Below are 57,671 nucleotides of genomic sequence, written 5' to 3' on the forward strand. Positions count from 1 at the left end.
GCAAGCTGGCGGCTCATCTGGTTGAGGGCGGCCTTGGCCATTGCATAGCCGCCTTCCCCCGGCATCGGCTTGCGCGTGGCCAGCGTCGAGACATTGACGATCGAGCCTGACTTCTGCGCCCGCATCGTCGGGATGACGGCTTGCGCCATGCGCACCGCTCCCACGGCGATCACGTCCAACGCCATCAGCAACTGGTCGATGGAATGGGTGTCGAGGCCCAACCAATCGGGGTGGTAGTATGCGGAATTGACGAGGCCGTCGATCCGACCCCACTTGTTCAGGGCGGCCTTGGCCAGTGCATTGCACTGTTCGGTCTTCGAAACATCGCAGGGTACGGCAATCGCCTCGCCGCCGGCTTCGACGATTTCGCCGGCAAGCCTCTCGATCGCGTCTTTCGAGCGCGCTGAGACTATGACTTTCGCGCCTTCAGCGGCCGCGCCACGGCACATCGCCTGCCCCATGCCCGGGCCTGCTCCGGTGATGATGACGACCTTGTCTTTGAGGATCATGGTGTTCTCTCCCAATGTTTCTTGTCGTTTTTCCGGTCTCGTGGCCGGGCTATGTCTGCGCGGCCTTGGCTCCTGCCCGGCGGCCGAAAAAGGTGCAGTCGGCGAGGCTCAATCCGGAGCTGTAGCCATGGCCCCATGCGGGCAGGCCGGACGTGCAGCGTCCCGCGGCAAAGAGCCCTGCGATGGGCGCGCCCTCCCGGTCGAGCACTTCGCCGTCGATATTCGTACGCAGTCCACCGAGCGTGAAGAAGCTGAAGTAGCTGTCGTGGAAATCGAGTTCGAGCGCGACGAACGGCCCTTCCTCCAGTGGAGTCAGGATCGGCTGACGTTTGCCGAACAGGGGATCGCGACCTTCCCGGGCGTGGCGGTTGTAGAATTCCATGGTCGCAGAAAGGGTGCCTTCTGGCATCTCCAGTTCTGCTTCCACTTCGGCCCAGGTTTCCCCGGTGCCGGCAATGCGCATGTTGGCGATATCGAGCGGCTGCGAGAAATGCGCGCAGTCGAGCAGGAGATAGACCTTGCCGCCGGGCTGATCGACCGCGTAGCGGCTGACGCGCCCGTGGTAGCAGTCCTCGTTGATGAAGCGCTGTCCGGCGACGTTTACGAAAACGCCGTAGGCGTGGGGTTCGGGCATCGTCCAGGGGCAGGTCGTGAAGAACTGCTCCATGTGGATGGCATCTCCGCCGGCCCCCATGCCGAGCAGGATGCCGGTACCGTCGTCCTTGTCGCCGATGGGATCGCTGAGTTTGAAGGTCTCGGGGCAATATTTGCGACGCATCTCTTCGTTGAACACGAAGCCGCCGGTGGCAAGCACCACGCCCTTGCTTGCCTTGACGAAGTGGTTGGCGTTGTCGATGCGCAGCACTGCGCCGACGATCCGCTCGCCATCGGCAATGAGCGCGATGGCGCGGGCATCGGTGACGATTTCCACGCCGAGGTCGCGTGTGCGCGCCTCAAGGATATCGACCAATGGTCGTCCGCCGCCCCAGCCCGCGTGCTGGATGACATGACCGCGCGGGGCGGGCGTTGCGATATCGCAAAAGGGTTCGGCCGCTTCGCTGCCCGACCAGATCAGCGTGGAATCATCGACGGGTTCGATGTGTTTTCCGGGCAGGTAGTTACCCCGATAGGGCACTCCCTGCGCCTTGAGCCAATTGTAATGCGCCAGCGAATGCTGCGCATAAAGGTCGCACTTGGCCTCGTCCGCGCAAGGACCGCCCGCCGCCTTGAGGTAGGCGGCGAGGGCTTCTGTGGTATCTTCGAAACCCGCCGCGCGCTGCGCATCGGTTCCGCCGCCGCCACCAATGTAGATCTCGCCGCCCGAGAGCGCCGAAGCACCGCCGCTGCCCGAATTGCGTTCGAACAGGGTCACTCTGGCACCAGCTTCAGCCGCTTCGATGGCGGCACAGGCGCCGGCCGCCCCGAAGCCGATGACGACGACATCGGTGTCGAAGTGCCACTCGGGCACTTCGGCGACCGGCAAAGCCCGGTGAAGCGAAAATTCGGTCATGGGATCAGGCGTTCTTTTCCTTGAGCATGTCGAGGGCGACGTCGACGATCATGTCTTCCTGTCCGCCGACCATCTTGCGGCGGCCGAGTTCGACGAGGATCGCGCGGGTGTCGATGCCGTAAGTTTCGCTGGCCTTTTCGGCGTGCCGCAGGAAGCTGGAATAGACCCCGGCATAGCCAAGGCTCAGCGTCTCGCGATCGACGCGGACCGGGCGGTCCTGAAGTGGGCGCACGAGGTCTTCGGCCGCGTCCATCAGTAGATTGACGTCGCAGCCATGATTCCAGCCCTTACGGTCGACCGCGGCGATGAACACCTCGAGAGGCGCATTGCCGGCACCGGCGCCCATGCCGGTGAGACTGGCATCGATCCGAACCGCGCCGCACTGGGCGGCAACGATCGAATTGGCGACGCCAAGACCAAGGTTGTGGTGCGCATGCATCCCGCGCTGCGTTTCCGGCTTGAGCACCCGGTCATAGGCTTCGAATCGGGCGCGCACGCCGTCCATGTCGAGCGCCCCGCCGCTGTCGGTCACGTAAACGCACTGGGCGCCATAGCTTTCCATCAGGAGGGCCTGCTGGGCCAGCACCTCGGGCTCGATCATGTGGCTCATCATCAGGAAGCCAGAGACATCCATGCCGAGATCGCGGGCGATGCCGATGTGCTGCTTCGATACGTCAGCCTCCGTGCAATGGGTCGCCACGCGGACCGAGCGTACGCCGATATCGTAGGCGCGCCGCAGTTCTTCGACTGTGCCAACGCCGGGCAGGATCAGAGTGGTCAGGACGCACTTGTCGAGCACATCCGCCACGGCCTCGAGCCATTCCCAATCGGTATGTGCGCCAAAGCCGTAGTTGAAACTGGCGCCCGAGAGACCGTCGCCGTGAGCGACCTCGATCGCGTCCACGCCGCTCTTCTCAATGGCGCTGGCGATAGCGCGCACATGGTCGATGCCGTACATGTGGCGGATGGCGTGCATGCCGTCACGCAAGGTAACGTCCTGGATGTAGAGCTTCTCGCCCGCTTCCACGTTGAACTTGGCCATCATGCATTCTCCTTGGCGGCCATGCGCCGCTGGGCCAGCAGTTCGCCGGTCGCCTTGGCGGCGGCGGTCATGATGTCGAGGTTGCCGGAATAGCTGGGCAGGTAGTCGCCCGCACCTTCCACCTCGAGCATGATCATCGATTTGATCCCGGTGAACTCGCCCATGCCGGGGATCTTGAGCTTGTTGTTGTCGCCGAAGCGTTCGAACTGGACTTCCTGCTTCAGGCGATAGCCGGGCACGTACTTCTGCACTTCGGCCACCATGTCCTTCACCGACTTGCGGATGGCGTCCTCGTCGGCGCCTTCCGACAGCGTGAAGACCGTGTCGCGCATGATCATCGGCGGCTCGGCAGGGTTCAGGATGATGATTGCCTTGCCCTTTTCGGCGCCGCCGACCTTCTCGATCGCGTTCGCGGTGGTGCGGGTGAACTCGTCGATGTTGGCGCGCGTGCCGGGGCCTGCCGAGCGCGAGGAGACCGACGCGACGATCTCGGCATAGGGGACGCGGGTCGCGACACGGCTGACGGCAGCGACCATCGGGATCGTCGCCTGTCCGCCGCAGGTCACCATGTTGACGTTGGGCGCATCGAGATTGGCGTGCATGTTGACCGGCGGCACCGTGAACGGACCGATTGCGGCAGGCGTCAGGTCGACGACCTGGATGCCGTCGGCGCGCAAGGCTTCGTCGTGGACCTTGTGCGCGTAGGCACTGGTCGCATCGAAGGCTATGCCGATTTCGGGATAGCAGGCCAGCTTCTTGAGGCCCTCGATGCCCTCATGCGTCGTGGCGATGCCATGCTCGCGGGCCATGGCGAGGCCTTCAGAGTTGGGATCGATGCCGACGACGGCCGCGAGTTCCATGTTCTGGGGATACTTGATCATCTTCATCATCAGGTCGGTACCGATATTGCCCGAACCGATGATTGCCGCCTTCACGCGTGCCATGTCAGAGTCCTTTAAACCAATTGGCCTTCAAACGAATTGCGCGATGCAGGAGCCGAGCTTGCGGCCCCCATTTTCCGGGTTGGAGTCGCTCAAGGTCATTTCGAAACGGTCACCCTTCACCGCGGGGGCAAGGGGGACCAGCGAACCGGAGAGAATGACATCGCCCGCATCGAGGGTGACGCCGTATTCGCCCAGGGTATTGGCAAGCCAGGCCACGGCCTGCGCCGGATCGCCCTGGACCGCATGGCCGTAGCCTTCGGACAGCGGCTCGCCGTTCTTGGTGACGGCCACGTGCAGGCCCGGCAGGTCGAGCCCGGCAGGATCGAGGCGATCCTCGCCCAGCACATAGACGCCGCAGGACGCGTTGTCCGAGACGGTATCGACGATGGCGATCTTCCAGTCGGTAATGCGGCTGTCGACGATCTCGAAGCACGGGACGATGCTTTGCGTCGCGGCCAGCACGTCGGCTGCCGTCACACCCGGCCCCTTCAGTCCTTGCTTGAGGACAAACGCGATCTCGGCCTCGGCGCGCGGCGCGATGAGCGCCTTGTCGTCGATGTCGATGTCGCCCTCGACATACATCCAGTCGGTCAGGAAGCCGAAGTCGGGCTGATGCACGCCGAGCATGTCCTGCACGGCCTCACTCGTGACGCCGATCTTCTTGCCGACGACCTTTTCCCCGTCCGCCTGGCGGCGGGCGAGAAAGTCCAGGCTGATGGCATAGGCATCGTCGATCGTCAGCGACGGATCCTGCTCGATGAGCGGCGTGAGCGTTTTGCGACCGCGAAGGGCGTCGTAAAGCGCCTTTCCGTAAGTTTCAGCAGTGCTCATCGAGGAACCCTGTCGCATATCGGTTGAATTCGGCCGCGCGCTCGAGCTGGACCCAGTGGCCGACCTTGCTGAAGGTCACGCAGCGCACATCTTCGCAGGCTTCGAAGAAGTAATCGATCCCGGTCAGCGGCATGAAGGCCTCGTCGCGTCCCCAGAACAGCTGGATCGGCATTTTCAGTTCCGGCAGGCGCGGACGCACGTTGTGCGTGCGCATGCGCACGATGACGTCCTTGGGCTGGGTCTTCGACACTGCGAAGCGTTCGGCCACGAGTTCGTCGGTGACCATGGCCGGGTCATAGACGAGACTCTCGTTGAGGCGGCGCTGGTCGGCCTCGGAGAAATCGGGGCTGCCGAAGGAAGAGCGCATGTTGGCAATGCCGGGCATGGCGAAATAGACATCGAGTTCCTCGATGCAGCCGGGCGCCATGAGGATCATGTTCTCGACGAAGTCCGGGTGAACGGCGGCGATTTCGATGGCGATGCCGCCCCCCAGCGAATTGCCCACGAGCGAGGCCTTCTCGATGCCGTGCTGGCGCAGGGCATCGTAAACGGTGTCGACGAAGAGCGTCAGCGTATAGTCGATCCCCTCGGGCTTCGACGAGGAGCCGTAGCCGATGAGATCGGGCAGCACGACGCGGTAGCCCGCCTCGACGAATGCGTCGACGTTCTGCCGGAAGTTGGAAATGCCCGACGCACCGGGACCGCTGCCGTGGAAGAACACCACGACAGGGCCCTGTCCGAACTCGCGTATGTGAATGTCGTAGCCGCCAGCGACGCGGTACGTCGCTTCCTTCATGTTAGCCATGCCTCGCCCCCTTACAGGAAAGTGAACTTGGGCTCTTCGCCCAGCATCGAACCGACGAGATCGGCGGTGCGGTTGTTCGGGTCATTGGCAACGTGGGCGCGGCCGGCGTGCAGGTCGAGCCACGGCTGGATGATCGGACTGGTGTTGTAGATCGCCCGTCCGCCCAGCAGCCGCATCATCTCGTCGGCAAGATCGGCAAGACGGCGGACCACGGTGGACGACTGGTAGACGAACAGCGTGCGCTTCTCCATGGGCACCTTCTCGCCGCGCTCGGCATAGCCCATGAGCTCGTCGAAGGTAACGCGCAGCGTGGTTTCCATCTCTATGATCTGGGCATGGGCCTTGGCGATGGCCGCGTGCAGGAACGGATCGGCCTTGGATGCCTTGCCGGTGTTGGTCGACACCCGGTCCTTCATGATCTGCACCGCGGCATTCACGGCCGCGCGGGCTCCGCCGAAGGCTGCGGTGGAGACCGAGCGGGTGAAGACCTGCGCCCAGGGGAGGGTAAAGAGCGGCGCGTCGTTTTCCTTCTGGCCCGGATTTTCGCAAAGGAAGCCATGGACAGAGCGGTGCGTTCGGTATTCGGGGACGAATACATCGTCAACGATGACGTCGTGGCTGCCCGTGCCTTGCAGGCCAAAGACCTGCCAGGCATCGCGGTCGATCCTGTAGTCCTTGCGGGGCAGCAGGAAAGTGCGCATGTCCGGCGCGCCGCCTTCTTCACTCGGCGGCACCATGGCGCCGAGCAGGACCCAGTCGCAATGGACGGAGCCGGTGGAAAAGCCCCAGTGGCCCGATAGCCTGAAGCCGCCTTCGACAGGCGTTACCTTGCCGACAGGCTGGTAGGACGAAGAGACCAGTACGCTCGTGTCCCGGCCCCAGACTTCCTGCTGTGCCCGGTCATCGAACAGCGCGATTTCGTAGGGGTGACAGCCGACGACGCCGAACATCCAGCCTGTCGACATGCAGCCTTCGGCGAGCGCTTTCTGCACGTCGTAAAAGACATTCGGGCTCATTTCATAGCCGCCCCAGCGCTTCGGCTGGAGAATACGGAAGAAGCCGGCGGCTTGCATCTCGGCAATCGAGTCTGCCGGCACGTCCCGATCGGCAACGCACTTCGCGGCGCGCTCCTTCAATACCGGGATCATGGCGCGTGCGCGCTCAGCGAGTTGCCCGGGCGTCGGGATCGCTGCGGCCGCATCTGTGACTGAAGCTGTGCTGGCCATTTCGGTCTTCTCTCCCTCGTAACGAATCGGAGCAACGCCGCTTTGCGCTGCATTCGTAAAAATAAATGGCATGTGATACGCAAATCGTCAATTGAAAAGCCATTGAGCTTTCGATATGTGCAGATAGGCAAGGTCAGAACGGACGCGAATTTCCGTTGGCCGAATCGGTTTCGCAGGAGAGAGGAGCCCGTGATGGGCAAGCAGACCATCGATCTTACCGGGCAGGTTGCCATCGTCACCGGCGGCACGCGTGGGCTGGGCCGCGGCATTGCCGCTGCACTCGCGCAGGCGGGTGCCTCGGTGGTGGTCTGTGGCCGTAACGAACCGGACGATCTCCCTGATGGCGTGTGCTACCGCGCTGCGGACATACGCGAGGCAGAGCAGGCTGGCGCGCTGGTACAGGCTGTCGTCGAAGACCACGGCCGCCTCGACATTCTGGTCAACAATGCGGGCGGATCGCCCGATGCCCCGGCAGCAAGCGCGAGCCCGCGCTTCTTCGATGCGATCGTGCGCCTTAACCTTCATGCGGCCATGTACATGGCCCAGGCCGCCCATGCGCCGATGCAGGCTGCGGGCGCAGGAAGCATCGTCAACATCGCCAGCGTATCCGGTATCCGGCCCAGCCCCGGGACAGCGGCTTATGGAGCTGCGAAGGCCGGGCTGCTCAATCTTACGCAAAGTCTGGCCCAGGAATGGGGGCCTGACGGCATCCGCGTCAATGCCCTGATTCTGGGGCTCATGCAGACCGAAACGTCCGAACTCACCTACGGCGAGGCGGAAGCGCAGACCCGCGTCGGCGCCTCCATGCCGCTGGGCCGCATGGGGACGGGCAAGGATGCGGCGGGCGCGGTGCTCTGGCTCTGCTCGGAGATGGCCTCATGGGTCAGTGGCGCGCGCATCAACGTCGATGGCGGTGGCGAGCGTCCGTACTTCCTCGACCTCGTGAAAGGACATTGAACTGAACATGGGTATCAAGGCACTTGGCTATGTCGTCGTCGAAACGGCGAGGCCTGAGGAATGGAATACTTTCCTCACGCAATTCGTCGGAGCCATGCGTGCGCCCGATGCGCGCGATGGCGCTTCGCTCTATCGCGTCGACGAACGGGTGTTCCGGTTCAGGATCGAGACCGGTGCGCGCGAATGGTTCGTCGCGGCGGGCTATGAATTGACCGATCGCACCGCGCTCGATGCCCTGGCGCTCAGGATTGCCGAGGCCGGTCGTTCGGTGGAATGGGCCGATGTGCGCGAGGCCGCGGGACGTGGAGCCGAGGCGATGTTCCGCACGAGCGATCCGGCCGGAAACGGTCTGGAGTTCTACTGCGGCGATGCACGCAGCGATACGCCTTTCCTTTCGCCGATCGGCGTGCCGGAATTCCTGACCGGGGATCTGGGCATGGGCCATGCGGTATTCTCCGCTCCCGATTTTGATGAGACCATCGCGTTCCATCGCGATGTCGTGGGTTTCCATGAGACCGACATGCCGCGCTTCCACCTGATGGGGCCGGACGCACCGTCGATGGGCTTTGCCTTCCTGCACGCGGACAACGGTCGCCACCATTCGATCGCCTTCGGCGAAGGCCCCGTTCCGCCTTCGGGCGCGGTGCATATCATGCTGGAGCTTCCCGACCTGATCGAAGTGGGCAAGGCGCACGACCGCATGAAGCGCTTCGGCTATCCGGAAAGCGCGACGCTGGGCAGGCACGTCAACGACGAGACGACCGGGTTTTACGTGCAGACGCCCTCGGGTTTCGACCTTGAGATCGGTTGCGACAGCCTGATTATCGACCCGGCCAACTGGGCGGTGACCAAGCACGAAGGGATCAGCGTCTGGGGCCATGAATGGGCCTGGCAGAAAGCCCTCAAGGAACAGCAGGAACAAGAGGAAGGGGCATGATGCTCGACAAGCGGATGAGCGCGGCGGAGATGGTCGCGCAGATCAAGGACGGAATGACCGTCGGGATCGGCGGGTGGGGGCCGCGTCGCAAGCCCATGGCGCTGGTGCGCGAGCTGATGCGCTCCGACGTCAAGGACCTGACTGTCGTTGCCTATGGCGGCGCCGATGTCGGGATGCTCTGCGCGGCCGGCAAGGTGAAGAAGCTGGTCTTCGCGTTCGTCTCGCTCGATGCGATCCCGCTCGAGCCGTGGTTCCGCAAGGCGCGCGAGTCCGGCAAGCTCGAAGTCCTCGAAGTCGACGAGGGCATGTTCCAGTGGGGCCTGAAGGCCGCTGCCTTTCAGCTGCCTTTCCTGCCCACCCGCGTTGGCCTGGGTACCGATCTTGCAGAACTGGGCGGGCTCAAGACGGTGCAATCGCCCTACGCGGACGGCGAGACCTTGATTGCGATGCCCGCGCTCAAGCTCGATGTTGCACTGATCCACGTCAATCGTTCCGACTGGCGCGGCAACGTGCAGGTTTTCGGTCCCGACGTCTATTACGACGAATGGTTCGCCAAGGCGGCCGCGAAGACCTATATTTCATGCGAGGAAATGGTGGATCGCATGGAAGACCACTATCCCGAGCAGGCGCAGGCCAACCTTTTCGAACGCTGCTTCGTCAGCGGTGTCGTCGAGATGCCATGCGGCGCCCATCCCAGTTCGATGCCTCCCCATTACGGTTGGGACATGAAGGCATTCAAGGCCTACGCCGGTGCGGCGAAGGATCCTGGCGACTGGGACGCGGTGAAGGACCGCTTCGTCGGCGCAAGTGAAGCGCAATACCTTGAAAGCAATGGCGGAAAGGAGGCGGTGGCGGCTCTTCCGCTCCCGATATTCTGATGACCCAGGTTACTCTTGCAGAACTCTGCATCTTCGCGGCCTCCGAGGCCTTCCGCGGCAATGGGGAAATGGTCGCGACCGGCGTCGGTCCGGTGCCGCGTCTGGGGGCCAGCCTCGCCAAGCTGACCCACAGCCCCGAGCTGATGATGACCGACGGCGAATGCTATCTGGTCGAGCAGCCGGTACCGATCGGGCCGCGCGCCTATGACGACCGCAAGCCTGCCGGACACCTGCCGTTCTCGCGTTTCTTCGACAGCGCGGTCTGGACGGGGCGCCGTCACGCGATGGTCACGCCCACGCAGATCGACCGTTTCGGCCAGATCAATCTGTCCTACATGGGCGGCACCTACCAGCAGCCCAAGACGCAGATGCTGGGCGTGCGCGGGTTTCCCGGCAATACGATCTACCACCCCAACTCGTTCTTCTTCCCGGCGCATAGCCCGCGTGTATTCGTGGCCGGCGAAGTCGACATGATTTCCGGTGCCGGATACAACCCTGCCAAGCGGGTGGCGGGTGGCAACTACTCCGCCATCGATCTTCGCCGCATCGTCACCAACCTGTGCGTGATGGACTTCGGCGGCAGTGAGAATGCGATGCGCGTCATCTCGCTGCATAACGGCGTAACCTTCGACGAAGTGCAGGAAGCCACTGGCTTCGAACTCGAACTGGCCGAGGACGTTGGTGAAACGCCGCTGCCGGGCGCCGAAGCGCTCGCCATCATTGCCAGCCTCGATCCGCACAACATTCGCGAAAGCGTGATCAGGGACAACCCGCCGGCCCTCCGCGGCTGAGCGGGTAAAGGAAAAAGGGAGAGCAAGGATGAGCGATCTCGTCGAACCGAAGAGCGTCGACATCGTCTACGAGACCGAAGAGCCGGTTACGTACACTGTCGTCGATGGCGTGGCCTGGATCATGATGAACCGGCCGCAGTTCAACAACGCGCAGAACGGTCAGATGACCTATGCGCTCGACGACGCCTTCCAGAAGGCCACGAACGACGACGCGGTACGCTGCATTGTCCTGGGCGGTGAGGGCAAGCACTTCTCGGCGGGGCATGACATCGGCACGCCGGGGCGCGACCTGCACCGCGAATTCGACAAGCGGCTGATGGTGGCGCCGCATACCAACAAGCCGGGGGCGGAACTGCTCTATACGCGTGAGCAGGAGCAGTACCTGGGTATGTGCCGCAGGTGGCGCGACGTGCCCAAGCCGACCATCGCGATGGTGCAGGGCGCCTGCGTGGCGGGCGGTCTGATGCTGGCCTGGGTCTGCGACCTGATCGTGGCATCGGACGATGCGTTCTTCCAGGACCCGGTAAACCCGCTGATGGGCATTCCGGGCGTCGAATACTTCGCACACGCCTACGAACTGCCACCGCGCGTCGCCAAGGAGTTCCTGCTGCTGGGCGAGCGCATGAGCGCGCAGCGCGCCGAGCAGTTCGGCATGGTCAACAAGGTGCTGCCACGCGCCGAATTGCGCGAAGCGGTCACCGCCTGGGCGAGGAAGCTTGCCGGCCAGGCGCGCTTGGGCAATTGGCTGACCAAGCAGGCGGTGAACCACGTCGAGGAACTGCGCGGCAAGCGCGCGGCGATGGATGCGGTCTTCCACATGCACCACTTCGCCCACGCGCAAAACGACCTGGTCACCGGCAACTCGATCGCCGGCGTCAGCGGCAAGTCGGCGGCCAGCGCCAACAAGAAGGACGCCGGAGAAGCGTGATGGGCAACCCGCTCCATACCGTCCTGTGCGAACGTCTGGGTTGTTCGGCCCCGATCATCCAGACCGCGATGGGCTGGGTGGCCGAGCCCTCGCTGGTCATCGCCAGCTCCAATGCCGGGGCCTTCGGTTTCCTCGGTGCGGCAGTCATGACGCCTGACGAAGTGCGAGAGAAGATCCTTGCCGTGCGCAAGGGTACCGACCGCCCCTTCGGCGTGAACTTTCACTCGTTCCAGCCCGGTGCGGACAGGATCGTCGAACTGATCCTCGAAAACCGCGAGCAGGTGCGCGCGGTGAGCTTCGGACGCGGGCCCAACGCGAAGATGATCGGCCGTTTCAAGGACGCGGGCATCCTGTGCATCCCGACCGTGGGCGCGGTGAAGCACGCCCAGAAGATGGTCGAACTGGGTGTCGACATGGTTTCGGTGCAGGGCGGTGAGGGCGGCGGGCATACCGGCTCGGTGCCGACCACCGTGCTGCTGCCGCAGGTGCTCGACGCCGTTGACGTTCCTGTAATCGCCTGCGGCGGCTTTGCCGATGGGCGCGGACTGGTGGCCGCGCTGTCCTACGGCGCAGTAGGCATCGCCATGGGAACACGTTTTCTGCTGACGAAGGAAAGCCCGGTGCCTGACGTCACCAAGGCCGAATACCTCAAGGCTTCCACCGACGGGATCGTCGTGACGACCAGGCTCGACGGCATTCCCCAGCGCATGATCCGCAGCAAGTTGATGGATCGGATCGAAAGGTCCGGAAATCTTGGCATGTGGCTGCGCGCACTGGAAGCGGGAATGCAGATGAAGAAGCAGACCGGCGCGTCCTGGCTTGAATTCATCAAGGCCGCGAAAGGCATGACCTCGCACGGGGCGATGCCGCTCAAGCAGGCGATGATGGCCGCGACGATGCCGATGCTGATTCAGAAGGCCGTTGTCGAGGGAGACGTCGAACACGGGGTCATGGCGACGGGCGTCGTCGGTGGCCGGATTGCCGAAGTGCCGACCTGCCGTGAGCTGGTCGACCGCATCATGGAACAGGCACGCGAGCGGCTCGAAGCCCTTGGCGTGCCAGCGCAGCAGCCGGTTGGCGCTGCCTGAGAGGACGCAACATGCCGATCACAACGACAATCAAGGACCGTATCGCCGAAATCGTCTTCGACGTGCCCCCGGTCAATGCTTTCGACAGCGAGACCTGGCTCTCGATCCCCGCGATCGTGACCGAAGCGAGCCGCAATCCCGAGGTCAACTGCGTGCTGATCCGCGCGGCCGAGGACGCGCGCGGCTTCTGCGGCGGTGTCGACATCAAGGAAATGCAGGCGCACCCCGAGCGGATCACCGTGCTCAACCGGGGCAATTACCTGACCTTCAAGGCTATCCGCGAGGCTGAAGTGCCGGTCGTTTCGGCCGTGCACAAATTCGTGATCGGCGGCGGAATCGGCATCTGCGGCGCGTCGGACACGATCATCGCGGCTGACGATGCCTTTTTCTCGCTGCCCGAAGTCGATCGCGGCGCGATGGGCGGGGCCAGCCACCTTTCACGCATGTTGCCGCTGCACAAGGTGCGGGCCGCCTTCTTTACCGGAGGGAATATCCCGGCGCAGGAAGCCTATCGCCTTGGCGCGGTCGAGACGGTGGTGCCGCGCGCCGATCTGGTGCGCGAGGCGAGGGCCTTTTGCGAAGTGATCGCGGGCAAGAGCCGCAAGGCACTCATGATCGCCAAGGAAGCGCTCAACGGCCTCGAGCCGCGCGACGTCGATCGCGGCTACCGCTGGGAGCAGGGCTTCACGCTGGAAATGTACATGCATGAGGATTCGCAGAAGAGCCGCGATGCCTTCGTCGAAACCGGCAAGGCGGCAAAGTTCTGATGGACCTGACGTACACCCCCGAGCAGCAGGCTTTCCGCGCCGAAGTGCGCGAATGGCTGGAAGCGCATGTGTCTGCCGTCCCGCTCGAACATTTCGATGCCACGCGCGAAGGTTTCGAGGCGCACCGTGAATGGGAAAAGGCGCTCAAGTCCGGCGACTGGGGCATGGTTACCTGGCCCAAGGAATACGGCGGGCGCGGGCTCGACCTGATCCAGTGGCTGATCTTCGAGGAAGAATACTACCGCGCCAGGGCCCCGGGCCGCGTCAACCAGAACGGCATCTTTCTGCTCGGTCCCACGCTGATGGAATTCGGCACGCATGAGCAGAAGTCCCGGTTCCTGCCCAGGATGGCCTCTGGCGAGGAAATCTGGGCGCAGGCGTGGTCGGAGCCGATGGCGGGCAGCGACCTTGCCGGCGTTCGCGCGACGGCTGTGCTTGAGGGCGACGAATACGTCCTCAACGGCCACAAGATCTGGTCGAGCCGCGCCGCCTTTGCCGACATGGCCTTCGGCCTGTTTCGCGCCCCGGGCAGCGAGCGGCATCACGGCATGAGCCTGATCTTCTTCCCGCTCGATGCCGCGGGCGTGACGGTCAATCCGATCCGCAAGATCAACGGCCACGTCGGCTTTGCCGAAATCTTCCTGGAGAACGTGCGCGTTCCCGCCTTCAACCGCCTCGGCGACGAAGGGCAGGGTTGGCACATCTGCATGGCAACGGCGGGTTTCGAACGTGGCCTCATGCTGCGTAGCCCGGCGCGCTATCAGGTTGCGGCGGCCGAACTCGCGAAGCTCTGGCAGGCGCGCAAGGATGAACCGGGCATCGATCCCGCGCTGGAGGCCGACGTCGTGCGCGCCTTCATGAATGCGGAAAGCTATGCGCTGTCGATCTACCAGACCGCTTCGCGCCTCATTGCGGGGGCGAAGATCGGGCCTGAAGCGTCGACGAACAAGATCTTCTGGTCCGAACTCGACATCCACCTGCACCGCACCGCGCTTGCGATCCTCGGTCCTGAAGCCGAACTGCTCAGCGAACCGGGCGCACATGACTGGATCGACGATTACATCTTCGCGCTCGCCGGACCGATCTACGCCGGTTCGAACGAGATCCAGCGCAACATCATCGCCGAGCGCATGCTCGGTCTGCCGCGCAAGTAAGGGGGAACAGGCCCATGGACTTTACCCTGAACGACGAACAGCAGATGTTCGCACAAACCGCGCGACAGCTCTTTGCAGATACCTGCACGCCGGATCACTGGCGCCGGCAGATGGAAAGCGGCGCGGTGCTGGACGCCGAGCGCTGGGCGCAGATCGTCGAGACCGGCTTCCCCTTGGTTCTTCTGCCCGAGGACGCAGGCGGTCTGGGCCTTGGCGAACTGGACTTCGCGCTGATCGCGGAAGCGGCCGGTTACAATGCGCTGCCCGATCCGCTGGTCGAAAGCGCGGGCATTGCCCTGCCGCTGCTGGCGGCGGCAAAGCCGGACAGCGAGCTTCTCTGCGATCCGGCGGCGATCATCGCGATCGAGCATCCGGCCAACCCTTACGTGGCCGATGCCGAAGCGGCGACGGCGCTGGTCCTCCACAAGGACGGGCAGGCCTATCTCGCCGCGCGCGAGGACGTGACGCTCACCCGCAAGGAGAGCATCGACCCGTTCCGGCGTCTCTACCGCGTGGACTGGGAAGTGGCGAAAGCGCAGCCGCTGGGCGCGGTGGACTGGGACCTGACGCTTGAACGTGGGGCCCTGTTCGCGGCCGCACAGGGCCTCGGCCTCGCTCAGCGCGCGGTCGATCTTGCGGTCGACTACGCCAAGGACCGACAGCAGTTCGGCAAGCCGATCGGCACCTACCAGGCCGTGAAGCATCACCTCGCCTCGGCACAGGTGGCCATCGAGTTCGCACGCCCGGTGGTTTTGGCCGCCGCGGCCGACATTGCCCATGGCGATGTTCAATCCCGCGCCCGTGTCAGTCACGCCAAGATCGTCGCATTGGAAGCGGCCGACCACGCCGCCCGCGCCTCGATCCAGGTGCATGGTGCCATGGGCTACAGCTGGGAAGTGGACGTCCACCTCTTCCTCAAGCGCGCACTCGCGCTGACCAACTCGTGGGGCACGCCCTACTTCCACCGCCAGCGGATACTGCATCGCATCGAGACGCAGCCGCTCGGTCCCGACCAGACTTTTGCCCGAGAGGCCGAACATGCCTGAAGCTTATATCGTCGACGCCGTCCGCAGCCCGGTCGGCCGAAAGAAGGGCAGCCTGGCCCAGGTTCACCCTGCCGATCTCGGTGCACATCCGATCAAGGCGCTGGTCGAACGCACGGGGATTGACCCCGGTCTCGTCGATGACGTCATCTGGGGGTGCTGCGACACAATCGGACCGCAAGCCGGGGATATCGGCCGCACCGCATGGCTTGTCGCCGGAATGCCCGAGCATGTGCCAGGGGTGACGATTGACCGCCAGTGCGGTTCGTCGCAGCAGGCCGTCCACTTCGCCGCGCAAGGGGTGATGAGCGGGACGCAGGATTTCGTCGTTGCCGGTGGCAGTCAGGCAATGAACGCCATTCCCATTTCCGCAGCGATGTTCGCCGGGCAGCCTTACGGCTTCGACAGTCCATTCCTCGGATCCAGAGGCTGGGACGCGCGCTATGGCAACGAGGAGGTCAACCAGATTCGCTCGGCCGAGATGATCGCCGAGAAGTGGGGCATCAGCCGCGATGCGATGGAGCAATTCGCGCTGGCCAGTCACCAGCGAGCCCAGGCGGCTTGGGACGCGGGCTGGTTCGACGCTGAGGTCGCGCCGCTGGAAGGTCTGGAGAAGGATGAAACGATCCGTCCGTCCACGACGCTGGAAGGGCTAGCAGGCCTGAACCCGGTGCGTGAGGGCGGGGTGATCACCGCCGGCGTTGCCAGCCAGAACTGCGATGCCTCCGCCGCGCTTCTGATCGCCAGTGAACGAGCGGTCAGGGAACATGGCCTGACGCCGCGAGCGCGCATCCATCACCTGTCGGTGCGCGCCGCCAACCCGGTGTGGATGCTCACCGGCCCGATCCCGGCGACGCAGTATGCGCTGCAGAAAGCAGGCATGCGCGTCGAGGACATCGACCTGTTCGAATGCAATGAAGCTTTCGCCAGCGTCACCATGGCCTGGATGAAGGAACTTAACATCCCGCACGAGAAGGTGAATGTGCAGGGCGGCGCGATCGCGCTGGGCCATCCGATCGGCGCGACTGGCGCACGCCTGATGACGACGCTGCTCGGTGCGCTCGAGCGCACCGGCGGCCGTTATGGCCTGCAGACCATGTGCGAAGGTGGCGGTCAGGCGAATGTCACCATCATCGAACGACTTTGAGATACGAGAGGACGGAATAATGGGTATCTGCGAAGGTCGCGTCGCGATCGTCACCGGAGCGGGCAATGGCCTCGGCAAGGCCTATGCGCTGGGCCTCGCAGCAGAAGGCTGCAAGGTCGTTGTCAATGACCTGGGCGTAGGCACGCACGGCGAGGACGGAGAAACGAGGGGTGCGGCCGAGCGCGTGGTCGATGAGATCCGCGCAATGGGCGGCGAGGCCGTCGCCAATACCGACGACGTGGCTGACTGGGACGCGGGCAAGCGCATGGTCGAGGCCGCGCTGGACAATTTCGGTGAGCTCCACGCCGTGGTGAACAACGCCGGTTTCGTGCGCGATCGCATGTTCTTTACCTGCACGCCCGAGGAATGGGATGCAGTGCTGCGCGTTCACTTGCGCGGCCACTTCTGCACTTCGCGCCACGCTGCCGAATACTGGCGCGGTCAGTCCAAGGCAGGCAAGCCGGTTGACGGGCGCATCATCAATACCACCAGCGGTGCGGGGCTTCAGGGTTCGGTCGGGCAGTCCGCCTACTCGACGGCCAAGGGCGGTATCGCTGCGCTGACGCTGGTCCAGGCGGCCGAACTGGCGCGCCTTGGCGTGACCGCCAATGCGCTTGCGCCCAATGCGCGCACCCGCATGACGAACACCGGTGCCTTCGACATGGACGTGAAGGAGGGCGAGTTCGACGTATTCGCGCCCGAGAACATGGCGCCGCTGGTTGCCTATCTCGTCTCGGCGCAGTCGAAGGGCGTGACCGGGCAGGTCTTTGAATTGAAGGGCGGCGAGATATTCCTCTCGCAGGGTTGGACCGACAGCCCCTCTATCGACAAGGGCGCGCGCTTCGAGGCGGGCGAACTCGATCCTATCGTGCGCAAACTGCTTGAGACCCGCGATCCGGCCAAGCCCGTTTACGGAGCGAGCTGAGGCATGGAATTCGCCTTTACCGAAGAACAGGCGATGATCGCTCAGACGGTGCAGACCTTCTTTGCCGAGAACGCCACCAGCGAGCGCACCCGCGCTGCGATGGAGGCAGGCGGCATCGACCGCGAACTGTGGGCATCGTTCTGCGAGGAACTGGGGCTTTCCGGCATCGGGATCGCCGAGGAGGACGGCGGTGTCGGGCTGGGGATGGTGGAGCTTGCGATCGTGGCCGAGGCCGCTGGATCGCAGGTTTCCGCCATCCCGTTGCTTGGGCTCGCGACGGCGGGGCAGGCGATTGCCGCAGGCGGCAACATTGCCCAGAAAGAGCAGTGGCTGGGCCCGCTTATTTCGGGAGAAGCGATTGCCGCTGCGGCCTATGCGCCCGCGCTCAAGGTTGAAGGCGGCAGGCTGTCCGGTACGGTTCCGTTCGTTGCACATGGCAGCCTTGCGGATCTCTTCGTGTTCGTGGGAGAGGACGCAGCCTGGCTGGTCGCGGCAGAAGACGCCGGCTTGAGTGTCGTGAGCCATACGACCATGGACCAGACGCGGCCGCTTGCGACTGTCACGCTTGAAGGGGCCAATGCACAGGCATTGAATTTTGCCCCTGCGCGCGAAGCGCTTCATGCCGGGGGGTGGATCTGTCTTGCCGCAGAGGCGCTGGGCGGCGCGCAGGCGACGCTCGACCGCACCGTACAGTATTCCACCGAGCGCATGCAGTTCGGCCGTCCGATCGGCTCGTTCCAGGCGTACAAACACCGTCTGGCGGACATGATGGTGCTGATCGAGCAGGCACGCTCCGCCGTCTATTGGGCGGCCTGCGCAGTAGACGAAGGCGCGCCCGAGGCGCAGCTTGCCCTGCATTCCGCCAAGTCCTTCTGCGCCGACACCTATTTCGAATGCGCCGGGCACATGATCCAGCTCCACGGGGGCATCGGGTTCACCTGGGAGCATGATGCCCACCTGTTCTTCAAGCGCGCCACCTCGATCCGCTCGATGATGGGCGATGGGGACTGGCACCGTGAACAGGTCGCCCGCCTGACCATTGGAGAAGCCTCATGAAGCTGGGATTTTCCGCCGAGGACGAGGCATTCCGCGCCGAAGCTGCGGACTGGCTGCAGGGTCAGATGGCTGGCGAGTTCAGGGATATCGTCGGCATCCCCAACCTTGTTTCCAAGGTCGAACGCCGCAAGGAGTGGGAACGGCAGCTGGCCGCGCACCAGTGGTCCTGCATCGGTTGGCCTGTCGAGTGGGGCGGCCGCGATGCCACCCTGGCGCAGCAGGTGATCTTCGCCGAGGAATACGCGCGCGCGGGTGCGCCCAACCGCATCAACCATATCGGCGTCGAGCTGGCCGGCCCGACGATCCTCGCTTTCGGGACGCAGGAGCAGAAAGCCCGCTATCTTCCGGGCATTGCCGGGGGCACGCAAATCTGGTGCCAGGGTTATTCGGAACCCAATGCCGGCTCGGACTTGGCCAACGTCAAGACCAAGGCCCACCTCGAGGGCAACGAGTGGGTCGTGACCGGGCAGAAGGTATGGACCAGCCTCGCGCACTTCTCCGACTACATCTTCGTCGTTGCCCGTAGCGAAGAAGGATCGAAGGGCCCCAAGGGCCTGTCGTTCCTGCTGATGGCCATGGACCAGCCCGGGATCGAGGTACGCCCGATCCGCCAGATGAACGGCGAGGCCGAGTTCAACGAGACCTTCCTCGACGCGGCACGCTGCCCGGCAGACGCCATGCTGGGCGAGCGCGGTCAGGGCTGGGGCGTTGCCATGGCGCTTCTGGGCTTTGAACGCGGGGTTTCCACGCTGGCCCAGCAGATGCAGTTCCGTAACGAACTGGATGCCGTGATCGAGGCCGCCCGGGCAAACGGCAAGGCGAACGACCCGGTGACGCGGCAGAAGATCGCCAGGGCGGAGATCGGGCTCAACCTGATGCGCTACGGCGCGCTGCGCATGCTCTCGAACGCGGATGCGGCCGGGCTCGACGGCGCGGCGCTGACCTACAAGATCCAGTGGGCGACCTGGCGGCGTGACCTTGGCGAACTGGCCATGGAAGTACTCGGGCAGGCCGGCGAGATCGCTGCGGGCGAGGCCTACGAATGGTCACTCTTGCCCAATACCTTCCTCTTCAGCCGTTCGGACACGATCTACGGCGGCACCAACCAGATCCAGCGCAACCTGATCGCCGAGCGCGGCCTCGGGCTGCCCCGCGAACCGAGAGGTAACTCATGACCGTACCCGTTCCTTCCTATCCCACGCCCCTCGGCATGCTGAAGGGCAAGACCGTGGTGGTCACCGCTGCGGCCGGTACCGGCATCGGCTTTTCGGCTGCCAAGCGCGCCGCGGAAGAGGGCGCCAGGCTGCTCATCAGCGACTTTCACGAGCGTCGCCTTGGCGAAGCGGCCGACCGTATCGCAGATGAAGTGGGCTGCGCACGTCCCGCCACTTTCGTGTGCGACGTTACCAGCGAAGAGGCTATCCAGGGTCTGCGCGATGGCGCGCTTGCGGCGCTCGGCAAGGTGGACGTGCTTATCAACAATGCCGGGCTCGGCGGCGAGGTCAGTGTCGTCGACATGACCGACGAGCAATGGAGCCGCGTGCTCGATGTGACACTCACCAGTCTGTTCCGCATGACCCGTGCCTTTCTGCCTTCGATGTATGCGCAAAAGTCGGGCGTCATGGTGAACAACGCGTCGGTGCTGGGCTGGCGTGCGCAGAAGGGCCAGGCCCACTATGCTGCGGCCAAGGCCGGCGTCATGGCTTTCACCCGCTGCGCAGCGGTCGAGGCAGCCGATCACGGCGTGCGTATCAACGCGGTGGCGCCCAGCCTTGCGATGCACCCCTTCCTCGCCAAGGTGACGACCGAAGAGGCGTTGGCCGAACTGGTCAAGAAGGAAGCCTACGGCCGCCCGGCGGAAGTCTGGGAAGTCGCCAACGTGATGATGTTCCTCGCGTCCGACCTGTCCAGCTACATGACCGGCGAGATCGTTCCGGTCTCGAGCCAGCACGCATGAGCGCGCCGAAGGTCTTCGAACGCCCGGCCGACCTGATCGGTGCGGAAGGCACGCAGCTTGGCCCCACCGAATGGCTGCTGATCGATCAGGAGCGGGTGAATGGCTTTGCCGATGTCACAGGCGATCACCAGTGGATCCATGTCGACGTCGAGCGCGCGAAGGACGGGCCGTTCGGAGGCACGATCGCCCATGGTTATCTGACGTTGAGCCTGGTCAACATGTTCCTGCCGCAGATGATCGAGGTTCGCCGCTTTGCGGCCGGCGTGAACGTGGGCATGGACAGGACCCGCTTCCTTTCTCCGGTCCGCGTCGGCTTGCGCATTCGCGGTACGGGCGAGATCGTCAGGGTGGAGGACGTGAAGGGCGCGATCCAGTCGACCGTTCGGGTCACGGTCGAAATCGAGGGAAGCGACAAGCCCGCGCTCGTGATCGACACCATCAGCCGCTATTTTCCGGAGACAGAGTAATGCCCGATCCCGTCAGGATGGAAGCCGCGGTCCACGAATACGTTGCCGCCTTCGCCGATGGCAGCCCCGAGCGGGTGGCGGCGCTGTTCGCCGAGGATGCCACGGTCGAGGACCCGGTCGGCACGCCGCCCCACGTCGGGCGAGAGGCGATCCTCGCTTTCTATGCCGAATCCATGAAGACGGGTGCGAAGCTCACGCTCGAAGGCCCGGTGCGCCTTACCGCGGACTATGCCGTCTTTCCCTTCTCGGTGCATCTGCGCTGGGAAGGCAGCGACAAGCGCGTCGATGTGATCGACACGTTCCGCTTCAACGAAAACAACCAGATCATCGAGATGCGCGCCTACTTCGGCCCGCTCAACATGCACGGATTTGCCTGAGAGGACTGACACGATGCGCGAAGCTGCAATCATTTCCACTGCCCGTACCGGTGTCGGCAAGGCCTATCGCGGCGCGTTCAACGATACCGAGGCGCCGCGCATGGCCGCCCATGTCGTCAACGCCGCGATCGAGCGCGCCGGGATCGATCCGGCCCGCGTCGACGACGTCTACATGGGCTGCGCCAACCAGTGGAACACCCAGAGCTACAACATCGGCCGTCTTGCCGTGCATGGTTCGGTGCTGCCCGATACGACCAGCGGCTTTGCGATGGACCGCAAGTGCTCCTCGGGCCTCAACGCGCTGGCCTTTGCCGCGCGCGGCATCATCGCCAACGAGATCGACTGTGCGCTCTCGGGCGGTACCGAGAACGTCTCGCTCACAATCGACAAGCACTACCCCAATTTCCGCAACCGCTCGGAATGGGTCAAGGAGCACGACCCTTACGCCTACATGGCGATGATCGAGACCGCCGAAGTCGTGGCCGAGCGCTACGGCGTCAGCCGCGAAGCGCAGGACCGCTTTGCCGCGCAGAGCCAGAGCCGCGCTTCTGCCGCACAGGAAGCGGGCGCATTCGACGCTGAGATCGTGCCGATTACCGTCACCAAGGCCCTCTTCGACAAGGAGGGCAACGAGACCGGCAAGGAAGATGTGACGCTGACGAAGGACGAGGGCGTGCGGGCCGGCACGACATTCGAGAAGCTGCAGGCCCTCAATCCGATTTTCAGGAACGGGCAGGTCATCAAGCAAGGCCAGCACGTGACGGCGGGCAACGCCAGTCAGCTTTCCGACGGGGCTTCCGCGCAAGTGCTCATGGACCTTGCCACCGCGCAGAAGGAGGGCTTGCCGATCCTTGGTCTCTATCGCGGCTTTCAGGTTGCGGGTTGCGGCGCGGACGAGATGGGCATCGGGCCGGTCTTCGCGATTCCCAAGCTTCTCGACCGCGCTGGCCTCAAGATCGATGACATCGGACTTTGGGAGATCAACGAGGCCTTCGCCAGCCAGGCGGTCTACTGCCAGGAAAAGCTGGGCATCGATCCTGAGAAGCTAAACGTCAATGGCGGCGGCATCGCCATCGGCCACCCTTTCGCCATGACCGGTTCACGCCTCGTCGGTCATGCCCTGCTCGAGGGCAAGCGGCGCGGCGTGAAGTACGTCGTCGTCTCGATGTGCGTGGCAGGCGGCATGGGCGCTGCCGGTCTGTTCGAAGTCGCCTGAGCGAGAGACAGCAGATCATGACCGAAGCGATGGGCACTTGGCCGACGACGATCCCCGGCGCGGCGAAAGCGGCGGCCGAAACCTGGCCGGATGCTACCGGCCTGATCGTCGGCGAGAAGACCTGGACGTTCGCACAGGTCTGGGCCGATGCCCGGGCCGCCGCATCGGCCATGCTGGCCAGCGGGATCAGAAACGGCGATCGCATCGCGATCTGGGCGCCCAATACGCGCGAGTGGATACTCGCAGCGCTTGGCGCACAGACCGTGGGCGCCACGATCGTTCCCATGAACACGCGCTTCAAAGGCACCGAGGCAGCCGAGATCCTGCGTCGCGCCCGGGTGAAGATCCTTTTCGCGCCAGCCGATTTTCTTGGCCAGGACTACGCTCAGCTGATTGCCTCGGAAGACCTGCCCGACCTTGGCGAGACCGTGCATCTCGACAAGGGCTGGGAGGCTTTCGTGTCGCGCGGGAACGGCGCACAGGACCCCGAAGTCGATGCTGCATTAGCGCGGCTGACCGGCGATCATATCTGCGACATCATCTTCACATCGGGTACGACCGGCAAGCCCAAGGGGGCGCTGACGGCACATAGACAGGCGGTACAGATCTTCGGCGATTGGGCCGTCAGGGTCGATCTTCGCGCAGGCGACAGGTACCTGATCGTCAATCCGTTCTTCCATACGTTCGGCTACAAGGCGGGCTGGGCCGTCTGCTTCACCCGCGGTGCGACGATCTTGCCGATGCCGGTTTTCGACGTGGCCGAAACCATCCGTCAGATCGAACACAACCGCATCAGCTTCCTGCCCGGGCCGCCGACCATCTACCAGTCGTTGCTGCAGGAATTGGACGGCGGCAAAGCGCGCGACTTTTCCTCGCTGCGCGTTGCCGTCACCGGCGCCGCTCCGGTGGCGCCGGCTCTCGTTGAACGGATGCGTCACGAACTGGGGATGCAAAACATCGTCAATGGTTATGGCATGACGGAATGCGGCGCAGTCGCCATGACCTGCCGGGGAGACGATGCCGAAACCGTTGCCAATACCTGCGGCTATCCGCTACCCGGCATGGAAGTGCGCTGTGTCGATGACGAGGGCAACGACCTGCCCGCCGGCCAGCCCGGTGAACTGTGGCTGCGCGGCCCTTCCGTGATGAAGGGCTACCTCGACGATCCGGTGGCGACTGCCGAGGCGATCGACGGCGAGGGGTGGCTCCATACCGGGGACATCGGCACCATCGATGCGCGCGGTTATCTCAGGATCACCGACCGCAAGAAGGACATGTTCATTTCCGGCGGCTTCAACGTCTATCCGGCCGAGGTCGAAAGCCTGATTGCAACGCATCCCGAAGTGAACATGGTGGCGGTTATCGGCACGCCGGACGAGCGTCTGGGCGAAGTGGGGCGTGCCTACGTGGTCACCCGTCCAGGGTCGTCATTGCGCGAGGACGAACTGCTGCAGTGGTCGCGCAAGCGCATGGCCAACTACAAGGTGCCGCGCAGCATTCGGATCGTTCCTGAACTGCCGCGCAACGCGGCCGGAAAGGTGCTCAAGACCGAATTGCGCGACTGAGCTCGATTGGCCCTCAGGTGCCTGCCTTCGCGGCGTCCTGCGCGGGGCTGCCGCAGGCCATGCAGTAGCGGAAGAAGGCCATCTTGCGGGCATCGCATTTGCTGCAGTGATTGAAGAGCGTCATCCCGCAATGGACGCAGAAGTTCGTCTCACTGCCTTCCATTGCGGCGATCGGTCGGTCGCAGCCGGGGCAGACCTTGGCCGACATCTTCTTGAAGGCTTCGTCGTGCGAGACGAGCTTGCGCCTTTCTTCCTCCGCCTGCGCTTCCACTTCCCGGCGCTTTTCCAGGTAGTGGCGCATGTTCTTGATCAGGAAGTGCCCGGCGGCAACGGTAAGCAGGATGCCCACGCCGTAACGGATGTAGCCGCCGTAGCTGGGCAGGTAGGGCACCAGTTCGACGAAGAAGACGAAGACCGCGGCAATCACGAAGCCGCGTGACAGCGGCCAGTAAGCGCCCTTGCGCCGCTTTGCGACCAGCCATGCGGCGAGCAGCAGCATGGGCAGGGTTAGCGCCAGACGTAGCAGGAAGATCCGCAGTTCCTGCCAGAACAGGGCCTTCTCAAAAGCCGGATAGGCCGCGTCCTGCAGGTCGTTCTGTTCCTGGCGCAGTGCCGTGGCGCGCTGTTCGAGAGGCAGGCGTTCGTTCTCGAGCGTGTTGATCCGACCCTGGATCACGCGCTCGTTGCCCTTGAGCTGTTCGAGCCGACGGGTGCGCTGAACCACTTCGGGGTCCTGCTGGGGATCGGTGGTTGCGCTCCGGGTCTGGATCCAGGCCTGGAAGGTCTCGGTGGCGGTCTGCGAGGCGCGGCGGGCCTGTTCGAGCTGTAGCCGGGCGATCTGAAGCTTGTCGTCAATTGCTCCGCGGCGATCTTCGGCCTGCTTGAGTTCCCTTTGCAGCGCTTTGTCCCGCGTCTTGTCGACGAATTGATCGGGCGAAACCGTCGTTTCGATCTGCGGCAGGTCGCCGATAACGAGGTTGCCGAAGCCGACGATAAAGCCGGCGAAGATGACCGAAACTGCCCAGAGTACGATCAGATAGGCCCGCTCAGGAACCCGCGCACCCTTTATCATCTCCAAGCCTCCCGCGCCCCATTCATATCGAGAGGCTTATCATGGCCACCATACCTGTAAAGCGTTTCGCCACCATCGGTGCTGCAGCACTCTGAGTGAGCTGACTTTTCTGATGATGTAGAAACGGCGGAAACGGGCGGAGGAGTTTGTAACCCCGACCGGGGAAGTCGCACCGGTCGCATCTATCGTTATGCCCTGTTTATTGCGGCGCTGAAGGCTCTGTTCGAAGCCATCCCGCCGCTCCGACCCGCGCGATTTGCGGACATGCCAATAAATTCTCCGAGCGCGCGGATGAAATTGACCGGCGCACTCGTTCTCTCAGCCAAGCCGCATCATTCACGAGTGATGCTCCGAAAATTCAATTGGCAGGAGGTACACCCATGATCATCGACATCACGACCGCAGCAACGGTCGCATGCCCAGTGCAGGCCGCAACGCCGGAAGGGGCGCGGAGACTTCATCCGAAATTCTGACCGACAGGCCGTCGGTCCGATCTTCCGCGCTGAGCGCGGCATGGTGGCCGGGCCTGCCAGCCCGAAATGCAAACATTCAAGGCGGATATTGAAATGCGCATGTTTCACGCTGCTTCGGCGGCACTGGTTCTTTTGTTTAATGCGACGCCTGCCATCGCCGCTGACCGCGATGGTACCGGCACGCGAGCTGAGGGTTGGTCCGGCGAAGTGAGTACCGGCGTCATATATCAGGAAGGCGACTACGGCACCGACGACAGGTTCGAAACGGTCGCGGTTCCGGTCACCGTTACGGCCACGAAGGGACGATTCCACATCGGCGCATCGCTTCCCTATGTGCGCACAAGCGCTCCAGCTGGCGTCATCGTCAGCCAGGGTGGACTGTTGGGCACGCCGCTGCTTGCAACCGGTTCGCCGACCCTGGAGCGAAGCACGCGTGAAGGGATCGGAGATCTCACGATTCAGGCATCCGTTGACTTGCCCCTTGCGGGCCTTGCGACGTCTCTTGGCACATCGGTCAAACTGCCGACCGCATCTGTTGCCAAGGGGCTGGGTACCGGCAAGGCGGACTACGCTGTTGTCGGGCAGGTGGCCAGGCCAATGGGGGTGCTCACACCGTTCCTTTCGCTGGGCTATACGGTGCTGGGAGAACCGGACGGCTTCGATGTCCACAATACCCTGAGCGGATCGGCGGGAGCGCGCATGAAGCTTGGCGCTCACACCTTTGCGGCTCTCTCCTATTCCTATGAAGAAGCCGCGACAGAAACCCTCGCTGACAGACAGGCCATCGGTATTGGGCTCGGAACAAGCCTTGAAGACAACATGCGCCTGAGTTTGGAGGGCAACGCTGGCCTGAGTGAAGGTGCACCGTCTGCCAGTATTGCAGCGCGCATCGGGTTCGGCTTCTAGCGCCAGGAGTCACGCAAGAGGCGGAAAGGGTATCCGGCTCTTTCGGTGCGATGGGTCGCGATGCGGTTCTGGCCCTGACATTGACAAGTTACCGGCACCACCACAGTCTGCCGCAAGAACCACCGGTCGGGCGTGGCAGAATTGAGGCGTCAGTGAATTTGGACTTTGAATCGCTTTTCTCGCTTTCGCCAAATCCTTACGTCGTTATGGACCGTAACGAGACGATCGTCTGGATGAACGATGCCTATTTGCGTGCGACGATGCGCACCAGGGAGTCGATCATCGGGCGGCGCATGTTCGATGCCTTCCCCAGCGATCCCGGAAGCGACAGTTTCGAACTGCTCAGCGCTTCGTTGAAGCGTGTGGTGGAGACTGCCGAAATCGATGAAATTGCGTTGATCCGTTATGACATCGCTTCGCCCGACGGCTCCATGGAGCAGCGGTACTGGAGCGCGACCCATACGCCGCTTCTGGACAGCGCCGGGGAGGTGGATGCGATCCTGCAGCACACGGTCGACGTGACCGAACTGCACCGACTGCGCAGTCTGCGAGATGAGAGCGGGCTGTTTCGCAGGGCCGATGCGGTGCAGCACCGCAACCTCGATCTGCAGGCGCAGCGCGCCCGTCTTACCCGAATGTTCGAGCAGGCGCCCGGATTCATGGCAGTGCTTGTCGGACCGGATCACGAATTCGCCATGGTCAATGAGGCTTATACGCAGCTTGTCGGTCGCGAGCAGCTGATCGGTCGCAAGCTGGCCGAGGCCCTCCCTGAAATTGTCAGCCAGGGTTTTATCGAAATTCTCGATGAAGTGCGGCGCAGTGGCCAGCCTTACAACGGGCGTTCGCAGGAGGTCTATTTCGAGATCGAGCCCGGTGCCCCTCGCGATCGCCGTTTCCTGGATTTCATCTATCAGCCGATTTTCGAGAATGGGGCCGTCTCTGCGATCTTCGTGCAGGGGCAGGACATGACCGAGGTGGTCGAAGCGGCCCGCCATCAGGACCTGCTGATCAATGAGCTCAACCACCGCGTCAAGAATACCCTCGCCATCGTCCAGAGCCTGGCTTCGCAGTCCTTCCGCAATGTCGAGATGGCCGGCAGCGCGCGGCAGTCTTTCGAGGAACGGCTGCGGGCACTGGCAGGCGCGCACAACCTGCTCACCGATGCCAGCTGGCGCATGACCTCGCTGGCCGAAGTCGTGCGCGAAGCGACTGCACCTGCGGCCGGGGCCGATGCCTGCCGCATCGAGGCGAGCGGGCCGGACATTTCACTTTCTCCGCGTTTGACCGTGGCCCTGACCATGGCACTGCACGAACTGACGACGAACGCCATGAAATACGGCGCCTTGTCCAACGAGACGGGCTGCATTCGCATCGCGTGGTTCCGGGAGGCCGAGGATAGCGATTATCTTGCGCTCGACTGGCAGGAACTGGGCGGTCCGCCTGTGAAGCCCTCAGGCCGCAAGGGCTTCGGCTCGCGGCTGATCGAGCGGGGGCTCGCCGCCGAATATGGCAGCAAGGCGGAGCTCGACTTTCGCGAGGAAGGCTTGCATTGCCGCATCGGGCTCTATGTCCCCGAATGCGTCGCTGCACTGGCCGGTCAGGCGTAACGGGACTGCGAGGTCGACAGTCATTCCGCCCTTTTTTGCGTCATTGCACGTTGCAGGGCGTCGCGCAGGGACCAGGGTGAACTGGGCTTGGGGCAAAACTGCGCTTCGGGGTAGCGGTCGCGCAACTGCGCCTCGTCGGCATGGCCGGAGTGGAAGATGATTGGGACGCCGGCGGCATTGAGCCGGTCCGCGGCTGGATAGACCTCGCCATCGACCAGACGCACATCGAGGATCGCGCAGGCAGGCATCCCGTGATCGAGCGCCTCCTGCGTACAAGACAGGGATTCGCACGTTTGCGCGACCTCGAAGCCAGCCTCCTCGACGATGGCCTCGAGGTCGAGCGCGACGATCAGTTCGTCCTCGGCAATGAGCACGGAGCGCGTCATGACAGGATCACCCGGGGCGGAAGCTGCATGTGCAGACGATAACTTTCATCGTCGACCTCGCGTGACAATTCGGCCTTGAGCTGCCGCGCGGACGTGGTGACGAGCAGCGTTCCGAAGCCGTTGCCTTGCGCTACCTCAACGTCGCCTCGCCTGTGCTCCTGCCAGTGGAGACTCAGTCCGTCTTCCTTCGTTTCCCAGCTAATGGAGAGCGTACCGCCGTCGCCGCCGAGCGCGCCGTACTTCGCGGCGTTGGTCGTCCATTCGTGGAGGATCAGCGCCAGTGAGGACAGGCAGGAGCGCTCGATGGAGACATCCGGGCCATGCAACTCGATCCGCGCGTGGCCGTCATAGGGGGCGGTCGTCGTCTCGATCAAGGCGCGCAAGGGGATCGACTGCTGGTCGCCCGAAGGGGCCGCCAGCGAATGCGCGCGCCCCAGCGCGGCAATGCGCTCGCGCAGGTCCTCGCTGTAGCTGCGCACGTCGTTGTGTGAGCGGCCGGCAGCCGAGATCATGCCGCTGACCACGGCGAAGAGGTTCTTAACCCGGTGGTTCATCTCGCGCAGCATCAACGCCCGGGTTTCTGCCAGTGCGTACTCGGGGGTCATGTCGATGGCCGCACCGACCAGCCGTTTCGGTTCGGAACTCGATATCAGGCGGCCGAAGCTCTTGAGGTGGCGAACGCTGTCGTCCGGCAACATGACCCGGAACGAGGCTTCGAAATCGTCGTTCGCGGCTCTTGCCTTGCGCAGGTTCGCCTCGATCGTCGCGCGGTCTTCGGGATGGACGTTCGCGAAGGCATCGTCGATCCGCACCTCGCCGGTGGCGGGCAGGCCCAGCAGGCGGCGATTGGTGGCGTCCGCGATCAGTTCACCGCTATCGACGCTGTATTCCCACACTCCGATTCCGCCAGCCCTGACGGCAAGGTCAAGGCGTTCGCGCTCGGCGGCGAGATCGTGTTCCATCGACAGGGCATCGGTAATGTCGGTCAGCACCAGGGTCGCGCCGTCGATGGTGCCATGCTGTGTACGGTAAGGCAGCACCCGAAGCGAAAGCGTACGCTTGCCGTCGCGGGTGCGTACGCGGCGCTGGATCGGCTCGCCGTGGGTCGCGACGGCGTGGGCATCGTCGAGGTAATCGCCTTCGTCGAGCCGCGTGGCGACATCGGCGAGCGAACGCCCCCGGTCGGTCACCTGCAGCGGAAAGATCGTTGTTGCCGCCTCGGTGTAGCTGCGGATGCGAAGGTCGCGGTCGAGGATGATCACGGCCAGTTCGGTGGATTCGAAGAAATTGCGCAAGTCGGAGTTGGCGACGGTAAGCTGGTCGACCTTGCTCTTGAGCTCGTCGTTGACGGTCGAGAGCTCCTCGTTGGTCGACTGCAGTTCCTCGTTCATCGACATCATTTCTTCGTTGGAGCTTTTCAGTTCCTCGTTGGCAGTCTCCAGTTCCTCGACCGCGGTGCGCAGCTTGTGCCGGGTCAGCCGCAGCTCCTCCTCAAGTGCCTCCATGTGATCGTCGCCGCTTTCGATCTCGGACAGGTCGGTGGCCTCGAAGGGCTTGAACGGGCCGCGGTCGCGGAAGATCAGGAGCAAGGTGCCATCGCCCAGTGGTTCGCCGATGACCTCGATCGGCTGAACGCCGTAGTCGGAAGTGACTTCGACCTGACGCGCAACGACCCGCTTGCCGCTATCGCGGGCCTGGCGCACCAGCGGGCCCAGCACGTCACGCAGGCCCGGCTTGGCGAGCGAAATGGCGTTCGATCCGCCGGTCCGGGTCACCGGAAAGTCGAAGTAGCGGCTCAGCTTGCCGTAGGCGGACAGCACCGCGCCGTCCTGGTTGACCACCATGGCCGGCGGCGCGTAGCCCTCGGCCAGCCGCTGGATTGCCATGCCGCCTTCCGACGCCTTCATCTTGCCGATGCGCATGGCCGAGGCGGGAGTGCGGCTGGGCTGGTTGTGTTCGTTGGCTGGCAGGTCGATTGGGTAAGTGGGATTGCCCGGCGCCCGCTCAAAGATATGGGCATGATGATCCAGCGCCGGGAACAGGTTGTCGAAGCGGCCGATGCTCTCCGAGGGGCCGAGGAACAGGTAACCGCCCGGCTTGAGCGCGTAATGCAGGATCGGCATGACCGACTGCTGCAACCGGTCGTCGAAATAGATCAGCAGATTGCGGCAGGACACCAGGTCGATGCGCGAGAAGGGCGGGTCCTTGACGACGCTGTGGTTCGAGAAGCGGATCAGGTCGCGGATCTGCCCGGCGATGGAGAACCGTTCTCCGTGCGGTACCGTCCAGCGTTCGCGCATAGGCAGGGGGATATCGGCCAGCGCGGCTGCCGGATAGCTTCCCTCGCGCGCGACCTGCAGCATCTGTTCGTCAATGTCGGTCGCAAAGATCTGCACCGGGTTCGCCAGACCTTGCTCGCGGGCGGCTTCGGCAAAGAGCATGGCGATGCTGTAGGCTTCCTCGCCGCTTGAACAGCCCGGCACCCAGACGCGTATTTCCTCTTCGGCCTCCCGCTCCTGCAGCAGCTGCTCGATGACCTTGGCGCGCAGGGCCTCGAACATGTCGGGGTCGCGAAAGAAACGCGTGACGTTGATCAGGAGGTCGCGGAACAGGGCTTCGCATTCGCCGGGATCGGTGCGCACGCGCTGAACGTAGGCGCTGGCGCTGTCGATGCTGAGCACGTGCATACGGCGCTCCACGCGGCGCACCAGCGTGGATCGCTTGTAGCCGGAGAAATCGTGACCGATGACCTGGCGCAAGGTGGCGCACAGATCGTCGACATGGTCGGCGACGAGCTGGGCTGTCTCGTCGTGCGGTTCTCCGGAGCGTCGCTCGAAAAAGGCCCGCAGACAGTCGAGGATTTCGCCGGGGGCCTTGACGTAGTCGACCAGTCCGGTGCCGACGGCCGCAACCGGCATTCCGTCATACCGTGCGGTTTCCGGCTGCTGGACGACGCAGACGCCGCCGTGTTCCTTGATTGCGCGCAGCCCGGTCGAACCATCGACACCGGTCCCGGAAAGGATCACGCAGGCGGCATTGGCCTGCTGGTCGGCTGCCAGCGAAATGAAGAAGTCGTCGATCGGGCGGCGCAGGCCGCGCGGCTGTGCGAAGTCGGTCAGTTGCAGTCTGCCTTCGCGGATGGCCAGGCCCCGCCCGGGAGGGATGATGTAGACACGCTCGGGCTGGAGTTCCTCGCCGCCTTCGCACTGGAGGACGTCAAGCGGGCTCGCCCGATCGAGAAGCTGGGCCAGCACGCTTTCGTGATTGGGATCGAGATGCTGGACGACCACGAAGGCGAGGTTCGTCGGTGGCCGTGCGGCGGAGAGCATCTCGCGCAGGGCTTCCAGACCGCCAGCGGATGCCCCGATGCCGATGATGGGAACGGTGGCCCCGGTGTCTGCACAGCTTCCCGCTTCCATGCGTTCTTCCCCTCGGCTCACAGGAATGAGCTGTCGTCTAGACCGGCAAGCGCCAGCTTCGCCTGCGCGATCGTTGCCGCCGAGTTGGCTATCAAGGTCAGCGTCCCTTCGACGATGATCCCGCTTTCTGCCGCGACCGGGCTGAGCTTGGTCAGGGTCTGGCCAAGGTCGCGGTCATAGGTTTGCAGTCGCCCGGGCTGGGCGCGGCTGACATCGAATTGAGAGGCGAAGATGTAGCGTGGCTCACCATTCAGTTGTCGCAGTCGCGACATGTAGAGCAGGTTCACGAAGGGCGTGCCGTCCTTGGTGAAATTGAGGATCGGGGTGCGTACATTCGGGGCGTTCTCGTCATCGAGGAAGGCCCGCAGCTTGGCCCGTGCCTCGCTGTTTGCCGCGTCGTGCTGCAGCACGCGGCAATTGCGGCCGAACAGCTCCTGCTGGGAATAGCCTGTCAGCTCGACGAAGCGGCGGTTGACGAGGATGAGGGGATTGTCACGGTCCGGAGCAGCCAGCGCGAGTGCAACAGGGGAATCCTGGAAGAAGGCGCGAAGCCTCTCGGGAACCGTGTCGTCGTGCACGCTGGCATCTCCATCTTCCATCGCTCCACACGACGTATCAAAAGTATCCAAATCGATCCCGGTTCCCCGCGATCTGCAGTCAGGCAGGTCTTGCCGCAATTCACGGCGAGCGTCACGGGCGATCTGCCCGTTTTTCTTGTGCCGATGACGTTGTTTTCAGGAAGAATTTACTGGGCGTGGACGCCGATTGCGATTCGGGAAAGGGAATCGCGAAGGCGATATCACGGGCCGATGTCGCCGGTGGCGTTGCGCAGCAGATGGCTCTTGGCGGAACCGAACCCCAGCGCAACGGCCACGCGGTCATCCCAGCCATAGGGATCGGCGCGGACCACCGGGTCTCCCTTCGCATCGAACAGGACGGTCTGGTAGAGCAGCCTCACCGGGATTTCGCGCGGCAGCGACACGAACGCCTCATCTCCCTTGGCGCGGGCCTTGCGCCATTGGTCGAGCACGCCTTCGTCGCGGGCCAGCAATTCGGCGAATCCCAGTGCGTCCTGCACACGCACGCAGCCATGGCTGCGCTGCCGCTGCACTTGCTGGAACAGGGACTTGGCCGGGGTGTCGTGGAGATAGATCGCGTGATCGTTCTTCATGTCGAACTTGACCAGGCCCAGGGAGTTCTCCGGACCCGATTGCTGTACGATCCAGCCGTCCTGCCAGGCCATGTTGTGGGTTTGCAGGTAATTGCTGCCCTTGTCTGCGAACTCTTTTTCCTGGATCGAGCGCGGGACCGTCCAGGTCGGGTTAGCCACCAGACGGTAGATCGGAGAGCCGAGCTGTGGCGTCTCCTCGCCCGGTTCGCCGACGACAGCCTTGCGGGTGTCGACGGCCTTGCCATCGCGCCAGTACGTAAGCCTGCCCGCAGCCGTATTCACGTCGATGCGGGTGGCCGGCGGATTGCGCTCGAGCCAGCGAAGTCGCTCCATGGCAACGGCGAGCGCGCGCGCCCTGTCGGCATCCGAGAGGTTGAGGATCTCAAGCGCGTCCTTGCCGATGATGCCGTCGGGCTTGATGCCATAGTCGGCCTGCATGCGCTTGACGGCCCGAACCATGTCCGGGGTGTAGCGATTGCCTGCACTGGCCGGGTTGTCCAGGTAATCCGATGCGGCGAGCTGACGGGCGATCGCCGGAATGCGCGGATCGCTGTCACCGGGCTCCAGGGGATCGTCCTTCAGCGGGATCCGGGGGGAAGGGGACGCCTTCTTCGCCTCAAGCTCCATGTAGGCTTTCGACAGGCGTCGATAGGCTTCGCTTTGCGGAGCCAGACCTTCGAGCCAGTTATCCAGATGTCCGTCGGAGAGAGCCCGGGTCAGTCCCTGCAGGAGATCGGGGCGGGGGCGCGGGATTGTGTAGATCTCGAAGAGTTCTTCCGGCGAGGTGGCGCCCAGGGCAAGTGCGCGGGCATATCGCAGGGCTTCTTGCGTAAGCGCTTCGCCGGCTTGCGACGCGCCATCTGCTGCAAAGGTGACATGGTCGAGCCCGTGGACGGCGCGTCGCTCGAGCGCTTCGCGCAGTTGCCGCTCGCTCGACGAACTCCAGCTCAACTGGCCGGAGCCGGCGTTCTGCCCGCCGGCGTCTCCGGAAGTTGCCCCGCAGCCGGCAAGCGCCATGGCCAGCGCCATGATCGAAGCGGCAATTGCACTTTTTCGCACACAGATCTCCTTGAAAGACCTGTATGTTAACGATTGTGCCGCGCCGATGTTGCACGCCTGCCAAAGTAACGGCGCGAAGAGTTCAGGTGCGTCCAGCGTAGATCATGCGGCCCTTGCCCAGAAACGAGAATAGATCGTCGAGGTGTTTCTCGCCTACCGCGAAACACCCCTGACTGCGTCCCAGCATCCCGTGTGTGCGGATCATGTCCTCGTTCGCATACCACGCGCTGTGCACCACGATCGCGCGATCCAGAGCGTTGTCGTTCGTGGGATCGAGGCCGATCAGACGTTGCGAGCGGCCATGCTTGCCCACGTAGTAATCGTCGGTCAGGAAGGCGCCCTGGCTGGACGCGTTCGATCCGAAAACGTTGGAAAACCGCTCCACGAAGCCGGTATGGTCGGGGTCCGATCCGGAACCGTGTGCGACCAGTATCTGCGTTGCCTTGCCGTTTTCGATGTCGAGGAAGTGCATCCTTTCCTTCGACGAGGAAACCGAAAAGTCGACGAGGGCGATCCGGCCATGATCCCTGATCCGTTTCGAATGCGTTTCGAGCGCAGCGAGCGCCTTTTCCAGCAGTCTGGGGTTCACGTCGAACTTTGGCCCGGCAGTCGATCGCTTCGCTACCGCGGGCAGGCGGCGCGGCCTGGCGGAAGCAACAGGTATCGCGGGAACCGGATCGGGCGACGGACGTTTGATCAATGCACCGGCAGCAAGAGTTGCTCCTGCGAACAGCAGGTTGCGTCTGTTGAATTCGGACGACCACTTAACCATGCACCCTATTATGGGGTCATTGTGCGTGCGATTTAAGGTCTAATCTGGCCCAAATCGCAGCTTTCTTCGTGCAATAGTGATCTTAAACAGGCCGTGTGTTCACTAGTGAAACGTGCCTTTCACCCAGCCTGTCGTCATCCGATTCGCGCGACTACCCATATTCGGCGACGTTCTGCCAATTGCCTGCTTCGCCTCTACGATACGGTTGTGGGCGAAGCGAATGCATTGATCGTGGAGACGATCTGGTCCGCGCGGAATGGTTTGGAAAGCAGGGGGGCATTCTCGTGACCGGCTGGCAGGTTTTCGCGCCCGTATCCGCTGACGAATGCAAAGGGGATGCCGCGCGATCGCAGGGTGGCGGCGACGCTTTCCACCGCTTCCCCGCGCAGATTGCCGTCGAGGATCGCGCCGTCCGCTTCTGTGGTTTCGATCAGGCTGAGCGCTGACGCGACCGTCGATGCCGAGCCTGCGACGATGCCGCCTGCATCCTCGATAATGGTCATGAGTTCCATGGAAACGAGCGGTTCGTCCTCGATAACCAGGACGCGCATGTCTGCAAGCGTGTCGAGCGGTGTATCGGCTTCAGGCGTGCGCATGGCGCCTCCTTGCGTTTCGGATGGCTTGCGTGCGGCAATGGCCGAGGCGGGGCAGGGCAGGACGAGTTCCCACTTCATGCCCGCCGGATCGGCGTGCATCGTCGCGCCGCCGCCATCTGCTGCCAGGCTGCGTTCGATCATCGTCTTGCCGAAACCCGTTCGCGTCGGCGCCTCCACGCGCGGGCCGCCGCTTTCCACCCAGTCGAGTTTCAGCCGATCCCCGGCGATCTGCCAGGTCAGCGAAACGGTGCCCCCGGCCCCCGAAAGCGCGCCGTATTTGTGGGCATTGGTGACAAGTTCGTGCAGGACCAGCGCAAGGTGCAGGGCGGGTTCAGGGCCCAGGTCGACGTCCGGTCCCTGCGCTTCGACCCGCGCCGGGTCGAAAGTCCCGATCGCAACCTGCCCGGCAATGAGCTGGCGAAGATCTGCGCCCTGCCATGTTGCGCTGCTGAGCAGCGAATGTGCCTTTGCCAGGGCGTCGATACGCCCAAGGAAAGTGGCGGAGAAATCCCCCGGTCCGGAGGAAAAACGCAAGGTCTGGCGAGAAATCGCCTGAACCGTAGCGAGCGTGTTCTTCACCCGGTGATTGAGTTCGCCATTGAGCAGGCGCTGCGCCTCCTCGGCCCGGACGCGGTCGGTGATATCGAGGATCTGCAGGTTCACGGAGATCAGGTGTCCGGCAGGATCGTAAATGGCCGAGCAATGGCATTCGCAGGTCAAGGTAGAGCCGGTCGTGGTAAGAAACCGCAGCGTGTGTGTTTCGCGGTTTGCCGTGCCGCCGATCATATCGCCGACAAGTGCGCTGAATGTCTCGGCATCTTCGGCGCTGAGCCAGTCGATCCGGCTGGCGTTGTATCCTTTCACTTCGGCCGCGCGCCAACCGAACAGGCGTTCAGCTCCGTTCGACCAGGCAATGACTTGCTGCGTGCTGTCCAGTTCGACGATTGCGAGCGGTGAATTGTCGCTGTGCGCGGTCAGTCGCGCCAGCGCCGTGGCCAGATCGTCGCGCTGGCGGGCCAGTTCTCGCCGCTGGGCGTAGAGCTCGGTGAACACCTTGACCTTGCTGCGCAGGATGTGGGTGTCGACCGGTTTGAGAAGGTAATCGACCGCACCAGCTTCATAACCGCGAAAGCGGCGGCGTTCATCGGTAGCGACTGCGGTAAGGAAGAGGATCGGGATCGAACGGGTGCGTTCGAGGCCGCGCATCAATTCGGCCAGTTCGAAGCCGTCCATGCCCGGCATCTGCACATCGAGGAGAGCCAGCGCGACATCGTGGCAAAGCAGCAGTTCCAGTGCTTCCTCGCCCGATCGGGCCTGAAGGATCTCTACCTCGCCATCGGCCAGAAGGGCATCGAGCGCGACGAGATTTTCGACGATATCGTCAACGGCGAGGATACGGATGGGGTCAGGATTCATGGGTGATCTCTCGCAGCGGCAGGGTGTTGCGACGGTAGATCTTCATGTGATCGTCGAAATCGCCGAAACCCTGGGAATAGCGTGAAAGGCGCAGGGTCTCCTTGGTCCCCAGCCCAAGGAATCCGCCTCGAACGAGTGAGTCTGCGAACAGGCCCAGTGCCCTGTCCTGAAGCGGCCGGTCGAAGTAGATGAGCACGTTGCGACTGGAAACGAGGTGCACTTCGGAAAAGACCTCGTCACTGGCAAGGTTATGTTCGGCAAAAACGGCGCGCCGACGCAATGACTTGTCGAAGATCGCGCTGCCATAAGCTGCGGTGTAATAATCCGACAGGGACGTACGCGCGCCGGATTGCTGGTGGTTCTCGGTGAACTGTGCGATCCGGTCGAGGTCGTAGACGCCGGCCTGCGCGCGCTTGAGGGCGGCGGGGCTGATGTCGGTGCAATAGAAGATGGCCCGGTCCTCAAGCCCTTCCTCGCGAAGGAGAATGGCCAGCGAGTAGAATTCCTCGCCGTTGGCGCATCCCGCTATCCAGATCTTGAGCGAGGGGAAGGTCTTGAGATGTGGGATCACGTTTTCCCGCAGGGCGCGGAAATAGGCGGGATCGCGGAACATCTCGCTCACCTGGATGGTGAGGAAGCCCATCAGTTCTGCGAAGGCAGCAGGCTCGCGCAGGATGCGGTGCTGCAGCTCGGAAAGGCTGGCGCAGCCGAACCTCTGCATCGCCCGCACCAGGCGGCGGTGCAGCGAACTGCGCGAATAACCGCGGAAGTCGTAATGGTAATGTCGCCAGATCGCCTCGAGCAGCAGATCCAGTTCGACTTCTTCGTGCGGTTCGAAGGTTTCGATCAACGCGGCATCCATACGCGCACCAGGCTCAGGAGTTTGTCGACGTCGAGGGGCTTGGAAAGATAATCGCTGGCGCCCGCCTCGATGCATTCCTGCTGATCGCGCGCCATGGCCTTGGCGGTCAGGGCGATGATCGGCAGGGTGCGGCCCCATTCGCGCTCGCGGATCTTGCGGGTGGCGGTAAGGCCATCCATTTCCGGCATCATCACGTCCATGAGCACCAGTTCAACGGGCGTGCTGCCGGTTATCGCCTCGTCCAGTGCATTGAGCGCCTCGATCCCGTTGCGCGCGATGCGCACGTTGACGCCGTGCGGCTCCAGGACGCTCGACAGGGCATAGATGTTGCGGATGTCGTCTTCGACGACAAGCACGTTGCGCCCCTGCAGCGCTTCGTCGCGGTTCAGCGACTTTGCAATCAGCTGTTGCTGCGGCTCGGGAAGGTCGGAGACGACCTTGTGCAGGAACAGGGTGACTTCATCGAGCAGGCGCTCCGGCGACTTTGCGCCCTTGACGATGATCGACTTGGAATAGCGGCGAAGCTTGAGCTCTTCCGCGGCCGAAAGGTCGCACCCGGTATAGACGATCACCGGCGGGAACGGGACGCTCTCGTCCGCGCTCAGGCGTTCGAGCAGTTCCATTCCCGATGCGTCGGGCAGGTTGAGGTCGAGCACCATGCAATCGAAACTCTCGCGCCCGAGCATCTCGAAACACTGTGCGGCCGAGAAGGCCTCGACGGTTTCGACATCGCGGGAACCCAGCAGGAGGCTGACGCTCTCGGCCTGCTTGGCATCGTCTTCAACAACGAGGACGCGGCGCATGCGCTGTACCATGCGCTGTTCAAGGCTCTCGAGCATCTGCACGAGCTGCTCGCGCTGAACCGGCTTGAACAGATAGCCCATAGCGCCGCTCGCCAGGGCCGTCTGGCTTTCGTCGTCGACCGAGACGACGTGGACCGGGATGTGGCGGGTGCGCACGTCCCGCTTGATGCGGTCGAGTACCGACAGTCCGGTATGATCGGGCAGGTTCATGTCGAGGATGACGGCGTTGGGCACGTATTGTCGGGCGAGTAACGCGCCTTCGTCGGCGGTGTCCGCGATCAGTGTGGAAAAGCCCTGCTCGCGCACCAGATCGCGCAAGATCCGGGCGAATACCGGATCGTCCTCGACGATCAGGATCACCCGGTCGTCAGCGGTGAGGCGCTCGCGATCGTCTTCGGGCGCGTCGGGAGAGCGGACGGGAGCCGCGGGCGCCGGCACGGGCTTGCTTCTTGCTGCAGAAGGCGCCGGTGCGGGACGTGGCGCGACCTGCCCGGCCGGAGAAGAGAACTTTGCAGGCAGGACAAGCGAGAAGGCACTGCCTTCACCCGGTGCGCTTTCGACTGCGACTTCACCGCCCAGCAGGTGCGCCAGTTCGCGCGAGATCGAAAGGCCAAGGCCGGTCCCGCCGTACTTGCGGCTGACCGACCCGTCGGCCTGCCGGAATGCTTCGAAGATCGCGCCTTGTTGATCGGACGGAATGCCGACACCCGTGTCGCGCACGGTGAAGGCGATCCTGTCATCCGTCTGGCGGGCAACCGACAGGGCGATCCGGCCGCGATCGGTGAACTTGATCGCATTGGAAAGGAAGTTCTTGAGCACCTGCTCGACGCGCTGCGGATCGGTTTCGAGGGCAAGATCCGGCTCGTCGATTTCAATGGCGAATTCCAGGCCCTTGTCGGTAGCCGCCGGTTCGAACAGCCGCCGCAGCTTTTCTGCGATGCCGGATACACCGGTGACATGGGGATCGAGCTCGACCTTGCCGGCTTCGATCTTCGAGATGTCGAGAACGTCGTTGATCAGGATGAGCAGGTCGTTGCCCGAGGTTTCGATGGTCTGGGCGTGCCTGACCTGTTCCTCGGTCAGATTGCCGGAACGGTTCTCTGCCAGCAGTCGCGCCATGATCAAAAGTGAATTGAGCGGGGTGCGCAGTTCGTGGCTCATGTTGGCCAGGAATTCGGACTTGTAGCGGCTCGCCTGTTCAAGGTCTCCGGCCTGCGTCTTGAGCGATTTCTGCGCCCGCGTCAGGTCGTCGCGCTGGACTTCGAGCTGCCGCGCCTGTTCCTCGAGTTGGGCATTGGTCTGCTCGAGTTCGCTTTGCTGCGCTTCCAGCTCCTTGGCGGAGTCCTGCAACTGGCGGCTTTGCGTCTCGAGTTCTTCGTTGCTTGCGCGCAGTTCCTCGCTCTGGGCCTGCAGCTCCTCGGCCTGCTGCTGCGTTTCGGCGAGCAGTTCCTGCAGCCTTTCGCGGTATTTGCCCGAGCGGATGGCGACGCCGAGTTGGCCTTCTACCCGTTCCAGCAGTTCCTGCGCATGCGCGACCCTGCTTGCCGGAAGGCCAAGCTCGATCACCGCGTTGACCACGCCGTCTGCATAGGCGTTGGCGATCAGCAGTGTCGCCGGTTTCGCCTGTCCCAGGCTCGAACCGAAATAGAGATAACCGTCGGGCACCTGATCCAGCACGAACGAGCGCCGCTCTCTCACCGCCTGCCCGAGCAGGCCGTCGCTGACGTCGAAGCGCAGGGGGATCGGTGCCTCGGCCGGCACGCCATATGTCGCATAACGGCGATATCCCTGGCCGTTGCGAATGTAGATCGCACCGGCGCGAGCGCCGAGATAAGCGGCAAGATAGCGCAGCGCGGCATCGCCCAGTTCATCCAGTTTCTTCTCGCCGCTAATCTCGCGGGCAAGCCCCACCTGCCCGGACTGCAGCCAGCGTTCATGCAAGACCGTCCGCCGGTTGCGAATGAAGAGATAGCCCACTCCGGCAAGCAGCCAGGTTACAGCGGTGCCGACACTGCGGTTGGTGATGGCAAGGGAGGGGTCGATGCCTGCCGGGGCAAACAGGAAGCCGAGCACCGCCAGCGCCGTTGCAGTCGCGGCTATGACTGGTGGCACAATGGGCGATGGCGCTACATAGGCCAGCACCACGGGCAGCAGATAGACCACCCACACGGCCGTGCCGAGGGGGAAGGTCAGGTCCGCAAGGAAGGGCAGGAGCAGGGAGAGGGCGAGCCCGAAATAGACAAGGGAGGGATGCCCGGATTTGACCTTATCCTTCATCCCTCAAGCCACTCGTGGAGCGAGTGAGAAGAACTTCCGGCCACCGCGCACGAATTGCGCCTGCTGCCGGTACCTGACGATTGCATCGAGAAATCCCCTGTGTCGACTGCGCGCTAACGCACGAAATCGACACGGGTTCCCGTAATTTGCGATCAGACATTTGATCCGCGCCTATGGAAATGCCTTCTGAGCCGCAATCCCCATTCCGGCGCGGTCATGGCGCTGCCGATGTAATTGCGTGCGGTCTGTCCTGCCAGGTGCCGCCAAGGGCGCGGAAGAGATCGACTTGGGCGCGGGCCACACCCTGTGTCGCCTGTGCGTAGGCGGCTTCGGACTGGGCGAGGGTGCGCTGTGCGTCGAGGACGTCGAGCGCGTCGATCTGACCGCGGCTCTGGCGGGCGATGCTTACTTGCGCGGCGCGGTCCGCGGCTTCTCGTGCCGATGCCAGCTGTTGTTTGTGCAGCAGGGCATTGCGGTAGGCCGAGAGTGCCGTCTCGGTTTCTTCAAGGGCATGCAGGACAGTGCCGTCGAAGGCGGCAAGGTCTGCCTTGGTATCGGCCTTCGCTTCGCCGATCCGGGCGCGGATCGCTTCCTGGTTGGGGAAGGCCCACGAGATCAGCGGTCCCAGCAGCCATCGCAATGGTCCACCTGCAAAGATGTCGGTCGCGCCCACCGCAGTGGTTCCGACCGATCCGCCCAGCGTGATGCGTGGATAGAGGTCGGCGGTGGCGACGCCGATGCGGGCTGTATCGGCGGCGAGACGGCGCTCTGCGGCCCTGACGTCGGGACGTTGGGCAAGCAGCGCCCGGCCATCGCCTACCGGGATAGGCTGGGTTACGTCAGGTGTCGTGCGGCGTTCGCGTGCGGCCGCGGGGAGGTCCTGCGGGGTCTTGCCGGTGAGGGTTGCCAGGCGGAAGAGGGCCGCATCGCGCTGGGCCTGGAACGCCGGGATCGCCGCGGCCTGTTCATCGCGTAGCTGCGTGACGCGGATGACATCGAGCTTCTGGTTGAGACCGCGTTCGAAACGCGCGCCGGTGATGCGCACCGAGCGGTCGAGCAGGTCGACCGTGCGCTGCGCGACGGCAAGCTGCTCGGCATAACTGGCGGCATCGACATAGGCGCGGACGGTGTCGGCCACGACCGTGACCCGCACGGCATCGGCATCTTCCTGCGCGGCACCGAGGCCTGCGCGCGATGCCTCGATCCCGCGCGAAACCCGGCCGAACAGGTCCACCTCGTATGATACCGAGAGCCCGGCGTCGACTGTTCTTCCTTCCCGATCCGCACCGGGCAGGGTGCGCGCTTGCGATGCCCGGCCGTAAGTCCCCGAGCCCTCGATGGAGGTCTGGGGCAGGATCTGCGAACGCGTGCCGCGCAGGCTGGCCCGCGCTCGCTCGATCCGGGCGACCGCCACCCTGATATCGGTATTGGCTGCCAGGGCATCGGAGACGAGTGCGTCGAGCACCGGATCGTCATAGAGCCGCCACCAGTCGGCCTGCGCCGGGCTCGTCGCCACTTCGGGTGACGCCGCGCCGATGAAGTCGGCTTCGGCACGCGCAGGAGGCGCAGGCGCTACATAGTCGGGCCCGGCAGCGCAGGCCGCGAGGCTGGTCGCGGCAAGCAATGCGGCAAGGAGATGGCGTGCATTCATCGGGGTAACTCCTTTCACTCCGCCGGGGCGGGCAGGGGATAGTTCTCCTGCGAACCGGCTGAAGGTTTGCGGCGCAGCCGCTCGCCAAGTGCGCGGCACACGACATAGAAGGTCGGGGTGAACAGCAGGCCGAAGCCGGTGACGCCGACCATGCCGAAGAACACGGCGGTGCCCAGTGCCTGTCGCAGTTCCGCCCCTGCGCCCTGCGCGATCACCAGCGGCACGGCGCCCAGGATGAAGGCGAAGCTGGTCATCAGGATCGGACGCAGGCGGGTGCGCGCGGCAAAGACGGCGGCCTCGACCGGCGACATGCCCTGTTCGTCCTCGGCCTGCCTGGCGAATTCAACCACGAGGATTGCGTTCTTGGCTGCCAGCGCGATCAGGACCACGAGGCCGATCTGGGTCAGGATGTTGTTATCCATGCCCCTGATGTCGACACCCAGCATGGCCGCAAACAGGCACATCGGCACGATCAGGATGATCGCCAGCGGCAGGGTCAGGCTCTCATACTGCGCTGCAAGGACAAGGAAGACGAACAGTACGGCCATACCGAAGACGACACCGGCTGTATTGCCGGCGCTGGTCTGCTGGAAGGCGATGCCGGTCCATTCGTGGCCGTAACCTGCCGGCAGCGTATCGTCGGCGATGCGCTCCATCGTCGTCAGCGCCTGTCCGGTCGAAAAGCCTGGTGCGACGCTTCCGTCGACTTCGACCGCGCGCTGCAGGTTGTAGCGCACGACACGGTAGGGGCCGGTCTTGTCCTCGAAGGTCGCGACCGAACCGATCGGCACCATCGCGCCCGAGTTCGAGCGGGTCTTGAGGTTGGCAATGTCTGCCGTCGTCCCGCGATAGGGTGAATCCGCCTGTGCAGTGACGCGATAGGTACGGCCCAGCAGGTTGAAGTCGTTGACGAAGGCGGAGCCGAGATAGACCTGCAGCGCTTCGAACACGCGTTCGGGAGGGACGCCCAGCATGTCCGCCTTGCGCCGGTCGACATCGGCATAGACGCGCGGGGTGTTGAGGTTGAACAGGGTATAGACCTGCTTCAGTTCGGGCGTCTGGTTCGCCTGCGCGATCATCGCGCCTGCGGCTTTTGCCAGCTCGGCATAGCCGCGCCCGTCCTTGTCCTCCACGATCATCCGATAGCCGCCGGGAGGGACGATGCCGTTGATGGTTGGCGGGGGCAGCAGCAGGACCTGTGCCTTGTCGAAGCCCTTCAGCGCGGCTTGCGCCTGTTCCATGATCCCGGCGTAGGTGACGCCCAGCTTCTTGCGCTCCTCGAAGCTCTTGAACGGGAAGTAGATGGCGGCGGCATCGGGGGCAGCCGTGCGCGAGGGGCCGTGGAAGCCGGCAAACATCACCGCGCCGCGCAGGCCCTTGACCGGAAGGATGCGCCTGGCGACTTCCTGGGTTGCTGCATCGGTTCGCGACAGCGAGGAACCGGGCGGCAGGAAGATCGCCGCCATGAAATAGCCTTGGTCCTGTTGCGGCACGAAGCCGGTCGGGGTTGCCCAGAACAGGCCGACAGTCGCGGCAATGAGCGCGCCGTAGGTTGCCATCATGCGCACCGGCTTTCTGACGAGGCGCAAGGTAAGCCCCGCATAGGCTGTGCTCATCCGTTCGAACCCGCGATTGAAGCGGTCGGCTGCGGAATGCAGTGCGCGCTTCCAGCGCGGTGCATCGTCGGGCAGGGCATGGCGTTCGCGCAGCAGGATCGCCGCCAGTGCCGGCGACAGTGTGAGCGAGATCAGCAGCGAGATCGCCGTTGCGGTCGAGATCGTGACGGCAAACTGCTTGTAGAACGCCCCCGATATGCCGGAGATGAACAGGGTGGGCACGAAGACCGCGCAGAGCACCAGGACGATGGCGACAAGCGCGCCGGAAACTTCGTCCATCGAGCGGCGGGCGGCGTCGATCGGGCGCATCCCTTCCTCGATGTAACGTTCGACGTTCTCGACCACGACGATGGCGTCATCGACGACAATGCCGATCGCGAGTACCATGCCGAAGAGCGAGAGATTGTTGAGCGAATAGCCGACCGCCGCGAGCATGATGGCGGTGCCGATCAGCGACACCGGGATGGCCACGATGGGGATGACCGCCGCGCGCCAGTTCTGCAGGAAGACAAGGATGACGAGGACGACCAGCACCACTGCCTCGAGCAGGGTGTGATAGACCGCGTCGATCGACTGGCCGATGAATTCGGTGGGATTGTAGATCACCGAATATTCCAGGCCCTGCGGGAACGACTTGGAGAGCTCGTCCATCTGCGCGCGAACCGCCTGCGCGGAATCGAGCGCGTTCGAACCCGGGCGTTGCATTACGGCCATGACTACGGTCGGATTGCCCGAAAGATAAGTGTTGGTCGTGTAGTCCTGTGCGCCGAGTTCGACCCGGGCGACGTCGCCCACGCGCACCTGCCGGCCGTCCGCATCGGTGCGCACGATGACATCGCCGAACTGCTCGGGCGTCTTCAGGCGGCCCTGCAGTTCCACGCCGATCTGGTAGGCGTTGCCGGTGTCGAACGGCGGTTGGCCGAGCGCGCCGGAGGAAACCTGCACGTTCTGCGCGCGCAGGGCCGAGACGATTTCGCCCGCGGTTAGGTCCAGCGCGGCTGCCTTGCCCGGATCGATCCATATCCGCATGCCGTAGTCGCGCGCGCCGAACAGGCGCACATCGCCCACGCCGTCGATGCGGGCCAGCTTGTCCTTTACCTGGGTCAGGGCATAGTTCGAAAGGTAGTCGCGATCGAACGTGCCGTCGGGCGACTGCAGGTTCACCACCATCAGGAAGTCGGGCGAGGACTTGCGGGTGACGACACCGAGTTGCTGCACTTCCTGTGGCAAGCGCGGGGTCGCCACGGCAACGCGGTTCTGCACGAGAACCTGCGCGGCATCGAGATCGGTGCCGATCTTGAAGGTAACGGTGATCGTCACCTTGCCGTCGCCGGTCGACTGAGAATCCATGTAGAGCATGTCGTCGACGCCGTTGATCTCCTGTTCGATCGGCGCGGCGACAGTGTCGGCTACGGTTTCGGCGGAGGCGCCGGGATATTGCGCGCTCACCGTAACGGTGGGCGGGACGATGTCGGGGTACTGGGTGACGGGAAGGCCGATGAACGCAAGCGCCCCCACCACGGTGATGATCACCGCGATGACGCCTGCGAAGATCGGCCGGTCGATGAAGAACCGGGAAAATCGCATGATAATGTGCCCCTGCTAGGGGGACGCGTGCCTGGGGCGATCGCGTCCCCGTTACGGGTGGATCAGTTGTTGAGGGTCGCCTGCGAGGCCATCGGCACCGATGCGCCCGGGGCGGTGATCGTATGCGTATTGGCCGCGATCATGCCCCTGCGGGTCTCGACCTTGGTGCCGGTGACGGCGGCCTGATAGTTCGAGATCACGACGCGGTCGTCCTTGGAAAGGCCCGAACGGATCACCCGCAGGCCGTCGACCAGCGGGCCGAGTTCGACCGGCTTGGCAGCGACCGTCCCGTCGTTGTTGACGGTCAGCACCACCTTGCGTGCCTGATCGGTCTGCACCGCATCGTCAGGCACCAGCAGGGCTCGGGTCTTTCCGCTTTCAGCGAGGCGCATGTTGCCGAACATGCCCGGGGTAAGGAAGCCGTTGGGATTGTCGAGTACGGCGCGGACCCGGATCGTGCCCGAGCGTGGGTCGAGACCGTTGTCGGTGAAGTCGAGTTTGCCGTTCCACTTGTATTCGGCTTCGTCCTGCAGGCGCACCTGCACGCGTGCGGGGGCATGGCTCGCTTCCTGCTCGCGCCGGGCCTTGAGGAACAGCGCTTCGGAAGCATCGAAAGTGAAATAGATCGGGTCGACGGCATTGATCGTGGTCAGCAGCGTTGCGTTGGCGTTGTTGTCGCCGGAGACGAGGTTGCCGATATCGACGCGCCGGTCCGAGATGCGGCCGGAGATCGGCGCGCGCACTGTGGTGAACTCCACCTCGAGCGCGCGCTGCCGTTCGCGGGCCAGGGCGGCGGCCAGTGCCGCCTGCGCCGAACGCATGCGGGTGCGAAGCTGGTCTACTTCGCTGGCGGCCATGGCCTCGTCTCCTGTCAGCCCGGCCACGCGATCGTAGTCGGAGCGGGCCAGTGCCAAAGCGCTGCGTGCCGCGGCGACGTTTGCCTGAGCCTCGGCAAGGGCGGCACGGTATGGCCGCTGGTCGACGGTGAAAAGCGGCTGGCCCTTGCGGACGAATTCGCCGTCCTTGAAGTAGATCCGGGTAATCGCCCCGGATACGCGCGGACGCACTTCGACCGATTGGCTGGGCGCGAAGCGGCCGACGTAGTCGTCCCACTGCGTTACGTCGCGCACCAGCGGATTGGCAGCCTGGACCTGGGGGACAGGCATCGCCACCGCCTCGGCCTTGCTGTCGTGAAGCAGGTTCCATCCGATTCCGGCTCCAGCCAGTGCAACGATACCGGCAAACGCGGCGAAACGCTTCCGCTGCCGGGTGCGTGCGTGACGCTCGCCCGAGGCAAGGAAGGACTGTTCGGGAATGTCGATCTTCGCAGGGAAATTCACGCAGCCAGCCTCCGGAACGGGGCGCGCTTGCGCCCGATGGTATCGATGACGGCGCCGACCTGCGCCTCGCTGTAGCCGGCGGCCTGAGCGTCCCGCACGGCAGAAACCGGGAGTGTGAAGCCCTTGTGCCAGGCCTGCACGGCCAGCCTGCGCAGGGCCTCGAGCCGTTCGTTGGCAAGGACCGGCGAGATCGGTTGCGGGCCGAGTATCAGCCGTGCGAGCCAGGACCGCTTGCGCTGCGGACGCAGTGTTTCGAGGCTGTCGCTGCGAGCCAGTTCGACGATGCGGTGCTCGAGGTCGGACAGTGCGGATACCGAGAGGTAACGCCGGGCTTCCTGTACGGACCTGTCGGCAGGCGCCGACAGTGCCTCCGGCGCCGCATCGGTGAAATCGATGAAGGCCATGGTTGTACTCCCTGAAACGACCGGCGCGCGCCCCGAGGGGCGGGGGGAAAGAAGGCGCGCGCCGGCCCGTTCCCGGCGCAAAGGGGCCGGGAAATCTAGATGCATTCAGCCTTCCGCACAGACGGGCATGCGCGCCCTTCATGGCAGCTGGCTTGGGTTTAAAGTGTCGGAGGCCACCCGCGGGGGGAGCGGAGGGCACCGGAATTCAGCCGGGGGGAACCGGTTTGGCAATTGCAGTCATCAGACTTCCTTGCGGTGAGTCGGGGGACTGCGTTCTGTACTGCATGGTATATATTGCGATGCGCAATTCCGTCAAGCGCATTCTATACTGACCGGTAAACTATTCCTTTGGGGCCTGCAAGCTTGTGGTGAAGCAGGAATTTCTGTGATTTTAGCTTCGGCTTACCGGTCGAATGGACGTGTCAGCGACCGGGCCACATGGTCAGGAAAGTATCGACGACTGCATCGAGATCCTTGCGCTCAGCGCCGACCTGAGCCTTGACCGAGAGGCCCTGAAGGACCGTCAGCAGGCACTGGGCCAGCGCTTTTGCATCGACGTTTTCGGGAAGGTCGCCTTCGGCCTTGGCCCTTTCGAAGCGCTCGACGACGGCTGCTTCGGAGGAGGCGCGGCGTGCCACGACTTCCTTACGGATCGATTCTGCCTCTGTGGTGCAGGCCACCGAACTGATGACGCCCATGCAGCCTTGCGGGTCGCTGTCGCCGCAGTGAGTCTTCACCGCACCGCGCAGGATGCGATTCGCCACTTCGCGTGCCGTTGGCGCATCCAGCGACGTCTTGATATAGCAGAGCTTGTCGCGCTCGTAGAGATCGAGGGCCTTCTTGAAGAGGGCTTCCTTGTTGCCGAAACAGGCATAGAGGCTGGGCTTGGTAATGCCCATGGCCTCGGTAAGCTCGGCCATGGAGGCGCCTTCGTAGCCGTGCTTCCAAAACACGCGCAGGGCGCTTGCCAGCGCTTCCTCGGGATCGAATTCCCGCGGACGGCCGCGTGTCTTGGTTGAAGCTGAGCATTCCATACCGAGTGGTACATAGTGATTGCCCTCCGTCTCGTCCAGTCATGCCTTGCATGGGCCGGTTGAGACGGAGGGCCGTTCGCGTCCTGCGCTAGTTCATTGTGCTCAGACTATCTGCGCCCTTGGCGTCAGCACGCTTCAAGCAAGGTAGCGTGCGGCAGGCTGGCGCCGGGACAGGTTGGGGTGGAGCGCAGTGCGTGCAGAGAGATAGTCGTCAAGGTCGCCGGAGTTGGGCAGCGCGGGAATTGTGATCGTTTCTCCCATGCGCAGTCCGGCCATGGCTGCATCGACCATGTCTTCGACATCCATGACCATTTCCGGGTCGAGACCGGCGAGTTGCTCCTCGGTCCAGATCGGGGTTCGGGTGATACCGGGCAAAACCGCTTGAACTTTCACGCCATGAGGACCGAGTTCGGCCGCCAGGGCTTCGGTGAAGGCCAGCACGTAAGCCTTGGTTGCCGGATAGGTCGCCGTGAAACTGGCAGGCATCAGTGCCGTCACCGAAGTGATGTTGACGATCGTGCCGTTGCCTGCCGCCGCCAGGCGTGGCGCCACTGCCGCACTGAGCCGCGTGACGGCAAGGACGTTGAGGTCGATCATCGTTGTCAGGTGGTCGATGTCAGCCTCGAGGAATCGGGTTTCGCCCGCGATCCCGGCATTGTTGACGAGACCGGTAATTCGCGAGTCTTCACGCAGGCGCCTTTCGATGCCGGCGAGTTCTTCAGCATTCGAAAGGTCGGCTGCGAGGACCTCGACTTCTACGCCGGTCTCGCGTTGCAGTCGCTCGGCCAACTGGGCGAGGCGGTCAGCGCGACGGGCGACGAGAACGAGATCGTGGCCATTGCGGGCAAGACGATCGGCATAGACGGCGCCGATACCGTCCGATGCGCCGGTAACGAGATATGTCTGCTTGGTCATGTCGAATACCTTTCTGATGGCGGGTAACGTGGGGGAAGGGGGGCGGCATCCGCCGCCCCGGCAGTCACTCTCGGATGAAATCGAGCAGGTCGGCGTTGAACCGGTCCTGATGGGTTTGGGTCAGGCCGTGATCGGCACCTTTGTAGATCATGAGGACAGCGTCCTTGACGATCTTCACCGTTTCAAGTGCGGAGGCGCCGATCGGGACGATCTGGTCGTCATCGCCGTGCAGGACGAGCGTGGGTCGATCGAGCTTTGCGAGATCCTCATGGAAGTCGCTCTCCGAAAATGCCCGGATCGAGTCGAGCTGGCCCTTCAGGCCGCCCATCATGCCCTGGCGCCAGAATTCCAACTTGAGCCCTTCGCTTACCGAAGCACCGTCGCGGTTGAAGCCGTAGAAGGGCGTTGTCACGTCGAGAAAGAACTGGCTGCGGTTGTCGAAGGTACCCTTGCGGATCGCGTCGAAGGCTTCGATCGGCTGGCCGCCGGGATTGGCTTCGGTCTTCAGCATCAGGGGAGGCACCGCGCCGATCAGCGCAACCTTTGCCACCCTCTTCGTGCCGTGACGCCCGACATAGCGGGTCACCTCGCCGCCGCCGGTGGAATGACCGACCAGGATCGCATCGTGCAAGTCCAGCGTCTCGATCAGTTCGGCAAGGTCGTCCGCATACTGGTCCATGGTGTTGTTGTCCCAGACCTGGTCCGAACGGCCGTGGCTGCGACGGTCATGGGCAATCGTGCGGAAGCCCTGCCCGGCAAAAAAAGCCATCTGCGGGTCCCAGACATCGGCCGAAAGCGGCCAGCCGTGCGAGAAAACGATGGGCTGTGCATCCTTGCTGCCCCAGTCCTTGAAGAAAATCTTCGTGCCGTCCTTGGTCTTCATGGTAGCCATAACATGTTTCCTTTCTTGCGGTGAGGGGCGTGTCCTGCCCTGTGCTTCGAAAGATAGGTCGATCTGCCCGGCCGCAGGATCGGCAGAACCGACATAAGGCGTGCCGAAACCGACAATCTGCACTTTCAACGGAGTTGCGAGATGACCGATGCGAATGAGAGTGTCGAAGTAGGCCTGATGCTCTACCGCGATTGCCAGATGGCGATGGTACACGGGATGACCGATCTACTCGCGGTGGCGTCGACGATTTCGGCTGATCGCGGCGGTCCTGTCCTTCGGGTGAGCCATTGGGCCAGGGGCGAGGACGGCACCTTCCGGCGCAGCTTCGACAACCGGCCGGGCAAGGACGGGACGCCCGCTATCCTCGTCGTGCCGGGGCGGTTGTCCGGAATACCCGATGCAGAGGAAGCGGCCCCCTATGCTCGCTGGTTGCTCGACCGGCACGGACACGGAGCCACCTTGGCCTCGACTTGCGGCGGTGCTTTCCTGCTGGCCGCGACCGGATTGCTATCGGGGCGGCCTGCGACAACGCACTGGTTCTTTGCCGAGCAATTGCGCGATCGTTTTCCGGATATTCTGGTCACCGAGGACAAGATCGTCGTCGAAGACGGTGACATCATCACCGCTGGCGGCCTGATGGCATGGACCGACCTGGGGCTGAGACTGATTGATCGCCTGCTCGGCCCGACCGTCATGATGGAGACCGGCAAGTTCTGGCTGATCGATCCATCAGGCCGTGAACAGCGCTACTACAGCAATTTTGCGCCGCGCCTGACTCACGGCGACGAGGCTATCCTGAAAGTCCAGCACTGGCTTCAGGGCAAGTCGGGACGGCCAGTTGCAGCTTCCGTCATGGCGGATATGGCAAATCTGGAAGAAAGGACGTTCCAGCGTCGCTTCAAGGCCGCAACGGGTATGCGTCCGATCGAGTATGTGCAGCACCTCAGGGTGGGCAAGGCGCGCGAAATGCTTGAGTTCACCAAACGCTCTATCGACCAGATTGCCTGGTCGGTGGGGTATGAGGATGCCGCCGCTTTCCGTCGCGTCTTCAATCGTATCGTCGGCCTGACCCCGGGTGAATATCGCCAGCGTTTTTCCAGCTCCGCCAGCCTGACCGCGGCTGCCTAGGCTGGGGCGAAGGGCTATCGAGCCCGATCCGGAATGGCGGCTTGGGCAATCGCGGAGGGTAGCCGGTTGCAGGAAATGCAACATGCCTGTTGCTTTTCGCACTTGCGTAATAATGCTGCGGCGCACAAAAAGGACGGGCCTTTCAGGCATCCTCTCCCAAACTTTTCAACCCGGTCGATCTGGCCGGGTTTTTCTTTGCCCTAACGACTCTGCCTGTCATCAATCAGACGCAAGATCGTCAGATGCAGGCCTGTCGCCAGACGCCGGCCTTGTGAATGCTGCGGGTGCGAGCATAAGAACAATGTACTTGTATCGATGATCACCGGCGCGATACCATGGCCAAAAAGGGAGACGAGCCATGAATAACGTGAGATCCCCGTTTGCAGCGAAGGTATTGCTGGCCACGGGCGCATTGCTTGCCATCGCCGCATGTTCGAAGGAACCGACCGAGTACAAGGCGGACGTCAAGGACGAGAGCGGTGGGCAGTTGATCGTTCAGGATGCGGATGCAACAGGCGTTCCGGTCGATCTGCCCGACACGCCGATGACCCCGGTGCCGCCCAGCGAAGCGGCCCAATAGCGACCGCCAGGCTCAGCATATCACAAGCCAGGCATATCAAGGGCTGGCGCGTTTCGATCTTGCTTCGTGCCCGCAGGGGAGACTGGCGATCTGATCGCAGTCGGACGACAGCGTCGGTCCGCAGGTCCTGAAATTGTGGCTGTGCGGTGCAGGTTGTGGCTCCTGCTCGGCAGGGCGTGCATGTGGTCATGCAAAAAGGACCTCCGTCCAACTTGGGGACGGAGGCCTTGAAGTCGAGGTCGGCATCACGAAAACCGCGGTGCTTCCCTTCGGGTCGCCAGATTGCAGGCTGGCCTGCCTGGGGTGGCGAGCGCTATTCCCGTTCGGGAGCAGCGTCTCGGGAACTGGTTTCGGAAAGAGCGCCTTCGACAAGCGCACGACCAGCGTCACTCGCGACGACAAGGTCGATGGGGCGCGCACCGAGCATGGTATTGTTCGCGTTCATGAACTCGATCGCAGCCTCGCGCCCTAACACCGTGATGGCGAACTGGGTTACTTCGCCTTGCCGACGCGCTGCGGCTTGCGAGAGGCGCGATGTCGTCTTGCGGTTCGACCTCAAGTGCGGGTCTTCGCTAACAGACTGGTTTGGATTGATTTTGTGCTCACGTCGGACTCCTCGTCACAAGCGGGAGCCCAAGATGTCTCTCAGTCGCAGGCGCTTAAGGAAATCAACTGCGATGACGGGACTCCTAGCATGCTTCGCCAGGGTTGTATCGCACAAAAGAAAAGTGCTGCGCCTTGCCTGGCAATCCTGACGGTTTCTTCTGACCGCTCAAGCGCCAATGAAGCTCGGGCAAGGCATCGTCTGCGCAGCCCGGCCCTGCCCATGACAGATGCCCCGGTCCAAGCTGCCTCTCGGTCATCGAACGTGACTGGGCACGGGTGCTGAACGAGTGCGAGAGGTGCTTGGAGCGGGCTATTCAAACCATCGTTATAAGGGCAGAAAATCAGTCACCGATTGCTGCAACTGCGTCGATTTCGACGAGATAGCCATAGTGGAGTTCCGGGACTGGCACCACAGAACGGGCGGGGCGGGCATCGCCCAGGAGTTCAGCGTAGATCGAATTGAAACGAGGCCAGTTTTCAACGCCCACCAGATAGACCGTTACCTTGACCAGATTCTCGATCGAACTGCCCGCCGCTTGGACAACGGCGAGCATGTTGCGGATCGCAAGCCGTGCCTGCTTGTCGAAATCCGCGTCCGGGCGATGCGTACCATTGGGCTCGATCGGCAATTGGCCAGATACATAGACCTGCCCAGCGTGGATCACCCCTTGTGAATAGTGTCCCCCGGCGGCGGGAGCATTGGCCGTCGATATCGGCTTGGGAACTGCGCTGCTTGCGTCGACTGTCTGCATTACCATCCTCCGAAGCGGGGCCAGACGGCCTCGATCCTGTCGTCATTGCCCCTTACGACATGGTAGCTGTCATGTTGTGCACCGGTTGCACAGGCGTGGTTGGGAAGAATTCGCACGCGCGTGCCGATCGGCAGGTCGGGCAAGGGTGAAGCCGAACCGGGACGCACCTTGAGAATTCCGTGTTCCTGGTTTGCGTCGGCAAGGATCAGATCGCCCAAAGGTTGGCCGTCGATGTCGCAGACCAGGCCATAGCCCTGATCAACCGCTTGCTTGGCGGTTCCACGGTCACGCGACATGGCCATCCAGCCCGCATCGACGAGGATCCAGCCCTTCTCGGGCTGGTGACCGATCACTGTCGCAAGCACCGAGACGGCAATGTCGTCAATCTTGCAGACCCCGATGCCGGCCATGACGAGATCGAAGAAAACGAACACACCGGCGCGTACTTCCGTCACGCCGTCGAGGTTCTGTGCGAAGTGGGCCGTCGGTGTGGAGCCGACGCTGACGACGGGGCATGCGAAGCCGGCTTCGCGCAAGATCGTGGCGGCCTGAACGGCGGCGGCACGCTCACCTTCAGCGCAGGCGCGAAGCGCGTCGTCGCCGCGGGCGTCATAGCTGGCGCCGGCATGCGTCAATACGCCGCGCAGGGTGGCACCGTCTTCCAGTGCTCGCGCAATTGCGATGAGGTGGGCTGCATCACCGGGCAGGACGCCAGACCGGTGCCCGTCACAGTCAATCTCGATCAGTGCAGGGATTGCGTCACCGGCCAGCCGCGACGCCTCGGCAACTGCGCGCGCCTGTTCGACCGTGTCCAGCGTTACCGCGAGATCGACGCCTTTTGCGCGAAGGGCAAGGACCCGCTCGATCTTGTCGGGAGAAATGCCCACCGCATAAGTGAGGTCGGTAACCCCGGCTGCGGCAAAACGCTCCGCTTCCTTCAAGGTCGAAACCGTCGCCGGACCGGCTGCGGTGGTCATGACACGCCTTGCGGCGTCGACCGACTTGGTCGTTTTCAGATGGGGGCGCAATGCGACGCCCAGAGTGTCCAGGCGTGAGCGAAGGCGTGCAACGTTGCGATCCATTCGGTCAAGATCGAGGATGAGGCAGGGTGTGCCGACATCCTTCAGGGTGTGGCCGGAGCTGTCGGCTCCGACTTGGGGTGATGCTTCCAGCAAGATGGGCTCCGCTTTGCGTCCAGATGTGGTTTCAGGCCGATCAGTCTATTGATTGCATCGCATCATTCAATTAATTATATTGTCATATTCAATTAAGGTTGAAATTAATGCTATCGAGTGATGACCTCCTCTTCTTCGGAACCATCACAGCGTCTGCATCTCTGGCAGATGCGGCGCGCCAGCTGAACGTCTCGCCGCCGGCGGTCACCCAGAGGCTCAAGGCAATCGAACAGCGTATCGGCGTGCGGTTGATCGATAGATCCATGCGGGGACTTGTCCTGACGGACGAGGGCGAGCTTGTTGCTGCCGAAGGCGCCGCCATTATCGATGCGATCGAGCGGCTGGACGATCGACTGGAGAGAAGATCCACATCCGTCCGGGGAAAGCTGCGGATTGCGGCGCCCTATGGTTTCGGCCGGGACTACGTTGGGCCCGTAGTCGGTGAATTCGCCCGGCTGCATCCTGAAGCCACCGTGACCCTGGAGCTGTCGGACCATCCGGCGACGCTATCGTCGGACAGCTGGGATCTGGTCATTCACATCGGTGCACTGAATACGGTTGGCCGAATTGTCACGACCTTGGCTCCCAATCACCGCATCGCCTGCGCGTCGCCTTCCTATATCGCGGAGCATCCTTCCATCATCGAGCCGGACGACTTGCAGCAGCATCGTTGCCTGGCCCTGCGAGAGAACAACGAGGACGTCACGCTCTGGCGCTTTACAAAGGCGAAATGCGATCCGGCGACGGTTCGCATCAAGCCCGTCATGGCAACGAACGACGGTGCCGTCATGCGCAACTGGGCGTTGGCTGGACTGGGCGTTATTGTCCGGTCCGAGTGGGACCTTGCAGGTGATATTGCGGCGGGACGGCTGGTGCGTATCCTGCCCGATTGGCAGTGCCCCGATGCAGATGTCGTGGCGCTGCTTGGGGCCCGGCATGGCAGGTCCCGACGAGCGACGGTATTTCTGGAATTGATGCGGGCATCGCTGCATCCGGTGCCATGGCGAGAAGCCGGGCGAGGCACCTGATTGCGATTGTATCTGCAGGATTTTAGACCCTTCGCGAACGCCCTGCGTTCACGGTCAGCCGCGCGATTGAGCAGACGCTTGCCGGGGCTGGCAGCCAATCTTCTTGCAGCAAGCCCTGCCAGTATATCGCAGACGGTATGCCCCTGATCGAATTTATCGTTTCTTTTCAATTATCCTTTTGCGCGTCACCTCAATCGTCGCGGCGCAATCGATAACGTTCGGGGTTCTGCGCGACTTCTGCGGCTTGGCCAGCCAGCATCCGACGGTAGTTTTCGAGTTGAGGGTCCCCTGTTCGGATCATTTCGTCGAGCATGAGCTTCTTCATGCGCACGACACGGTCCTTGTGTTCGGGCGCATCGATTAGGTTGTGGCGCTGGCCGGGATCGTTCCTGAGGTCGTAAAGTGCCATGGGATAGCCCTCGGTGTACTGTGCCGTCCGGCGTGCCATCGCAGGATCGTTCTTCGCCCGCTCCACCATAGCCGGCCAGGTCAGGCCGAACATGGATTCGGCGCGGAACTTCGTCTTTCCGCCATCCGCCCAAGGCGTCACGAGAAAGGCCCAGCGTCGATCCTGCAAGGTCCGCATCGGATAATGCATCCCGTTCGATACGTAGTCGACGAAGGACGTCACGAATTGACGATCGAGGCTTGGACCGCCCTGCAGCATCGGTACCCATGAATCCCCATCGATGCCTTCAGGCGGCGCCTGGCCAAGCAGGTCGCACAAGGTTGGCAGAATATCGAGGTTGGTGGTGAGGTTGTCGAACCGGCGCGGTGTTCCCATGCCCGGATAGTTCAATATGACGGGTGTGCGAATGCCGTGATCGTAGCAGGTCGCCTTGGCAAAAGGCATTGGCATGCCGTGGTCGGCAACGAACAGGACGATCGTGTTTGCCGCCTCGCCACTTGCATCCAGTGCATCCAGGATGTGCCCTACCGCAATGTCCAGACGTTGGGCGGAATTCCAGTACTGGGCGTGTTCCTCGCGCACGTCCGGCAGGTCGTCGAGATTGGGTGGAATTTCTACATCGTTCGCACCGAGCTCTCGCGGTATCTTGAAGGGACCCTGGTTGTTGTTGTCCATCGCGAGACCGACCGGGCTGCCATAGAATGGCCGGTGCGGATCGTTGATGTTGCAGTTCACGAAGAACGGCTTCATCTGCGCCTGCGCCTCGGTGATGGCCAAAGACAGGAACGCGGCGTGGATCAGCGGGTGCCGGTCCTTTCCTTCCGCGCTGCTACGCCAGGGAAAGGACGAAGCGGGTTGCATGTGCCCGATCTTGTGGCTTGCAGCGCAATAATACTGTGCCGCATCCAGAACGCTGCACAAAGTCGGCGTGCCTTCGAACATCGGAAAGAATCCGTTGCCGCCATTGCGGTGCGGCAACTTGCCGCTCATAATCGCCTGGCGCGAGGGCATGCAGATCGGTGCAACGGTGCGCACCTGCTCGAAGACGTGGCTGCGTGCCGCCAGCTTGTCGAGATTTGGGGTCAGTCCTTTGCGACCGGTCATGAACCCGAGCGCGGACCAGTCCACATCGTCGGACGTGATCAGCAGCAGATTCGGTGCGCCGCGCCGATCGACGGGTTTACGGTAGCTGCTGGCCCGCGCTCCGATTGGCATGAGCGCCATGGCCATTCCTGCTGCGCCCGCCTTGAGCACATCGCGTTTGCGAAATCCTGGCACTTAATTCGTTCCTCTGTCCCAAAGCCGCATCACCGCACATGGACTTTTCGGCCTAGCGCATTCCGGATGAACGCATGCCGTTCTCCAGATACCATAGTGTAGCGCTAAATTGCTATTGGTATCGCTCCGGCCTGTCAAGGTCAGGGCGGAGAGACTATCGTGCGCGTGCAAATCGGTCACACGCACTGCCGGAAGGCGATCTGACCGGTCAGTAGACGAATTCCGTCTTCCGGCCGATAACCTCAACCTCCCTTGTTGAATGCACGGGCCACATGGGTTCGGGCAAGGCGGCGTCGAACGTGTTCAGTTCACGGGTCAGCTTCGTAGTTACCTCCGG

The 57,671-nt window shown here is 63.4% G+C and carries 51 protein-coding genes (2 of these 51 only partly in view); 23 read left to right on the forward strand and 28 right to left on the reverse strand.

Annotated features, from left to right (window positions below; translation table 11 throughout):
- The 7 genes in view from B5483_RS12845 to B5483_RS12875 are tightly spaced (at most 49 nt apart) and all read right to left on the reverse strand, a layout consistent with a single transcriptional unit that may run on beyond the window.
- Positions 1-509, reverse strand: partial view of an SDR family oxidoreductase gene (locus B5483_RS12845; RefSeq protein ID WP_054946043.1) — the 5' portion only. Its footprint begins 262 nt before the window's first position; 509 of the gene's 771 nt are visible here — the first part of the coding sequence; its start codon is at positions 507-509; its stop codon lies off the left edge, out of view.
- A gap of 49 nt (positions 510-558) precedes the next feature.
- Complete coding sequence (locus B5483_RS12850; protein WP_079730618.1) at positions 559-2,019, reverse strand: FAD-dependent oxidoreductase; 1,461 nt, start codon at positions 2,017-2,019, stop codon at positions 559-561.
- 4 nt (positions 2,020-2,023) lie between these two features.
- On the reverse strand, positions 2,024-3,064 hold the full coding sequence (gene dmpG / locus B5483_RS12855) for a 4-hydroxy-2-oxovalerate aldolase (RefSeq protein ID WP_079730619.1): 1,041 nt from the start codon (positions 3,062-3,064) through the stop codon (positions 2,024-2,026).
- Complete coding sequence (locus tag B5483_RS12860; RefSeq protein ID WP_054946046.1) at positions 3,061-4,005, reverse strand: acetaldehyde dehydrogenase (acetylating); 945 nt, start codon at positions 4,003-4,005, stop codon at positions 3,061-3,063. Before B5483_RS12860 ends, dmpG begins: the two co-directional genes overlap by 4 nt.
- A 27-nt stretch (positions 4,006-4,032) precedes the next feature.
- Positions 4,033-4,836: a fumarylacetoacetate hydrolase family protein gene (locus B5483_RS12865; RefSeq protein WP_079730620.1), complete on the reverse strand. Its 804-nt coding sequence runs from the start codon at positions 4,834-4,836 to the stop codon at positions 4,033-4,035.
- Positions 4,823-5,641, reverse strand: a complete 819-nt coding sequence (locus tag B5483_RS12870) for an alpha/beta fold hydrolase (protein ID WP_079730621.1) — start codon at positions 5,639-5,641, stop codon at positions 4,823-4,825. The genes B5483_RS12865 and B5483_RS12870 overlap by 14 nt, the downstream gene beginning before the upstream one ends.
- 11 nt (positions 5,642-5,652) lie before the next feature.
- Complete coding sequence (locus tag B5483_RS12875; RefSeq protein ID WP_079730724.1) at positions 5,653-6,867, reverse strand: acyl-CoA dehydrogenase family protein; 1,215 nt, start codon at positions 6,865-6,867, stop codon at positions 5,653-5,655.
- A 192-nt stretch (positions 6,868-7,059) separates the two neighbouring features.
- Between B5483_RS12875 and B5483_RS12880 the strand changes: the two genes are divergently transcribed.
- From B5483_RS12880 to B5483_RS12965, 18 genes are read left to right on the forward strand one after another with little or no spacing between them, the layout of a single operon-like run.
- Positions 7,060-7,824, forward strand: a complete 765-nt coding sequence (locus tag B5483_RS12880) for an SDR family oxidoreductase (RefSeq protein ID WP_079730622.1) — start codon at positions 7,060-7,062, stop codon at positions 7,822-7,824.
- Positions 7,825-7,831: 7 nt separating this feature from the next.
- A complete protein-coding gene (locus B5483_RS12885) occupies positions 7,832-8,761 on the forward strand; it encodes a VOC family protein (RefSeq protein WP_079730623.1) in 930 nt (309 codons plus the stop codon).
- Positions 8,758-9,639: a CoA transferase subunit A gene (locus B5483_RS12890; RefSeq protein WP_342743671.1), complete on the forward strand. Its 882-nt coding sequence runs from the start codon at positions 8,758-8,760 to the stop codon at positions 9,637-9,639. The genes B5483_RS12885 and B5483_RS12890 overlap by 4 nt, the downstream gene beginning before the upstream one ends.
- Positions 9,639-10,430, forward strand: a complete 792-nt coding sequence (locus B5483_RS12895; protein WP_079730624.1) for a CoA-transferase subunit beta — start codon at positions 9,639-9,641, stop codon at positions 10,428-10,430. The genes B5483_RS12890 and B5483_RS12895 overlap by 1 nt, the downstream gene beginning before the upstream one ends.
- A gap of 28 nt (positions 10,431-10,458) precedes the next feature.
- Complete coding sequence (locus B5483_RS12900) at positions 10,459-11,358, forward strand: enoyl-CoA hydratase (RefSeq protein WP_079730625.1); 900 nt, start codon at positions 10,459-10,461, stop codon at positions 11,356-11,358.
- Positions 11,358-12,446, forward strand: coding sequence for an NAD(P)H-dependent flavin oxidoreductase (locus tag B5483_RS12905; protein WP_054946053.1), 1,089 nt, complete (start codon positions 11,358-11,360; stop codon positions 12,444-12,446). Before B5483_RS12900 ends, B5483_RS12905 begins: the two co-directional genes overlap by 1 nt.
- Positions 12,447-12,457: 11 nt before the next feature.
- Positions 12,458-13,213: an enoyl-CoA hydratase family protein gene (locus B5483_RS12910; RefSeq protein WP_079730626.1), complete on the forward strand. Its 756-nt coding sequence runs from the start codon at positions 12,458-12,460 to the stop codon at positions 13,211-13,213.
- Entirely contained in the window at positions 13,213-14,367 is a 1,155-nt protein-coding gene (locus B5483_RS12915; protein ID WP_079730627.1) for an acyl-CoA dehydrogenase, read from the forward strand. The genes B5483_RS12910 and B5483_RS12915 overlap by 1 nt, the downstream gene beginning before the upstream one ends.
- Before the next feature lie 14 nt (positions 14,368-14,381).
- Positions 14,382-15,413, forward strand: coding sequence for an acyl-CoA dehydrogenase family protein (locus tag B5483_RS12920; protein WP_079730628.1), 1,032 nt, complete (start codon positions 14,382-14,384; stop codon positions 15,411-15,413).
- Positions 15,406-16,557 carry an acetyl-CoA C-acetyltransferase gene (locus B5483_RS12925; protein ID WP_079730629.1) on the forward strand — a complete coding sequence of 384 codons (1,152 nt, stop codon included), beginning with the start codon at positions 15,406-15,408 and terminating at the stop codon, positions 16,555-16,557. Before B5483_RS12920 ends, B5483_RS12925 begins: the two co-directional genes overlap by 8 nt.
- 19 nt (positions 16,558-16,576) lie before the next feature.
- Complete coding sequence (locus B5483_RS12930) at positions 16,577-17,482, forward strand: SDR family oxidoreductase (protein ID WP_079730630.1); 906 nt, start codon at positions 16,577-16,579, stop codon at positions 17,480-17,482.
- Between the two features lie 3 nt (positions 17,483-17,485).
- Positions 17,486-18,538 (forward strand): acyl-CoA dehydrogenase family protein, encoded by a 1,053-nt coding sequence (locus B5483_RS12935; RefSeq protein WP_079730631.1) that lies wholly within the window; start codon positions 17,486-17,488, stop codon positions 18,536-18,538.
- On the forward strand, positions 18,535-19,713 hold the full coding sequence (locus B5483_RS12940) for an acyl-CoA dehydrogenase family protein (protein ID WP_079730632.1): 1,179 nt from the start codon (positions 18,535-18,537) through the stop codon (positions 19,711-19,713). The genes B5483_RS12935 and B5483_RS12940 overlap by 4 nt, the downstream gene beginning before the upstream one ends.
- Positions 19,710-20,495: an SDR family oxidoreductase gene (locus B5483_RS12945; RefSeq protein ID WP_079730633.1), complete on the forward strand. Its 786-nt coding sequence runs from the start codon at positions 19,710-19,712 to the stop codon at positions 20,493-20,495. Before B5483_RS12940 ends, B5483_RS12945 begins: the two co-directional genes overlap by 4 nt.
- Positions 20,492-20,962 (forward strand): MaoC family dehydratase, encoded by a 471-nt coding sequence (locus B5483_RS12950; protein WP_079730634.1) that lies wholly within the window; start codon positions 20,492-20,494, stop codon positions 20,960-20,962. The genes B5483_RS12945 and B5483_RS12950 overlap by 4 nt, the downstream gene beginning before the upstream one ends.
- Positions 20,962-21,339: a steroid Delta-isomerase gene (locus tag B5483_RS12955; protein ID WP_079730635.1), complete on the forward strand. Its 378-nt coding sequence runs from the start codon at positions 20,962-20,964 to the stop codon at positions 21,337-21,339. Before B5483_RS12950 ends, B5483_RS12955 begins: the two co-directional genes overlap by 1 nt.
- A gap of 13 nt (positions 21,340-21,352) precedes the next feature.
- Positions 21,353-22,555 (forward strand): acetyl-CoA C-acyltransferase, encoded by a 1,203-nt coding sequence (locus tag B5483_RS12960; RefSeq protein ID WP_079730636.1) that lies wholly within the window; start codon positions 21,353-21,355, stop codon positions 22,553-22,555.
- A 17-nt stretch (positions 22,556-22,572) separates the two neighbouring features.
- The gene (locus tag B5483_RS12965) at positions 22,573-24,120 is read left to right on the forward strand and encodes a FadD3 family acyl-CoA ligase (RefSeq protein WP_079730637.1); all 1,548 of its coding nucleotides are present in this window, start codon (positions 22,573-22,575) and stop codon (positions 24,118-24,120) included.
- Between the two features lie 13 nt (positions 24,121-24,133).
- Here B5483_RS12965 and B5483_RS12970 read toward each other — a convergent pair whose 3' ends face one another.
- Positions 24,134-25,192: a zinc ribbon domain-containing protein gene (locus B5483_RS12970; RefSeq protein WP_079730638.1), complete on the reverse strand. Its 1,059-nt coding sequence runs from the start codon at positions 25,190-25,192 to the stop codon at positions 24,134-24,136.
- A gap of 539 nt (positions 25,193-25,731) precedes the next feature.
- Here B5483_RS12970 and B5483_RS12975 point away from each other — a divergent pair.
- Together B5483_RS12975 and B5483_RS12980 are read left to right on the forward strand one after the other, a co-directional pair.
- Entirely contained in the window at positions 25,732-26,571 is an 840-nt protein-coding gene (locus B5483_RS12975; RefSeq protein WP_245829142.1) for a transporter, read from the forward strand.
- A 152-nt stretch (positions 26,572-26,723) separates the two neighbouring features.
- Positions 26,724-28,178, forward strand: coding sequence for a sensor histidine kinase (locus B5483_RS12980; protein ID WP_281251242.1), 1,455 nt, complete (start codon positions 26,724-26,726; stop codon positions 28,176-28,178).
- A gap of 20 nt (positions 28,179-28,198) precedes the next feature.
- Here B5483_RS12980 and B5483_RS12985 read toward each other — a convergent pair whose 3' ends face one another.
- The 15 genes from B5483_RS12985 to B5483_RS13055 form a co-directional block, all read right to left on the reverse strand.
- On the reverse strand, positions 28,199-28,552 hold the full coding sequence (locus B5483_RS12985; RefSeq protein ID WP_342743672.1) for a response regulator: 354 nt from the start codon (positions 28,550-28,552) through the stop codon (positions 28,199-28,201).
- A gap of 8 nt (positions 28,553-28,560) precedes the next feature.
- Positions 28,561-31,983 (reverse strand): CheR family methyltransferase, encoded by a 3,423-nt coding sequence (locus tag B5483_RS12990; protein ID WP_079730641.1) that lies wholly within the window; start codon positions 31,981-31,983, stop codon positions 28,561-28,563.
- A 17-nt stretch (positions 31,984-32,000) separates the two neighbouring features.
- Positions 32,001-32,561, reverse strand: a complete 561-nt coding sequence (locus B5483_RS12995; protein WP_342743673.1) for a PAS domain S-box protein — start codon at positions 32,559-32,561, stop codon at positions 32,001-32,003.
- A gap of 221 nt (positions 32,562-32,782) precedes the next feature.
- Positions 32,783-34,213, reverse strand: a complete 1,431-nt coding sequence (locus B5483_RS13000; RefSeq protein WP_245829149.1) for a L,D-transpeptidase family protein — start codon at positions 34,211-34,213, stop codon at positions 32,783-32,785.
- 82 nt (positions 34,214-34,295) lie between these two features.
- Entirely contained in the window at positions 34,296-34,985 is a 690-nt protein-coding gene (locus B5483_RS13005; protein ID WP_176168036.1) for a murein L,D-transpeptidase catalytic domain family protein, read from the reverse strand.
- Between the two features lie 194 nt (positions 34,986-35,179).
- The gene (locus B5483_RS13010) at positions 35,180-36,997 is read right to left on the reverse strand and encodes a response regulator (RefSeq protein WP_079730643.1); all 1,818 of its coding nucleotides are present in this window, start codon (positions 36,995-36,997) and stop codon (positions 35,180-35,182) included.
- Positions 36,987-37,859 (reverse strand): CheR family methyltransferase, encoded by an 873-nt coding sequence (locus B5483_RS13015; RefSeq protein ID WP_054946073.1) that lies wholly within the window; start codon positions 37,857-37,859, stop codon positions 36,987-36,989. Before B5483_RS13015 ends, B5483_RS13010 begins: the two co-directional genes overlap by 11 nt.
- A complete protein-coding gene (locus tag B5483_RS13020; RefSeq protein ID WP_079730644.1) occupies positions 37,844-40,939 on the reverse strand; it encodes a response regulator in 3,096 nt (1,031 codons plus the stop codon). Before B5483_RS13020 ends, B5483_RS13015 begins: the two co-directional genes overlap by 16 nt.
- 214 nt (positions 40,940-41,153) lie before the next feature.
- Positions 41,154-42,590 carry an efflux transporter outer membrane subunit gene (locus tag B5483_RS13025; RefSeq protein WP_079730645.1) on the reverse strand — a complete coding sequence of 479 codons (1,437 nt, stop codon included), beginning with the start codon at positions 42,588-42,590 and terminating at the stop codon, positions 41,154-41,156.
- Positions 42,591-42,604: 14 nt separating this feature from the next.
- A complete protein-coding gene (locus B5483_RS13030; protein WP_079730646.1) occupies positions 42,605-45,793 on the reverse strand; it encodes an efflux RND transporter permease subunit in 3,189 nt (1,062 codons plus the stop codon).
- Positions 45,794-45,855: 62 nt separating this feature from the next.
- Positions 45,856-47,133 (reverse strand): efflux RND transporter periplasmic adaptor subunit, encoded by a 1,278-nt coding sequence (locus tag B5483_RS13035; RefSeq protein WP_176168037.1) that lies wholly within the window; start codon positions 47,131-47,133, stop codon positions 45,856-45,858.
- Positions 47,130-47,537 carry a hypothetical protein gene (locus B5483_RS13040; protein WP_079730647.1) on the reverse strand — a complete coding sequence of 136 codons (408 nt, stop codon included), beginning with the start codon at positions 47,535-47,537 and terminating at the stop codon, positions 47,130-47,132. The genes B5483_RS13035 and B5483_RS13040 overlap by 4 nt, the downstream gene beginning before the upstream one ends.
- Before the next feature lie 422 nt (positions 47,538-47,959).
- A complete protein-coding gene (locus tag B5483_RS13045) occupies positions 47,960-48,571 on the reverse strand; it encodes a TetR/AcrR family transcriptional regulator (RefSeq protein WP_054946078.1) in 612 nt (203 codons plus the stop codon).
- A gap of 135 nt (positions 48,572-48,706) precedes the next feature.
- A complete protein-coding gene (locus B5483_RS13050) occupies positions 48,707-49,486 on the reverse strand; it encodes an SDR family NAD(P)-dependent oxidoreductase (RefSeq protein ID WP_054946079.1) in 780 nt (259 codons plus the stop codon).
- A 64-nt stretch (positions 49,487-49,550) separates the two neighbouring features.
- The gene (locus B5483_RS13055; protein ID WP_079730728.1) at positions 49,551-50,378 is read right to left on the reverse strand and encodes an alpha/beta fold hydrolase; all 828 of its coding nucleotides are present in this window, start codon (positions 50,376-50,378) and stop codon (positions 49,551-49,553) included.
- A gap of 141 nt (positions 50,379-50,519) precedes the next feature.
- On the opposite strand from B5483_RS13055, the gene B5483_RS13060 reads away from it, so the two are divergent.
- A complete protein-coding gene (locus B5483_RS13060; RefSeq protein WP_054946080.1) occupies positions 50,520-51,506 on the forward strand; it encodes a GlxA family transcriptional regulator in 987 nt (328 codons plus the stop codon).
- 358 nt (positions 51,507-51,864) lie between these two features.
- Entirely contained in the window at positions 51,865-52,086 is a 222-nt protein-coding gene (locus B5483_RS13065) for a hypothetical protein (RefSeq protein WP_054946081.1), read from the forward strand.
- 313 nt (positions 52,087-52,399) lie between these two features.
- Here B5483_RS13065 and B5483_RS13070 read toward each other — a convergent pair whose 3' ends face one another.
- From B5483_RS13070 to B5483_RS13080, 3 genes are all read right to left on the reverse strand, one after another.
- The gene (locus B5483_RS13070; protein ID WP_079730648.1) at positions 52,400-52,645 is read right to left on the reverse strand and encodes a DUF2384 domain-containing protein; all 246 of its coding nucleotides are present in this window, start codon (positions 52,643-52,645) and stop codon (positions 52,400-52,402) included.
- Between the two features lie 388 nt (positions 52,646-53,033).
- Positions 53,034-53,444 (reverse strand): RidA family protein, encoded by a 411-nt coding sequence (locus tag B5483_RS13075; protein WP_425435041.1) that lies wholly within the window; start codon positions 53,442-53,444, stop codon positions 53,034-53,036.
- Positions 53,444-54,526: a DSD1 family PLP-dependent enzyme gene (locus tag B5483_RS13080; RefSeq protein ID WP_176168050.1), complete on the reverse strand. Its 1,083-nt coding sequence runs from the start codon at positions 54,524-54,526 to the stop codon at positions 53,444-53,446. Before B5483_RS13080 ends, B5483_RS13075 begins: the two co-directional genes overlap by 1 nt.
- A gap of 200 nt (positions 54,527-54,726) precedes the next feature.
- On the opposite strand from B5483_RS13080, the gene B5483_RS13085 reads away from it, so the two are divergent.
- Positions 54,727-55,647 carry a LysR family transcriptional regulator gene (locus B5483_RS13085; protein WP_079730651.1) on the forward strand — a complete coding sequence of 307 codons (921 nt, stop codon included), beginning with the start codon at positions 54,727-54,729 and terminating at the stop codon, positions 55,645-55,647.
- A gap of 190 nt (positions 55,648-55,837) precedes the next feature.
- Here B5483_RS13085 and B5483_RS13090 read toward each other — a convergent pair whose 3' ends face one another.
- Positions 55,838-57,334 (reverse strand): sulfatase family protein, encoded by a 1,497-nt coding sequence (locus tag B5483_RS13090; RefSeq protein WP_079730652.1) that lies wholly within the window; start codon positions 57,332-57,334, stop codon positions 55,838-55,840.
- A 208-nt stretch (positions 57,335-57,542) separates the two neighbouring features.
- Positions 57,543-57,671: the end of a sulfatase family protein gene (locus B5483_RS13095; RefSeq protein WP_245829152.1), read on the reverse strand. 1,344 nt of this gene lie beyond the right edge of the window; the window shows 129 of its 1,473 coding nt (coding positions 1,345-1,473); its start codon lies beyond the right edge, outside the window; it ends in the stop codon at positions 57,543-57,545.

Source organism: Novosphingobium mathurense, from assembly GCF_900168325.1.
Lineage (GTDB): Bacteria > Pseudomonadota > Alphaproteobacteria > Sphingomonadales > Sphingomonadaceae > Novosphingobium > Novosphingobium mathurense.

Coding starts and splice junctions, on each gene's coding strand:
- B5483_RS12850 (WP_079730618.1), bottom strand. CDS start 2,019: ATGACCGAATTTTCGCTTCACCGGGCTTTGCCGGTCGCCGAAGTGCCC.
- dmpG (WP_079730619.1), bottom strand. CDS start 3,064: ATGATGGCCAAGTTCAACGTGGAAGCGGGCGAGAAGCTCTACATCCAG.
- B5483_RS12860 (WP_054946046.1), bottom strand. CDS start 4,005: ATGGCACGCGTGAAGGCGGCAATCATCGGTTCGGGCAATATCGGTACC.
- B5483_RS12865 (WP_079730620.1), bottom strand. CDS start 4,836: ATGAGCACTGCTGAAACTTACGGAAAGGCGCTTTACGACGCCCTTCGC.
- B5483_RS12870 (WP_079730621.1), bottom strand. CDS start 5,641: ATGGCTAACATGAAGGAAGCGACGTACCGCGTCGCTGGCGGCTACGAC.
- B5483_RS12875 (WP_079730724.1), bottom strand. CDS start 6,867: ATGGCCAGCACAGCTTCAGTCACAGATGCGGCCGCAGCGATCCCGACG.
- B5483_RS12880 (WP_079730622.1), top strand. CDS start 7,060: ATGGGCAAGCAGACCATCGATCTTACCGGGCAGGTTGCCATCGTCACC.
- B5483_RS12885 (WP_079730623.1), top strand. CDS start 7,832: ATGGGTATCAAGGCACTTGGCTATGTCGTCGTCGAAACGGCGAGGCCT.
- B5483_RS12890 (WP_342743671.1), top strand. CDS start 8,758: ATGATGCTCGACAAGCGGATGAGCGCGGCGGAGATGGTCGCGCAGATC.
- B5483_RS12895 (WP_079730624.1), top strand. CDS start 9,639: ATGACCCAGGTTACTCTTGCAGAACTCTGCATCTTCGCGGCCTCCGAG.
- B5483_RS12900 (WP_079730625.1), top strand. CDS start 10,459: ATGAGCGATCTCGTCGAACCGAAGAGCGTCGACATCGTCTACGAGACC.
- B5483_RS12905 (WP_054946053.1), top strand. CDS start 11,358: ATGGGCAACCCGCTCCATACCGTCCTGTGCGAACGTCTGGGTTGTTCG.
- B5483_RS12910 (WP_079730626.1), top strand. CDS start 12,458: ATGCCGATCACAACGACAATCAAGGACCGTATCGCCGAAATCGTCTTC.
- B5483_RS12915 (WP_079730627.1), top strand. CDS start 13,213: ATGGACCTGACGTACACCCCCGAGCAGCAGGCTTTCCGCGCCGAAGTG.
- B5483_RS12920 (WP_079730628.1), top strand. CDS start 14,382: ATGGACTTTACCCTGAACGACGAACAGCAGATGTTCGCACAAACCGCG.
- B5483_RS12925 (WP_079730629.1), top strand. CDS start 15,406: ATGCCTGAAGCTTATATCGTCGACGCCGTCCGCAGCCCGGTCGGCCGA.
- B5483_RS12930 (WP_079730630.1), top strand. CDS start 16,577: ATGGGTATCTGCGAAGGTCGCGTCGCGATCGTCACCGGAGCGGGCAAT.
- B5483_RS12935 (WP_079730631.1), top strand. CDS start 17,486: ATGGAATTCGCCTTTACCGAAGAACAGGCGATGATCGCTCAGACGGTG.
- B5483_RS12940 (WP_079730632.1), top strand. CDS start 18,535: ATGAAGCTGGGATTTTCCGCCGAGGACGAGGCATTCCGCGCCGAAGCT.
- B5483_RS12945 (WP_079730633.1), top strand. CDS start 19,710: ATGACCGTACCCGTTCCTTCCTATCCCACGCCCCTCGGCATGCTGAAG.
- B5483_RS12950 (WP_079730634.1), top strand. CDS start 20,492: ATGAGCGCGCCGAAGGTCTTCGAACGCCCGGCCGACCTGATCGGTGCG.
- B5483_RS12955 (WP_079730635.1), top strand. CDS start 20,962: ATGCCCGATCCCGTCAGGATGGAAGCCGCGGTCCACGAATACGTTGCC.
- B5483_RS12960 (WP_079730636.1), top strand. CDS start 21,353: ATGCGCGAAGCTGCAATCATTTCCACTGCCCGTACCGGTGTCGGCAAG.
- B5483_RS12965 (WP_079730637.1), top strand. CDS start 22,573: ATGACCGAAGCGATGGGCACTTGGCCGACGACGATCCCCGGCGCGGCG.
- B5483_RS12970 (WP_079730638.1), bottom strand. CDS start 25,192: ATGATAAAGGGTGCGCGGGTTCCTGAGCGGGCCTATCTGATCGTACTC.
- B5483_RS12975 (WP_245829142.1), top strand. CDS start 25,732: ATGCAAACATTCAAGGCGGATATTGAAATGCGCATGTTTCACGCTGCT.
- B5483_RS12990 (WP_079730641.1), bottom strand. CDS start 31,983: ATGGAAGCGGGAAGCTGTGCAGACACCGGGGCCACCGTTCCCATCATC.
- B5483_RS13005 (WP_176168036.1), bottom strand. CDS start 34,985: ATGGTTAAGTGGTCGTCCGAATTCAACAGACGCAACCTGCTGTTCGCA.
- B5483_RS13010 (WP_079730643.1), bottom strand. CDS start 36,997: ATGAATCCTGACCCCATCCGTATCCTCGCCGTTGACGATATCGTCGAA.
- B5483_RS13015 (WP_054946073.1), bottom strand. CDS start 37,859: ATGGATGCCGCGTTGATCGAAACCTTCGAACCGCACGAAGAAGTCGAA.
- B5483_RS13020 (WP_079730644.1), bottom strand. CDS start 40,939: ATGAAGGATAAGGTCAAATCCGGGCATCCCTCCCTTGTCTATTTCGGG.
- B5483_RS13025 (WP_079730645.1), bottom strand. CDS start 42,590: ATGAATGCACGCCATCTCCTTGCCGCATTGCTTGCCGCGACCAGCCTC.
- B5483_RS13030 (WP_079730646.1), bottom strand. CDS start 45,793: ATGCGATTTTCCCGGTTCTTCATCGACCGGCCGATCTTCGCAGGCGTC.
- B5483_RS13040 (WP_079730647.1), bottom strand. CDS start 47,537: ATGGCCTTCATCGATTTCACCGATGCGGCGCCGGAGGCACTGTCGGCG.
- B5483_RS13045 (WP_054946078.1), bottom strand. CDS start 48,571: ATGGAATGCTCAGCTTCAACCAAGACACGCGGCCGTCCGCGGGAATTC.
- B5483_RS13050 (WP_054946079.1), bottom strand. CDS start 49,486: ATGACCAAGCAGACATATCTCGTTACCGGCGCATCGGACGGTATCGGC.
- B5483_RS13055 (WP_079730728.1), bottom strand. CDS start 50,378: ATGGCTACCATGAAGACCAAGGACGGCACGAAGATTTTCTTCAAGGAC.
- B5483_RS13060 (WP_054946080.1), top strand. CDS start 50,520: ATGACCGATGCGAATGAGAGTGTCGAAGTAGGCCTGATGCTCTACCGC.
- B5483_RS13065 (WP_054946081.1), top strand. CDS start 51,865: ATGAATAACGTGAGATCCCCGTTTGCAGCGAAGGTATTGCTGGCCACG.
- B5483_RS13075 (WP_425435041.1), bottom strand. CDS start 53,444: ATGCAGACAGTCGACGCAAGCAGCGCAGTTCCCAAGCCGATATCGACG.
- B5483_RS13080 (WP_176168050.1), bottom strand. CDS start 54,526: ATGGATCGCAACGTTGCACGCCTTCGCTCACGCCTGGACACTCTGGGC.
- B5483_RS13085 (WP_079730651.1), top strand. CDS start 54,727: ATGCTATCGAGTGATGACCTCCTCTTCTTCGGAACCATCACAGCGTCT.